This window comes from Bradyrhizobium sp. USDA 4474 (assembly GCF_054057515.1).
In genome coordinates, this window is record NZ_JBSRZJ010000002.1 from 1186345 (window position 1) to 1244015 (window position 57671).

Sequence of the window (57671 nt, forward strand, 5' to 3'; positions counted from 1 at the left end):
TGAGCCTTGTCCCCAACATCAGCGAGTTCGTCTACTGGGTGACCGGCGAAGCCTGCTATTTGACCGCCGCTGTCGGCGCATCGCTCTTTGCGGCCTGGGCAACCGGCGTCGCGCTGAACCGCAATCGCATCGGCATTTCTTCGTTATGCCTTGCCATTCTCGTCTGCGCGTTCACCGCCATGTTCAATGAATTCACGGCATTCTTCCTCCTCGGCGCTGCGCTATTGTCGCTGCTGTTCAGGGTGTTGGTCATGCGGCGGGAGGCTCAGGCCGGGTACCACGTGGCCATCATCGCGACCATCCTCCTGAGCTATTGCGTCGTGTTTTTTTCACCCAGCAATGCCATTCGGCTCGGAGCGTATCGGCGAAGCGGCGACATCGGCGCTTCGTTCGATACTGCGCTCATCTACCTCGCCGATTACGCGATCTTTCTGGGCAAGCTGGAGGCTGTTCAGTCGTTCGGAATTCTGGCCGTCTGCTTCGGCATCGCCACCACCACTCGCATATCGTTCAGGACGGCCGCTCAGAACATGCTGTTTGCCGTCGGCCTGCTCTGCCTCGGTGCGGTGTGGGCATTCTCGTCCTACTTCATCGGCGCCTATAGCACCGGCGAGGTGCTTGCGCTCAGAGCGAGAAACGAACTTGTTGCCGTTGAGGTCACGCTCCTGACGACCTGCATTGTCATCTGGGTCCAAGCTGTCTTGGGCTCATTGCTTCAGTTCCAGAAGAGGGAAATGCCGCGAACGGCAGGCGTCGCCGCCCTTCTCGTCGTCGCGTTCGGAACATGGCAGATCCTGCCGGTAACCGGCGCCCCTACGTATGTACAGCTGAGGGATGAATGGCCGCAGCTTGTCGTCTACTGGCGTGAGAGCCTCGCCAGAAACTCGCTTCTCTCCACAACCAGCGACGCAGACGTCACTGTCTCCCGCCGCACCGCGATGCCGCGGCTCTTGGCGGGTGATGAACTCAAGGAAACCCCACTGCAGCTGCCAAACGACTGCATTGCACGTTTTTATAAGAAGTCCACGGTGGTGCTCGCCCACCAAGACCTTGGCGTAAGGCCTTGATCATCGTTTTTCGGCTCGTCCCCTCGCAGGGACGGCAAGGACGATGCCCTGCTCAATAGAGGCCGGCTCAATAAGAGTGCTTGGCGGGGTTGCCCTGGAGGAGAACCACAGCTAGAAATCCGCGTGGCGGGGCGCTACGACTTTTGTCAGGGCAATCGTGGATCAGTACAATTCGGACACAGCACCGGATGCGAGGAGCGTTTTGAAGTTCATCGGAGCGCGGCTCTGGAAATTCAAACTCCCGATCGCAGGCGCGGCCCTGGCCGCGGTCGTGCTGACATTTGCCCTGTACGAGCCGAAACCCATACAAGCCTGGACCGGCAAGGCAACCGTGACGATCGGAATCGCCCCGCCGGCGGCTTTTGTCTTGCAGCTGTCTGGCCCTCCGCTGGCTCCGCTCGAACCTCCCCGGAGCCTCGTCGCACGGATTTCGGATCAGGCATTCAGGGAAAAGGTCGCCAACCGTGCGGCCCTTGATCCCAAGACCTCGAGCTTTTCCAAGATGATGGTCGCGTCCAGCTTGCGCGGCATAGTTCTGGACAGCGAACGTGACATCGCAGTCGAGCTTTCGGCAGGCTCTTCCGCCGATGTTCAGGCGGCGCTCGCCGCCCTGGCTGCGGAAATCAGCGAGGCGCACGGCGCCCTCCTCAAGCAGCGCCTGCAACCCCTGCGGGCCCAAATCGAGGATGCCAAAGCACGGGTGGCTCAAATCGAGAAATCGAACGACAGTGTCAACGCCCGTCTCCTGTCGCCAGAGCCCGCCGACAATATTCGCGCGCCGATCGTGCCCACGGTACCCGCGGCGATTCCAGCCTGGAACCAGTTGAAGGATCGTATTCAGACCGGCGAGAATCTGGCAGAGATGAGCGAGCCTACGGTTGTGCAGCTGAGCGCCGCTATTTCACCCATGGCCTCTCGCTCGATCGGAACGCTGAGGGCGTCCATTTTGGCCGGCCTTGTTATGATTGCGGCGATGAGCATTCTCGCTCTGGCCGTGGGCCCGCGGAGAGGATCCGGAGCGTGAAAAGCATAAAGATACGTCTATCCAAGTCGTGTTGATTTCAAGAAGATGTCGGCCCTCCCAGACCAGGTCGTAGTCGCGTTTTCGACGAGCGCATTCTGCTTGTTTGTTCTTTTCCTGGCAGCCTACCGGCCTGTGATCTTTCTGGGGTTCTTCTTCATCCTGTTCACCTTTGTCTGGCGCACCGCATCGATCACCTTCATCGACTTGGCTGGTCCGGTATGGTCATCCCAGACCCTTCGCTACATCGGCCCCGGCCTTGCAACGCCGCTGCACGTGCTGGCCTATTTCATGACACTCGTACCCTTTGTCATGGTGCTGCGGCCGAGCGTGATCAGCGCCTGGGGTGAGGCCATCGACCGCCGCCGAGCGCAGCAGGGGATGCTGACGCTCTCGGATCTGACGATCGTGCTGTCAGCCCTGTTCCTCGGATACCTGTTTCTTGACATGCTGCGTCACGGCTCCATTCCGCTGTTTGCGCATGTTGAGCGCTATGCTTACACGGCGGAGATGGCCGGCGCGGCGCACCGGTGGCTGGTTAGGTACGGCAATTTCCTCACATTCTGGTGGGGCATCATGTTTGCCGCGGAATGGTTGCGAAATCGCAGGACCGATGTCCGCTATCTGGGACTGCTCGCGATCCTGCTCGCCTACATGTTCCTTACCGGCAATCGCTTTTCGGCATTCTACAGCCTTCTGAGCTTCTTCGTCATTCCGTCATCTGCAATCGTTGCACAGGGTGCGGCCGAGCGATCGAAGGTGCCGTTTGGCTGGATTAGGCAAACCTTTGGCACGCGCGAGATTGCAATCATCGGCGCGGGCATTTCGCTCGCCGTCCTCTTGGCCGCCACGGCGATCTATAACAATCTGGTCAGTGTCCGCGGTTATGAAGGCTCTGAGGTCGCGTCTCAATTCTGGGAGCGCCTGCTCATCCAGCCGAGCGAAATGGGTTGGATTTCCTACGAGCGCGTGTTCGTCCATAACCACTGGCAGCCCGATTCTGTCTACGATTTTCTATTTCAGCGCCCGCTGGACCCGAACAAGAATACAACTCCGCAATATCTGATGCTGGAAACAATCGGCGAGCCCCGCACGTCCGAACACATATTCCGGGGGTTCCAGTTTGCCGGCGGATTTCCGGAGATATTCTTTGAATTGTTCGGTCCGATCTACGCCTGGCCATTTCTTTTCGGCTGCGGGTTCACTGCCGCTTTATTGACCGCCCTGATCGTGAAAGGCGCGATGCTCGGACGCTATTCATCCGCATTTCTGGCCCTCTATGTGCTGTACGGGTTCCACGTGATGTACATCGGCGGCATGCTCAATTTCGCTATCGTGGAAAGCTACTGGCTCAAGATCGCAGCACTGGCGATCGCTCTGATTCTGGAATCCGGACTTGCTCGTGCCGGATTACCACTCGTACCATGGGCCATTGCCATGATCCGCCCCCGCTGGCTTGCAACCAGGCTCGGGTTCATCGGACAACACTTCCAACCTAGGGCAACACGATAATTGAAGATGATCTCAACCCGCCCGAGATGCTTCGCGCTGGCAATCGCGTTGCGATGTAACGGCCATCCCGCATGCTGAGACAGGCCGCCATTCTCGTCGGCGGGCTCGGCACGCGGCTCGGCGAGCGAACCAGGGCCGTGCCCAAGCCGATGCTCGAGGTCGGCGGGCAACCGTTCCTGGACACGTTGATCGATGAACTCGCCCGTTATGATCTGTTCGACGAGATCCTGCTCCTCGCGGGCCACAAGGCCGAACTCGTCGAGACGCGGTATGCCGGGGCAAGCCGGGGCCGCACACGAATCATCGTGTCGCGGGAAACGGAGCCGCTCGGCACTGCGGGCGCGCTGGTTCATGCGAGCCCTCTCCTCCATGACCGCTTTTTGCTGCTCAATGGCGACTCGCTGTTCGATTTCAATCTGCTGGACCTGATCGCGCACGCGCGCCCTGTCGGCGTCCACATGGCGCTGCGCGCCGGCGTCGAGGGCGACCGCTACGGCCGCGTCGTACTGGACGGGGACGTCGTGCGGGCGTTTGTCGCGCCGGGTGCGGGCGCTACGGGACCTGTGAACGCTGGCGTCTACGTCGTCAACAAATCCGTCGTCGCAGGCATCACAACGCTTCCTGCCTCGCTCGAGCAGAACGTGTTCCCATCCCTCGTTGCACGGGACGCGCTGCACGGCACGGCCTATCGGGGCTATTTCATCGACATCGGCATTCCCGAGGATCTCGCGCGCGCCGACCGCGAACTGCGCGAGAAGCTGCGGCGTCCGGCCGTGTTCTTCGATCGCGACGGTGTGCTCAACCATGATTCCGGGTATGCCTACGAGGCAGACAAGCTCGAATGGATCGATGGCGCGCGCGAAGCCGTGAAAGCCGTCAACGATGCCGGATACTTCGCCTTTGTCATCACCAACCAGTCCGGCATCGCGCGCGGCTATTACGAGGAGCAGCACGTCGTGGCGCTGCATCGCTGGATGGCGGACCAGATGGCGATGATCGGCGCCCATGTCGACGCCTTCGAGTATTGCCCGGATCACCCGGACGGCACCATTGCGCGCTATTGTCGTGCCAGCGATCGCCGCAAGCCGGCACCCGGCATGATTACCGATCTCGTCGCGCGCTTCCCGGTCGACATGTCCCGCAGCATGGTGATCGGTGACAAGGCGAGCGACTTGGAGGCCGCTGAGGCCGCTGGCATAGCAGGCCATCTGTTCGAGGGCGGCAACCTCGAGGCGTTCGTCAGGGAACGGCTAGGTTCGACCGGCAATGCCTAGGCGGGCGCGCCCGATTCGACGCGCCATCAAAAAGTGCAGCATAAGCGCGCACTTGGCGCATGGCGAAAAGGCTGCTCTGTTGCGCACAACCGCCAGTGTGCTATAGCGCCATCTTATTGGGAAGACTGGTTTAATCGCGTTTGGGGTCCGACATGGCAGATCTGAAGGACGCCCGCGTCCTCGTTACCGGCAGCGACGGCTTCATCGGTTCGCATGTCGTCGAGGAACTGGTGAAAGCCGGGGCCCGGGTCAAAGCGGTCGTCTACTACAATTCCTTCAACTCCTGGGGCTGGCTGGACACGGTTCCGACCGACGTCATGAAATCGGTGGAGGTCGTGGCCGGGGACATCCGCGATCCGCATTTCATGATCGCGGCCGCCAGCGGCTGCACTGACGTGCTGCATCTGGCCGCGCTGATCGCAATTCCATTCTCCTATGTCGCGCCCGATTCCTATGTCGAAACCAACGTGCGCGGAACGGTGAACGTGCTCCAGGCCGCGCGCATGGCCGGTGTGCGGCGTTTCGTGCAGACTTCGACCAGTGAGGTTTACGGCACCGCGCAGGTCGTGCCGATCAAGGAGAATCACCCGCTCGTCGGACAATCGCCCTACTCGGCCTCGAAGATCGCCTCCGATCAGATGGCGCTGTCGTTCCAGGCCTCGTTCGACATGCCGGTGGTCGTCATCAGACCGTTCAACACCTACGGACCGCGACAATCCGCGCGCGCGGTCATCCCGACCATCATCAGTCAGATCGCCACGGGCAAGCGCAAGATCCGGCTCGGCGCCATCAGCCCGACACGCGATTTCTCCTACGCCACCGACACCGCACGCGGCCTGATCGCCGGGCTCACCGCGCCCGCCGAGCAGACCGTCGGCCAGACCATCAATCTCGGCAGCGGTTTCGAGATCTCGGTCGGAGCAACCGTCGAGATGATTGCCGACGTGATGGGCGTCAGGATCGAGATCGAGACCGACGAGGCGCGCCTGCGCCCCGCCAACAGCGAGGTCGAGCGGCTCTGGGCCGACAATTCCAAGGCGCGCCAGCATCTTGGCTGGGCGCCGGAATTCGGCGGGCTCGACGGCATGCGCCGCGGCATCGAGCAGACGGTGGGCTGGTTCACCAATCCCGCCAATCTGAGCCGCTACAAGGCGGACGTCTACAATGTCTGAGGCAAGTCTGGGAGTGGCCGTGACCAAATCCGCCTTCGAGCCAAAGGCCGTGGTCGATGCCGTCCGTCGTGCCGCGGGCACGCCCAACGGCATCCTCGGCCTGCACGAGCCCATCTTTGCCGGCAACGAAGTCCGCTATCTCGAAGAGTGCATCAAGAGCACCTTCGTCTCCTCGGTCGGCCCGTTCGTCGACCGCTTCGAGCGCATGCTCGAAGAAGTCACGGGCGCCAGACGCGCCGTCGCCGTCGTCAACGGTACTGCGGCTCTGCACGTCTGTTTCAAGCTCGCCGGCGTCGAGCCCGGCGACGAGGTCATGTCGCCGGCACTGACCTTCATCGCGACGACCAATGCGATTGCCTATTGTGGGGCGGTGCCGCATTTCGTCGACAGTTCGCTCATGACGCTCGGCATGGACGCGCGCGCCCTCGCCACGCGGCTCGAAGCGATTGCCGAGCGCACGCAGAAGGGCACGATCAATCGCGAGACCGGTCGCCGCATCGCCGCGATCTCGCCGATGCACACATTTGGGCATCCGGTCGCGCTCGACGAGATCGCCGCAATCGCGCGAGACTGGGGCATCGCCCTGGTCGAGGACGCCGCGGAATCGCTGGGATCGACCTACAAGGGTCATGCCGTCGGATCCCAGGCGCGCCTCGCCGCGCTGAGCTTCAACGGCAACAAGATCGTCACCACCGGCGGCGGCGGCGCCGTCCTCACCAATGACGAGGAACTGGGACGCCGCGCCAAGCATCTGACGACGACCGCGAAGCTGCCGCACAAATGGGCCTTCGTGCATGACGAGATCGGATTCAACTACCGCCTGCCCAACCTGAACGCCGCGCTCGGCTGCGCGCAGCTCGAACAACTCGACGGTTTCCTGGCGAGCAAGCGCCGCCTGGCCGCCGCCTATGAGCGTGTCTTCGCGGAAGTGCCCGGCGTGCGCTTCTCGCGCGAGCCCGAAGGCACCACCAGCAATTACTGGCTGAATGCGATCTTGCTCGACGAGGCCTGCGCGGCGCGCCGCGACGAAGTGCTCACGGAGCTGAACGAAGCCGGTTTCGGCGCGCGGCCGGCCTGGACCCTGATGCACCGCCTGCCAATGTTCGCGCAGAGCCCGCGCGGCGATCTCGCGAACGCCGAATCCATCGAGCGGCGCCTGATCAATCTTCCCTCCAGCGCCAGCATCCGGCCCCGCGATGAGTGAACCAAGCCGAAAAATCTGTTTCGTCACCGGCAGCCGCGCCGATTTCGGCCTGATCATCTGGCCGATGCGCACGATTCGCGAAACGCCCGGGCTCAAGCTCCAGCTCGTTGCCACCGGCATGCACCTGTCGCCGGAGTTCGGCTATACCATAGACAATATTCGCGCCGAAGGCTTCGACGTCGACGAGAGCGTCGAATCGCTGCTGTCGAGTGATTCCGGCATCGGCGTCTCCAAGTCGGTCGGCCTCGGCGTGATCGGATTTGCCGATGCCTTCGCCCGTCTCAAGCCGGACCTCGTCGTCGTGCTTGGCGACCGCTACGAGACCTTTGCCGCCGCCCAGGCCGCGATGTTCATGCGACTGCCGATGGCGCATCTGTTCGGCGGCGACGTCACTGAAGGCGCGATCGACGAAGCCATCCGTCACGCCATCTCCAAGATGTCGCATCTCCATTTCACCAGCAACGAGAGCTCGACCCGGCGGCTGATCCAGCTCGGCGAGCATCCGTCGCGAATTCACACGATCGGCTCGGTGGGGATCGACGCGATCAAGCGCCTGGCGTTGCTGGATCGCGACGGCACCGGTCGCGCGGCGGGGTTGGCGCTCGCGAGTCGCAATGCGCTGGTGACGTTCCATCCCGTCACGGTCGAAGCGGGACGATCGGTCGCTGAACTGGAGGAGCTGCTCGCAGCGCTCTCAACGCTCGATCCTGGCTTCGGCCTGGTCTTCACGCTCGCCAACGCCGATGCCGAGGGGCGCGCACTGAACGAGCGGATCGAGGCATTCGTAGCCGGACGGCCCAACAGTGTCGCGGTCGCATCGCTCGGCCAGCTTCGCTATCTCAGCCTCATGAACCAGGTGGATGTCGTGATCGGCAACTCCTCGAGCGGCGTCCTCGAAGCACCCTCGCTCGGCATTCCAACGGTCGACATCGGCGAGCGTCAGCAGGGCCGCGAGCGCGCTGCGTCGGTGTTTCATACACCACCCGGGCGCGCCGCGATCGCCGCCGCCATTGCGCAGGCTCTGGCGCGCGGGCGTCAGGATACGGTCAATCCCTACGGTGACGGCGAATCCAGTCGGCGATTTGTGGAGATCATCGCCGGCATCCCCGATTTCAGGCCGCTCCTGAAGAAGGGATTTTATGAGCCTGGAGTGCGCCCATGACGGCAAGCCGTACGCTCATCATCGCGGAAGCGGGAGTCAACCACGACGGCAGCCTGGAGAAGGCGCTGGCGCTGGTTGATGCTGCAGCAGACGCCGGTGCCGACGTCGTCAAGTTCCAGACGTTCAACGCCAAGTCGCTCGCGGCCAGCGCGGCGAAAAAGGCCGGCTATCAACAACGTACGACGGACGCTGCGGAGAGCCAGCTGGCCATGCTGACGCGGCTCGAACTGCCGCAGGCCGCACATCAGGCCCTGATCGCACGGGCTGCCGCCCGCAACATCGAGTTCCTGTCGACCCCGTTCGACCATGCCTCGCTCGCCTTTCTTTTGTCGTTGAAGCTGAAGCGTATCAAGCTCGGCTCCGGCGATCTCACCAATGCACCGCTGCTGCACGCAGTCTCGAGGGCCGGCGCGACGCTGATCCTTTCAACCGGCATGGCCACGTTGGGAGAGATCGAGGAGGCGCTGGGCGTGCTGGCACACGGCTACAGCCACAGCGATCCGCCGGGCATTGCCGCCTTCCGCGCGGCATGGCGCGACCCGACCGCGCGCGCCACGCTCGGGCGGCACGTCAGCCTGCTTCATTGTACCACCGAATATCCCTGCCCGACGGCCGATGTGAATCTCGCTGCAATTGCGACGATGCGGGCTGCATTCCAGCTGCCGGTCGGCTATTCCGATCATACCGACGGATTCGAGATTTCGCTCGCCGCGGTCGCGCTCGGCGCGAGCATCATCGAGAAGCACCTGACGCTCGATCGAAAGGCCGAAGGTCCCGATCATGCTGCATCGATAGAGCCGGAAGAATTCAAGCGAATGGTGATGGCGATCCGCAATGTTGAGAGCTCACTCGGCGATGGCGTAAAGGCGCCCAAAAACTCGGAGATCGGCAATGTGCCGGTCGCGCGCAAGAGCCTCGTCGCGGCGCGGTCGCTAAAGGCAGGCGAAATCATCGGCCCGGATGACATCACTGCCAAGCGTCCGGGATCCGGCCGTTCTCCAATCGAATATTGGTCGCTGATCGGGACGGCAGCGTCGCGCGCGCTCGAACCGGACGATCTTGTCTAGCTTCGAGGCTTTGCAGGAATCCCGCTGAGCGCCGATCCGTCGGGACAGGAGGCCGTGACCACCGAGCCCATCGCAACAAACGAGTCCTTGCCGATGGTGATGTGATCCCGCACACGGCTTCCGAGACCAACGAAGCAGTTCTCACCGATCTCTGCGCCACCACCGACAACAGTTCCGGGCGACAGATGGGTGCAGTCGCCGATACGCACGTGGTGCTCGACGATGACCCCGGAATTGATGATGCAATGGTCGCCGATCACGGCTCTCGCATTGACGATGGCACCCGGCATGACGACAGTGCCCACTCCGATCCTGGCCGATGGCGAGACGAACGCGCGTGGATGAACGACGGAAGCCCAGCGCTTGACCGGCACACGGCCGATCATCTGCGCGCGCGCCGGCCCGGCCTGCAGCGTCCCGATTCCAATCACGGAGGCGGCGTCCGGGTAGTTCGGCACGTCCTCATCTGTTCCGAGATAAGGAAGCTCGCCGAGCGTGACCGGTTGGCGATCGACGAACCCGACGATATTGAACTGACCGGACAGCAGCGCCGCCTCGTAAACCATGATGGCGTGCTCGCCGCCGCCGATGATGATGAGATCGTCCATTACACTCCCCTGCGCCGTCACCCTACCGCCCGGGTTCCGGGTCTTCAAACCCCCGATCCGGACCGGAGGTCGCGTCGTCCAACAGCGACAATCCGAGGTAGGGCCCCTTGGGGTTGACGCCGCCCCGCCCAGCCGCGATATAGCTCAATCACCCGCGGGTCGCCCTTAAAAAAGTCCGGCGTATACGAGGCAGATTGCCATGAAATCCTGGCGCAGAGCCATCGTTGGAACGCAGGCGACTGTGGGCGAGGCCATTGCTGCGATCGAAAGCGGCAGCATTCAGATTGCGCTCGTGCTCGACGACCAGAATCGCCTGCTTGGCGTGGTCACGGACGGCGATGTCCGGCGGGGCCTGCTTCGCGGCATTTCGCTCACGGGACTTGCGACCGACGTGATGAACCGCGCGCCCGTATCGGCGCCGTCGACGCTGTCGCGCGACGACCGTTTGCATCTGATGCGGCAAAAATCGATCAAGCAGCTCCCGCTCGTGGACGACGGCGGCCACCTGGTCCTGGTCGAGACGCTCGATGATCTGCTCGAGGCGCGCCACTATCCGAACCCGGTTTTGATCATGGCCGGCGGACTCGGCGAGCGTCTCGGTGCGCTGACGCGGGACGTACCGAAGCCGATGCTCAATGTGGGCGGCCGCCCGCTGCTCGAAACCATCGTGCGCAACATCGTGCAGCAGGGCTTCGGCAACATCCTCATCTCGGTCAATTACAAGGCCGACCTGATCAGGGACCATTTTGCCGACGGCGCTGCTTTCGGCGCGAACATCCAGTATGTCCATGAAACGGAGCGCCTGGGGACCGCCGGCGCTCTCGGGCTGTTGCCGGCGCCGCCGGACCTGCCGATGGTCGTCACAAATGGCGACATCCTCACCACCATCAATTACGGCGCGCTTCTCGACTTTCACAACGGAATGCCGGCCGAAGCGACAATGGCGGTACGCGAGCACAAGGTGCACGTGCCCTACGGTGTGGTATCGACGTCGGAAGGCTATCTACAAACCATCCGCGAGAAGCCGACGGAGAGCTGGTTCGTCAGCGCCGGCATCTATGTGATCGGCCGCTCGGTGTTTCGCCATGTCGAACCCGGCGTCCGGGTGGACATGCCCGCCGTGTTGGAGCGTGTGATGGCCAGCAAGGGACGTGTCGCAGTCTATCCGATCCGCGAATACTGGCTCGATATTGGCCGCATGGAGGATTTCGAACAGGCGCATGCGGAGTTTCACGAGGTCTTCCTGTGACCTCCGGGACCGCCGTCGTGATTGGCCTGGGCTCGATCGGACTCCGCCACGCCGGGGTGCTGCGTAAACTCGGTCTGCAAGTGGCAACCGTGAGCCGCCGCGACGGCGGCGACTACAAGTCCATCGAGACCGCAGTCACCCAGATGCGCCCCGACTACGCGGTCGTCGCCACCGAGACCGCGCGGCACGCGGGCGATTTGCTGGCGCTTGCACAGGCTGGCTTTCGCGGATCTGTGCTGGTCGAGAAGCCGTTGTTCGCAAAAGCCGCGCCCGTGCCCGATTACCCGTTTGCCCATGTCAGCGTCGGCTACAATCTTCGCTTCCACCCGGTAATGACTGCGCTCGTCGAAAATCTCGCAGGGCGCGAGGCGATCACCGTCGCGGCCTATGTCGGACAGGACATCAGAGATTGGCGGCCCGGCCGCGATCATCGCACAACGGCCTCCGCAACCGCCGATGCCGGCGGTGGCGTGCTCAGGGATTTAAGTCACGAGCTCGATTATCTGTTGTGGCTGTTCGGCCCGTGGCACCGCGTCGCGGCGCTTGGCGGCGCGTCGGGGGCACGCGGCATCGACGTCGACGATCACCTCGATCTCCTGCTCGACATGCAGCGAGCAGAATCGGTTCACGTCCACATGGACTATTTGGACCGCCAGGGCATCCGCCGCATCCGAGTCAATCTCGACAACGACACCATCGAGGCCGACTTCGTGAGCAGCCGCCTGACGGTCAACGGCAAGGCAACGGACATCGCCAGCGAGCGGGACCAGAGCTATCGCGACATGCACGCAGCCGCCATGCGTGGCGCGAGCCCGGCTTGCTCTCTGCCGGAAGCGCGCGGCGTCATGCACCTGATCGATGCCAGCGAACGCGCGCTGCACTCGGAGAGCTGGATCTCGCCATGAGTCTAATCTGCACGATCTGCGCGCGCGGCGGCTCGAAGGGGGTCGTGGGCAAAAATTCCCGCGATCTGATGGGCAGGCCAGTGCTCGCCTGGAGCATCGCACAGGCACGCGAGACTGCGCTGTTCGATACGATCGCCTTCAGCAGCGATTCCGACGCGCTGCTCGAGGCTGCGCTGACGGCCGGCGCCGACATCGCAATCAGGCGTCCCGACGAGATGGCGACCGACACCGCCCCGAAGCTACCCGCGATCCGCCACTGCCTCGAACAGGCGATCGCTCGCACCGGCAAGATGCCGGAAATCTTCGTCGACCTCGACGTCACCTCGCCGCTGCGCCTTGCCTCCGACATCACCGGCGCCGTGAATCTGCTGCAACGGTCCGGAGCGCGCAACGTCATCACCGGCGCGCCGGCGCGCCGTTCGCCCTATTTCAATTTGGTCGAGCAGCGCGCCGACGGCAGCGTCGGCTTGTCGAAATCCGCCGATCATCCGATTGTCCGACGCCAGGACGCGCCGCGCTGCTTCGACATGAATGCGTCAATCTACGTCTGGCGTGTCGAGCCGTTCCTGAAACATCCGGCGGTGTTCTATTCGGACACCCAGCTATTCGAAATGCCGGAAGAACGTTCGGTCGACATCGATTCCGATCTCGATTTCGCGTTGGTGGAGCTCTTGCTCCGTCAACGGCTCAAGGCTTGAGGACAAAGCGATGGCAACGAGCTTCAAGGCCTTGTTCGACCTCACCGGCCGCACGGCGGTCATCACCGGCGGCTGCGGCATTCTCGGACGCCGTTTCGCCGATGGACTCGCGGAATTTGGCGCCGATGTCGCGCTCGTCGATCTCGACCAGACGGCGACGGAAAGTGCCGCCGCCGAGATCGCATCACGCCATTCCAGCCGCGCCAGGGGCTATGCCTGCGACATTACCCGACCGGACGCGGTGCGCAACGTTGCGAGCGCCATTGTAACCGATCTTGGACCGGTTTCGATCCTGCTCAACAATGCCGCCAGCAAGTCCCGCGACGTCGACGCTTTCTTCGCGCCCGTCGAGAAATTCTCGCAGGAAACCTGGCGAGAAATCATGTCGGTCAATCTCGAGGGCATGTTCAACGTCGCGCAGGTATTCGGCGGGCTGATGGCCGAACGCGGATACGGCGCGATTGTGCAGACCGCGTCGATCTACGGGCTGATGGCGCCCGACCAGCGCATCTACGAAGGCTCCGAATATCTCGGACGTGCCATCAATACCCCCGCGGCGTACACGGCCTCGAAGGCTGGCGTGATCGGCCTGACCAAGCACCTGGCGACCTACTGGGCGGCCAAGGGCGTTCGTGTCAACACCCTCACCCCTGGCGGGGTCGAGAGCGGACAGAACGAAGCCTTCAGGCAGCGCTATGGCGCCCGTATCCCGCTCGGCCGCATGGCGCGCGCCGACGAGATGGTGGGCGCAATGCTGTTCCTGGTGTCCGATGCGGCGTCATACGTGACCGGCCAGAACATCGCCGTCGATGGCGGGCTGAGCGCGTGGTGACCTGGCCAATGCCATGCTGAAGCGCCTGGTTCAGAATACCGTCGTGTCCGCGATCGTCTTCGGTCTTGTCGCGGTCCTGGGCGTCGTCGTCATTCCCATCATCATCCGCACCTGGGGCGTTGCGGAGTTTGGATTGATCGTCCTCACCCGCCTTTTCCTGCCCTCGGGCCTGATCGGCATCATCGATTTCGGGCTGCCTGAAGTGACCACGCAAGTCGTGGCGCGTGCCAGGGAACATCGCGACTGGCGACTGGGCGGCAGCCAGATCCTGTTTTTGACGCTGGTTTCCTTGCTCCTGGGGTTTGTGCTGAGCCTTGCGATTTGGCTGGCCGTGCCGCTGATCGTCGCCCAATTCAAGGTCGAAACGGCTCACGCCGGGAGCTTCGCCAATATGCTGTTGGCGACGGCTGCCAGCAATCTCCTGCTTTTCCCCGCCTTGGTGTGGGAAGGCATCGTCAAGGGTTTCGAACGCTATGGGCTGCTGCGGATCTGCGAGTTCCTGACCACCCTTCTCTACGTCGGCGCCACTATCTATGCCGCACGATCGGGACAACCCTACGAGGCAGTGACCTATTGTTTCCTCCTCGCCGCGCTGTTGCGCGCGGTGATCCTGCTTTGCGCCTCGATTGCCGCGCTCAGCCGCACGCGGATCAGGCTCTCCATGCCCGCATCCACGGTCAGCCGAGAGGTGATGACGCGCTGCATCCTCGTCATGCAGGGCAAGTTGATCGGCGGCATTATCGCGCCGATTCAGCCTTTTCTGATCGGTATCTACCTCGGCCCGCAAAGCGTGGGCATTTACGATACGCTCGTGAGAATCCCGCGCCTCGCCAAGGTGGTCGCGAGTCTACTCACGTCCGCGCTGCTTCCGGTCGTGAGCCGGCTCGATCAGCGCAACGACCACCGGCAATTCAATCGATTTGGCGAAGCCGGCATCATGATGCTGCCGATCGTGACCGTACCGCCCTTTGTCGCGGCCGCGGTGATGTCACCCGCCATCATGCAGATCTGGATCGGGCCACAGATCGTTCCTTTCGCCCACTGGATGGGCCTGATGTTCGTCGTCACGATGTGTTTTCAATACGTGATCTTTGGCAACACGCTCTTTATGACCCGTACCAAGGTTCAGGCACGGCTGAACATGCTGATGTTGATCCATCTGATGATCTTTGCGGCGGTCACCCTTGCGGCCGTGCATTTTTTGGCCGAGCGTGCTTTCATTCTCGGACAGACGATCGGAACCGCCGCGATCGTCCCTTGGCAGCTGATGATTTTCGTCAGGGAACTCGAAATCGACCCGCGGCGGTTCTGGTTCGCGATCCTGACCCATTGGGCGATCCTCCTGATCGGTGCACTTCTTCTCGCCGTCGTCCTGCATTTTGCGCCCAGCGCGGGAATCGGGACCCTGGCGACGCTGATGGTCGCGTTTTGCGCCGCCATATGGGGAGCACAGTATTTCCTGGTCTTGAGCCAGGAACAGCGCAGCGTGGTTGCCGGTCTCGGGCGGTCCTATTTCGGCCGAAAAGGTGTCTCGCCGGCAACACTTTAGGGTAGCAAAAGGCTGCGCCATGAGGTTAAAGAGTCCTTCTTTCCTGCGATCAGGCGACCCCTTATGACGACCATCGATGCCGGCGTGAAAACTTCGAAGAAGCAGAAGATCAGCCAGTTTCGCCGCCTGTTGTGGCACATCAACCGGACCGATCTCGGCTGGGTCACCAAGGCGGCCCTCACCTCGCTACAGCCGGGCGCGCGCGCGCGGCGCCTCGAACTCCTGAAGCAACTTCCCACGAAGGCTGAATGGAGCGAGGCGAGCCGCAAGCTCGACAGGGACGGCTATGTCGACGTCTCCTCGCTGGTGGACCGCAGCCGTGCAGAAGCCGTCGCCGCAGTCGCCGACGACAAGGTGAGCCGCCTCAACGAACTTTCTGGCAAGCAGCAGCTCGGACACAAATCGTTCTGGGTGAGTCTTTTGGACGAAGATCTCGTCAACGGATCGTTCCCGGTCGACCATGCCTTCGTTCGCTACGCGTTGCAACCAGCAGCGTTGCGCATCATCGGCGACTTCATGCATGATCTGCCCCAGCTCTCCGATGTCCTGCTGACCCTGTCGCAGCCGACGCCGGACAAGCCTCTGAGCTATTCGCAGCTCTGGCATCTCGATCACGACGACAAGCGCGTCTGCAAACTCTTCATCTACCTGACTGACGTGCGCGACACCGCCGACGGACCTCTGACCTTTATCCCGGCGCCGTCATCAAAGCCGTTCCGCAACACCATCAAGAGCCACATGAGCGACGACAAGGTGTTCGCCAAGGTCGACCGCTCGGCGGTGAAGGAGCTGGTTGCGCCGCGACTGACGTCGTTCATTGTCAACACCGCGCGCTGCCCTCCACATGGGCAGCCGAATCCACTCGGACCGCACGCGCTTGCTCTACACCGCGACCTTCATCCAGCCGCCGCGGATGTATCCCGAACCGGCGCCGCGCTTCCGCGCCGCCGGCCCGCTCTCGGACCTCGAGCGCGCGGTGATGCGGCTCTGATCGATCCAGACAGGAACCCGATCATGCGTGTCGGACTGGTGGTCGACCACCCCAAGCGCGATTTGCCGGGGGCCGTGCTGCTCGCCTATCAGCTCGCTTTGCGCGGCGCGTCCGTCGTCATCGTCCCGATGTACGAGCAGGCGGTCGACGTGCCCCGGCTCGGGCTCGATGCGCTCGTCGTCAACTATGCGCGCGACGCCAATCTCGACCTTATGCGCAACTTCGCCAAGGCCGGGCTTCCGCTTTACGTGCTCGACACCGAAGGCGGCGTGCTCGCCGACACCGGCGGCAATTCGCCGCCGGCGATGGCCGCCTATGTCCGCAGCAGCGGTTATGCCGACATCCTGTCGGGCTACTTCTTCTGGGGCAGCCGGTTGTACGCGGCGTTCAACGATGCCGCCACCATGAAGCCGCAGCAACTGCATCTCACCGGCTGCCCGCGCTTCGACTTTGCCGCGCCGCGCTGGCGCGCGCTGCTCGACGGCGAGCCACGCGGCTATCTGCTGGTGAACGCCAATTTCCCGCTGGTCAATTCGCGCTTCAGCAACAAGCCGGGCGCCGAGCGCGACACTATGGTCCGCGCCGGCTGGGACGCGGATTATATCGACCGCTTCCTGGCCGACTTGAAGATGGTGTTCGCGAATTATCTCGAAGCCGTCCGCAAGCTCGCCTCAGCGCGGCCGGATCAAACGATCCTGATCCGGCCCCATCCCTTCGAGAGCGAGCAGGTTTACCGCGACGCGGTCGCCGGTCACGCCAACGTCGTCGTCGACGGCAGCGGCAGCGTGCTCGACCGCATCCGCAATGCCGCAGCCATCATCCATCTCAACTGCGGTACGGCGGTCGAGTCCGTGCTGCTGGGCAAGCTGCCGATCCAGCTGGAATACCTCAACACGCCGGTGACGGCAGGACACGCCTCGCTGCCGGCCCGCGTCAGCCGTGCGGTGGATTCCTTCGATGCGTTGCTGGCGGTGGTCGACGATATCGAGAGGGAAACCAGGGCCTTCGACTTCGCCCGCGTCCACGCCGAGAATGTCGAGGCGTTCTTCCACCGCAATGACGGCCTCGCGGCCGACCGCGTGGCCGAGGTTCTCACCAGCGAGCGCCCGAACCGACGCTACGTGTCACTCGCGAGCGCCCTCAACGGCGCCCGCTCCAATCCGAGCCTCGGACAGATCGCCAAGGGTGCTGCCAGCCTGGTGCTGGGCTCCGCCGTGACGGAGAACCTGCGGGCCCGGGTCAATCCGGCCCGCCGCGACAAGCGCATCGCGCCCGCCGCCGTCGCGAGCCTGCTGGAGCGCATCGCGCGGCACGATCATGCCGCGTCGGTGCGCATCGTTGCGGCGCGAGCGCGCTGCGCGACTACGGGCTTGCCGCTCGCCAGCATCGCGGTCGAAAAACGACCGGGTGCAGCATGACCGCGCTTCCGACCGGCCTGGCGGCGCGCGCGGAACCCGCGCTGTCTTGCCGCCCTTCGTTGCGCGCAGAATCGCTCCATCGTGAAGGTTGTGAGCTGGGCCAAGTTGCGATATTGGCCCGCTTGTTCCGATGCGTGCGCCCCCGCACCGATTGAAACGCTCGCCCTCCCCACACAAAGCGCTCTCGCCACCGATGCAAGCCGGCAAGACAATCCTGATCACGACCCTCGCCGAATACCAGACCCGGTTCTGGATTCCGGTGGCGCAGCGCCTGCGCGCGGCCGGCAACGAGGTCGAACTGCTCGCCTTCGACGATCGCAGCGCCGAGATGTCGGAGGCCGCGGGCGTTCCGGTCACGAACATGTACCGCGAGGGTCAACGGACCGGCGCATCGACCGGCGACGCCAAGGCCTTCGATGCACGCATTGCAAGTTACGGCCTCGACGGCAGCAATCTCCTGTTCAGCCACGAGCGCTTCACCTTCGGCATCCGCGACACCGCCGCGTTGCGCCGCCGCTTCATGATCTACGCCAATGCCATGGAAGCGCTGCTCGACCGGCTTGAAGCAGAAGGCAAACGTGCGGTGCTGGTCCAGGAGCTGGGCGGCTTCCTGTCGGTGATCTCGAGCTTCTATGCCGCCAAGCGCCGTGGCATACGAAACTGGTTCATCGAACCGTCGTTCTTCCGCGGACGGATGTATTTCACGCCGGACAGCCTCGCCGCGCCGCAGGTGATGGCTCGGCCTGCCGAAGCGGTTTCGCCTGAGGTGCGCGCCTATCTCGACGATACCCTCAAGCAGCAGGCCATCGTCATCCCGAAGAAGGACCAGCATCACTATTCGGCGGCGTTCAAGAAGGTCCTCAATCTGCGCAACTCGCGCCGTCTTGCCGAAAAGCTCTGGGACCAGTTCGCGCTCGGCAAGCATCAGGAGTTCGGCCACAATCTGCGCCATGCCCGCGTGCACGCCGTGATGGCCGTCAACGCGACGCGGCTGAAGAAGGTGTACCGCCCGATTCCGGAAAATCGCTTCGTGTACTATCCCTTCCACGTGCCGGCCGACATGGCGCTGACGCTGCGCTCGCCTGACTATTTGGACCAGATCGCGACCGTCGACTTCCTGCTGCGGACGATTCCGGATTCGCATGTGCTGGTCGCGAAAGAGCATCCCGCCCAGATCGGCGCGATTGCGGCCGATCGCCTGCTCGAACTGGCGCGCCGCTTCGACAATTTCGTGCTGCTGCCGCCGCACACCAACAACTACACTGTGCTGAACCGCGCCGATGCAGTGATCTCCGTCAACAGCAAGTCCGGCGCCGAAGCGCTGCTGCTCGGCAAGCCGGTCGTGGTGATGGGCGATGCCTTCTACGGTTCGTGCCCGCTGATCACCACCGCCGACCGCCTGCGTGACGTGCCGGCACGCCTGCGCGAGGCGCTTGCCGCCGGGGCGTTCGATCCGGCTGCGACAGCGCCCTATTTCGAGGCGGCCTGGCGACGGTCGTATCCGGGCGAGCTCTATATCAGCGATCCCAAGCTGCTCGACACTTTCGCGGCCTCGCTGCGCAGCGCCGTCGTCGACACCGCGGCTGCGGACTGAACGGATCACGCGATGCCCCTCGTCTCCATCATCATGCCGTCCTGGAACGTCGAGCGCTTCATCGAGGAAACCATTCATTCGGTGCAGGCACAGACCTTCGACGACTGGGAATTGTTGATCACGGACGATTGCTCGACCGACCGGACGCCCGAGATCATCGCCGCCATCGGCACGCGCGACCCTCGGGTCAAGCTGATCCGGCAGGCGAAGAACGGCGGCCCCGCACTGGCGCGCCAGGCCTCGATCGACCAGGCTCAGGGCCGCTATCTCGCCTTCCTCGACAGCGACGATCTCTGGCTCCCCGCCAAGCTCGAACGCCAGCTCGCCTTCGCGCGCGAAAAGCGCGCCGCGCTCAGCTACACCGCGTTCCGCCGCATCGACGAGGCCAACACCATGTCCGGCCGGCTGATCGAGGTGCCGCCGCAGTTGAGCTATGACCAGCTGCTGAAAAACACCTCGATTGCGACGTTGACGGCTCTGGTCGACCGCGAGATTTCGGGGCCCGTCGCGATGACGGACGAGGGCTATGACGATTTCTGCCTGTGGCTCTCGATCCTCAGGCGCGGCCACCTCGCCCACGGCCTCAACGAGGATCTGGCGCGCTACCGCGTCAGGGGCTCCTCGGTCTCCAGCCGGCCGATGCGGTCAGCCAAATGGGTCTGGAACATCTACCGGAACGTCGAGAAGCTGCCGCTCGTCAAATCGGCCTGGTGCTTCGGCCATTGGGGCGCGCGCGCGTGGCTAAAGAGGCGGGAATTCTAGCCCCGGGCTGCCCATCCCGGGCGATCCGCGAGATTCAGGTATTAAAATACCTCATCCCCGCTGGCGACTTGGCTATTGGCTACTCCGGCCGTTGCCGATACCACTCTGGCGGCCCCATCGCACAAGGCCGTCCCGAGACTTAGTTGGAACCCGATACATGCCGTTTGAAAGCTACAAGACGAGCCGCATCCTCGTGACCGGTGGCGCCGGCTTCATCGGTTCGCATCTGTGCGAGCGGCTGCTCGCGACCGGGGCCGAAGTTGTTTCGGCCGACAATTACTTCACGGGCAGCCGCCGCAACATCGCCCATCTGATCGCAAACCCGCTGTTCGAGGCTGTCAGGCACGACGTCACCTTCCCGCTCTACATCGAGGTCGACGCGATCTTCAACCTGGCCTGCCCGGCTTCCCCGATCCACTACCAGCGCGACCCCGTACAGACCACCAAGACGTCGGTGCACGGCGCGATCAACATGCTGGGTCTCGCCAAGCGGCTCAAGGCGCGAATCTTCCAGGCATCAACCAGCGAGGTCTACGGCGATCCCCTGATCCATCCCCAGACCGAGGATTATTGGGGCAACGTCAACCCGATCGGGATCCGCTCCTGCTACGACGAAGGCAAGCGCTGCGCCGAGACGCTGTTCTTCGACTATTGGCGCCAGCACGGCCTGCCAATCAAGGTGGCGCGCATCTTCAATACCTATGGTCCGCGCATGCAGCCCAATGATGGACGCGTGGTATCGTCCTTCATCGTCCAGGCCCTCAAGGGCGAGCCCATCACCGTGTTCGGCGACGGCGGCCAGACCCGTTCCTTCTGCTACGTCGACGATCTCGTCGAGGCCATCATGCGGTTGATGGCGACGGACGAGGACGTGACCGGCCCGATCAATCTCGGCAACAATTCCGAGTTCACCATCCGCGAGCTCGCCGAGAAAGTCATCAAGCTCACGGGCTCGCGCTCCAAGCTGGTGTTCAAGCCGCTGCCGCAGGACGACCCGCGTCAGCGCCAGCCCGACCTCGCCAAGGCGAAGGCGGCGCTGAACTGGCAGCCGAAGGTTGCACTCGAGGACGGCCTGAAGGAGACGATCGCTTATTTCAAGCATGCGCTTGAAATCGCCTGAGCCGGCTCGCTACGCCCATGACCGCAGCGCGCCGTCGGCCATGAAGGCAATGTCCGGCTTCACAGGAGATATCCGATCCCGGCTGGATTCGAAGAGTGCATTGACGATCCTGTTGCTGTTGCACAGCGCCGTCACCTGCCTGTCGCTGATCAAGGTCGCGACCGTCCAGTCCTACATCCATTTCAGCGACGAGCGTCTCTGGATCGCGGTCGCCGTCGCACTCGCCTTCTCCGTGGTATCGCTGCTGTTCGCCGTTGCGCGCTTCAGCTTCGGCTATTTCGCCGGGTTCTATTTCTACACGATGATCCTGGGCTTCCTCTGGATCGTCGTGTTCTCCGACTACAGCTACCCGCGTTTGCTCGCAGGGCTTTCGGCAGCATTGTCGCTCGTGCTGTTTCTGCTGCCCGCGCTGTTCACCCAGGCGCCATTTCGGCAAATCGTCACGCCGACGCGCGGCCCAATTCGAGCATCTGCTCACCTTGATCCTGGTGGTCTCCATCGGCACCATCGTGGTCGCCTCGACCTACAATTTCCGCACGGTTTCGATCGCGCAGATCTACGACTACCGCGATTCACTCGAATTTCCGGGCGCGCTGCGATACCTGTTGGGCTGGGTCTCCAGCACATTGCTGCCCTTTGCGTTCGCCTGCTACTGGCTGCTTGGATATCGCTGGCGAGCGGCGCTGATCCTGGTCCTGCTTCTGCTGCTCTACCCCATCACCCTGACCAAATTCGCTTTCTTCACGCCGGTCTGGATCATCGGGTTAGCCGTCCTTTCTCGTATCTTCGCAGCGCGGACCTCGATACTTCTGACGCTTTTCCTTCCGATGCTCGCCGGCGTCATCCTGACATCGATCAGCTTGGCATCCGTCTATCATACCGCCTTCTATCCGATAGCGGACGCAGCCCGCATACGGATGTTCGACCTCATCAACATCAGGATGATCGCGACCCCATCCAGCGCGCTCGACATCTACAACCATTTCTTCGCCGGCCACCCGCTGACCTGGTTCTGTCAGATATCCGTCCTCAAGCCGCTGATGCACTGCCCCTACCAGGAGCCAATTGCCGTCGTGATGCAGAACACCTACGGCTTGGGTAACCTGAACGCCTCGTTGTTTGCGACCGAAGGCGTCGCTTCCGTCGGTCTCTGGCTCGCTCCCGTGAGCGCGCTGGCATCAGGCCTGGTGCTGGCGCTCGGCAACAGGGCCGCGGCGGGCCTGCCGCCCCGTTTCATCCTGATGTCGTCAGGCGTGCTGCCGCACATCCTGCTCAATGTGCCGCTCTCGGTCGCCCTGCTCACCCACGGCCTTATCCTGTTGTTCCTGCTCTGGTACGTGATGCCCCGCAGCCTGTTCGAACCGAAGCCGTGACGACATGCGCATCCTGATTCTCAACGCCGACTATCCGCGCTTTCTCTCCTGGCTCTACCGGCGTCATGCCGGGCTAGGGAACGCCGGCTACGGCGCGCAGATGACGGCCCGGAACGCCAGCATGTTCGGCGTTGCCGACTTTTATTCCCGCAACTTCGCCAGGCTCGGACACGTCGCGGCCGACATCCACGTCAACAATGTCTGGATGCAGGCGGCCTGGGCGCGCGAGCACGGCCTCGCGGTCACGCCGCCGCCGCCACCGGGCACGGTCGCGCGCGATGCCATTCCATCCTGGCTGCACCGCGCCGTCGCCCCGTTCAAACCGATGCTGAGACCGCTCGCACGCAAGGTTGGCCTGAGCCCGCGCCTCGATGCGGAGGCGGAAAATGTCCTGTTGGCGCAGATCGAGGATTTCAAGCCCGATCTCGTGCTCAACCAGGATCTATTTCATATCGACACCCGTCTGGCGCGACGGATCAAGGGAATCGGCCGCCCGGTCATGATCGGCCAGGTGGGCATCTCGCCCTCGCACGGTGAGGATTGGTCGGTCTACGATCTCATGATCTCCCAGATGGTCCATGTGGTGGAGTTCTTCCGCAGGCACGGCGCGCGCGCTGAAGTGGTCCACCTCGCCTTCGAGCCCGAGATCCTCGACGTCCTGCCGCCGCCGCCCTCGCAAAGCTTCGACGTCACCTTCGTCGGCGCCGTGTCGGCGGACCACCAGATCCGCGTCGCGCAACTCGAGGCCGTGGCGCGTCGCTACGATCTGAAACTGTTCGGCAGCGGCCTGCACACCCTCCCCGCCTCCTCGCCCCTGCACCGCTGCTATCAGGGCGAAGTGTGGGGCGTGGAGATGTACCAGGCGCTGCGCGCCTCGCGCGTCACGCTCAATTCGCACATCGACATGGCGGGCCGCGAGGCCGGCAATGCCCGGCTGTTCGAGGCGACCGGCGTCGGCGCGTTCCTGCTCACCGACTTCAAGGACAACCTCCACACCCTGTTCTCCGAAAACGAGGTGGTGGCCTGGCGCAGTGTCGAGGACTGCCTTGCGATGATCGAGCGCTATCTCGCCGACGACGCGGCACGCCTGTCCACCGCCCGGGCGGGACAGGCCAGAACATTTGCCGCCCACACGTTTCGCAGCCGCGTCGAAGATATCCTGGCATTCGTCGCGTAAATCCAGGCGGCAACGTCCGCCTCGGTCGTATTTCCGCTCAACCCTTGACGGTCCCGGCCAAAATGGCCAAAGTGCCCGGCGCTGACGCTATGTCACTCTAATTACAGCACTTTTTGTCGAGGCTCAGGATGGAACACGTCGAACATGTTCGATTCGGCGACCAGCTCTACGCGATCATCGTGCGCGCCTCGTTTCGCGAGCCGGGTATCCACTTCTTTTCGACGCCGGAATTGTCGCAACAGCTGGCCTTCATGAGCCATCCCAAGGGCAAGAGCATCGAGCCGCATCGCCACAACAAGGTGACGCGCGAGGTGCACTACACCCAGGAAGTCCTGCTGATCCAGAAGGGCAAGCTCCAGGTCGACTTCTACACGACGGACGAAAAATACCTGGAGAGCCGCGTGCTCGGCGCGGGCGACATCATCCTGCTGTGCAGCGGCGCCCACGGCTTCCACGTGCTCGAGCCGCTCGAAATGTTCGAGATCAAGCAGGGCCCCTATTCCGGCGAGAACGACAAGACCCGGTTTCCCGAGGCCGCGCCCTCCGAAATCCGGATCAAGGGCCCCAATCCGTGACCGCGCCGTTCATTCCCGTCAACACGCCACTGCTCGACGGCAACGAAGCCGACTATCTCGCCGAATGCATTCGGACCGGCTGGATCTCGTCGGAGGGTCCCTTCATCAAGCGCTTCGAGCAGGCGATGGCGGAGGCGGCCGGGCGGCGCCACGGCATCGCGGTGACCAACGGCTCTGTCGCGCTCGACATCGCCGTCCATGCCCTCGGGATCGAGGAAGGCTCCGAGGTCATCATGCCGACCTTCACGATCATCAGCTGCGCGGCGGCGATCGTGCGCGCCGGCCTCGTTCCCGTCGGGGTCGACTGCGATGCCGCGACCTGGAACATGACGGCCGAGGGCGTGGAAGCTGCGATCACGCCGCGCACGCGCGCGATCATGCTGGTCCACATCTACGGCCTGCCGGTCGATCTCGAACCGATCCTGACGCTTGCCCGCAAGCACGATCTGAAGGTGATCGAGGACGCCGCCGAGATGCACGGCCAGACCTATCGCGGTGCACCCTGCGGCAGCTTCGGCGATGTCTCGACCTTCAGCTTTTATCCCAACAAGCACGTCACCACCGGTGAAGGCGGCATGATCCTCACCGACGACGACGCGCTCGCCGATCGGCTGCAAGGCTATCGCAACCTCTGCTTCCAGCCGCAGCAGCGCTTCGTGCACGAGGAGCTCGGCTGGAACGCGCGGATGACCAATTTGCAGGCCGCGCTCGGCGTCGCCCAGGTCGAGCGGTTGCCGCGCACGGTCGAGCTCAAGCGCCGGATCGGCCGGCTCTATGACGAGCACCTCGCCGGCATCGATCGCATCCGCCGCCCGGTCGCCCGCACCAACTACGCCGACAACATCTACTGGGTCTACGGCGTCGTGCTGAGCGACGAGGTCCCGTTCGACGCCAGGGAGGCGATGCGCCGCCTCGGCGACAAGGGCATCGGCACGCGGCCGTTCTTCTGGTGCATGCACGAGCAGCCGGTGCTGCGCCGGATGGGGCTGATGCTCGATGAATCCCATCCGAATGCGGAAACCATCGCCCGGCGCGGTTTTTACCTGCCGAGCGGGCTTGCCCTGACCGACGACGAGATCGCGCGCTCCGCAGAGGCGCTGAAGGAGATTCTGTCGTGACCGACGACGCGATGGATCATCTCCGGAAGACCATGGCCCGCCCTCGGATCGCGAAGAGAAGCGTCCCATCATGAGACCGTTGCGACTTGCCGTCATGTTGGAGCAGGCGCTCGAGGTCGGCGGCGGATTCCAGCAGCCTCTGAACGACCTGCTATGGCTGCGCGACTGGGCTGCCGGCTCCGGCAACGAGATCGTGGTCTATTCGCCCTACCCGCGAACTCTGGAGATCGTGAGGGAGTTCGGGGTCGAGGCGCGCCTGCTGAAATTCGGCTTACTGGACTACGTCTTCCTGTTCCTGAAATATTGCCGGCCGTTCGACCTGGTCCAGATCGGGCTGGAGCTCCGGTCGGCTTTCGAGCGAGCCCTGATCCGCGACGGGATCGATGTCGTGCATTTCACCTCGACATCGAAACGTCATCTGCTGCTTTATCAACTGCCATTCATCATCACGATCTTCGACGGCTCGCATCGCGACACGCCCGAATTTCCGGAGGTCAGGACGTTTGGCGAATTTGAACGGCGTGAACTTCTGTTCGGCCTCGCGAGCATCAAGGCGGCGATGGTCATCATCAATACGCCGGAATTGACCGAGGCTCTCTATCGCCGCTACGGCATGGAGCGGGAGCGCGCGATCTGCATTCCGTTCTCGCCGTCGACCTATGTGAGCAAGTCCGTGCCCGATGCCGCCGCGGATGCGGCCGTGCTGGCAAAATACCGGCTTGAGCCGGGCTATCTGTTCTATCCGGCGCAATTCTGGCCGCACAAGAACCACATCACGCTGCTCGCCGCGATCGCTTTGTTGCGCGAACGGGGCATCACCGAACGAGTGGTGCTGTGCGGCTCGGATCGCGGCGGTCGCGACAAGATCGTTGCGGCGATCAAGGCTTATGGACTATCGGAGCAAGTCTCGATCATCGGTTTCGTCGAATCCTCCGAACTGGGCGCGTTGTACCGTGGCGCCGCGGCACTGGCGATGCCCAGCTTTTTTGGCCCGACCAACCTTCCGCCGCTCGAAGCATGGGCGGTGGGTACACCCGTGATCTATCCCGAGGCCTTCAAGGTGCAGGCCGGAGACGCCGCGATCCTGTTCGACTATGACGACCCGAACTCGCTCGCGGACGCCATCGTCAATCTCCGCACCGAAGGCACGCGCGCGCGTCTGAGCGAGGCCGGTCACCGGCGGCTCGCACAATTTGCCGAGGAGACCAAGGCTGGCCAGGCGGAATTCGCCCGCCGTCTGGAACGGCTGAAGCACCGGTTGGCGCTGACGCCGCGTTAGTCTAGTCCACTCTACGCCGGAACCAGCGCCATCAGCCGCTCACGCACCGTCGTGCTCACAAGCGGGCTTGCAAGCACGCCAAACACGATCAGCCAGGCCGCGCATTCGGCGAGGAAGTGTGCAAGCCCGCTCCCCGGCACGAGCGCGGTGATCGTCGTCCCGATCAGCCAGCCCGACGCCACGATGGCGACCGCCATGAGCAGCAGGAATGCAATGTGCCTGAATGGCCCATGCAGCGTCTGACGCATGATCACCAGGCCGAGCAGGCCGAACTGGATGAGGATGTCGCTCGCGACCACGGCAAACGCGGCACCGAGCGGTCCGAGCCGGGGGATCAGCGCGAACGACAGCGCCAGGAAGACGACGAGCTGGAGGCCCTTGGTCCGGATCAAAAGCTCACCGCGATTGCTGTGACTGGCAAAAACCAGCGCCAGCAGCGAGGGCGCGACCGCAGCCGAGCCGAGCAGCAGCGTCACCGCCAGCGGACCATCATAGGGAATGCTGCCATGGGTCCACAGCGCGAAGAAGTCGGGCCAGAACGGCAGCATGCCGGCAACGACCAGGCAGGCGAGCCCCGTCACGAAAACCGAACCATAGGCATAGTGGCGGCGCAGCCGCTCGTTGTCGCCGATCGCGTAATCATGGCCGAGCTCGGCGCCGAACGGCAAAGTCAGCTGAAGACACAGCCCGCGCACCAGGCTCGCGATCACGCGGGTCAGCCCCCATTGCGCCACCGCGACGCGGTCGGCGACGAGCGCGGAGACGAGCAGGACCGGAACGTTGACGAGCGCGAGCTCGGTGAAGCTGGCGACTGCAAAGGGCAGCGCACGGCCGAGCTGACCAATGCCCCAGCGCCACGACGGCGCGACGTGACCCGGCTTCGCGGTCCGCCGGAGGAACGGAAACAGACGCGGCGCATCGAAGGCGACGACGAAGACCGTGAACAGCAGCTGCATCGACACGAAGGCGATCGCCACCGCGAGCAGGCTTCCGAACATGAATAGCGCGACAAGCTGCGCGAGCTGGCCGAGCAGCAGGGCGGCGTTTTGCAGCCAGACGATGCGACCATACTGCCCGCGCACACGATACAGGCCGGAGGCGAGGTTGGCGGGCAAGCCCAGGATCATGCCCAGCGTCATCACCAGCATCGCGGCATCGAAGGTCGGCGTCGCCTGAAAACCGAGCACCACGGAAGGTGGCGCGAGACGGACGGCCGCGCACAGGAGCACGCCGAGACCTGCGACGAGGGTGAGGTAGATCCGCAGCGTGGCCCGATAGAAATACGCGGTGCGCCCGTCGGCGGCGGCACAGGACCTGAAGCCGAGAAACCGGTTGATCGCACGAAGCTGCAACCCCGCATCCGCCACGACCACGAGCCCGCCTGCGGCATAGATGGCGAGCCACGCCGCGAGCACGTCCCCGCTCCAGACATGCAGGAAAGCCGGGATCAACAGCAATTGCTGCGTCAGCCCCAGCCCCATCTGGATAAGATTTGCAGACCAGCCCCAGACAAGGCGACGCAGGCGGCCACCGCCTGGCCCGGCAGTCTCTCCTGTGTTGCCTGCCACATCACTTTGCGCGTCGGTCAAACCCAGAACCTTCCTGGCCCAAGAGCCGTTGATCCTGGTACGACAAGCTCAAAGACCATCCGCCACCGGCGCCGCGGAAGCACCAAGCCGGCAAACTAGTTCCGATGCCCTGTGCCTTCAACCCCGATCAAATCAAAACGGGAAATTTGAAACCTCTTTCCCGGGAGATAGGCGGCAGGATTCCAGCCTCTCGCCGGCACCGCTCGGTAGTGATTGCGTCGACTTCCAACAAAAGGACGCAGCCGGCTCGGCCTGGAGGGCCGGATGGCGCAGACGACGCAGCCGGCCGTGTTGGAACTATTGGATCAGGTCATGGCTAGCCAATAGATGGGCCAAGACAACATTGACCTGCGTCGCCGGAGTTGTTTGAGGTGCCGGTGCCGTAGCAACGCCCGTCGCTCCATCGCCGTTGAGATCCTGATGGAAGCTTGGCTCGAGGGACTCCAGCGCGTAGCTTGCGCCCGACACGATCCCGCCAGTTGCATTACCGACCACATTGCCGCTGCTGTCGGTCGTCCAGACGGTGTACTGATCGGCGGTCAGCGAATGCAGTGCCGCCTCATAGCCGCCGGAGGTCTGCTCGGCGCCGATAACCGTCCAGCCATTCAACGATGCCGCTGACAACGGGCTGCCGCCGTACTTCAATTCCGGCCCGGTGCCGCCCGAAACAGGATTGAAGAAGAAGTTGTCGCCAAGCTTCACCAGGCTGGTCGAACCATACGACTCGATCACCGTGCTGGGCGCGCCGGTCTGGCCATCGCCATTGAGGTCCTGATGGAAGCTGGGCTCGAGCGACTCCAGCGCGTAGCTTGCGCCCGACACGATCCCGCCAGTTGCATTGCCGACCACATTGCCGCTGCTGTCGGTCGTCCAGACCGTGTACTGATCGGCGCTCAGCGAATGCAGCGCCACCTCATAGCCGCCGGAGGTCTGCTCGGCGCCGATAACCGTCCAGCCATTCAACGATGCGGCCGACAACGGGCTGGCGCCATACTTCAATTCCGGCCCGGTGCCGCCCGAAACAGGATTGAGGAAGAAGTTGTCGCCGAGTTTCACGAGGCTGGTCGAACCATACGACTCGATCACCGTGCTGGGCACGCCGGTCTGCCCATCGCCATTGAGGTCCTGGTGAAAGCTCGGCTCGAGCGACTCCAGCGCGTAGCTTGCGCCCGACACGATCCCGCCGGTTGCATTGCCGACCACATTGCCGCTGCTGTCGGTCGTCCAGACCGTGTACTGATCGGCGCTCAGCGAATGCAGCGCCACCTCATAGCCGCCGGAAGTCTGCTCGGCGCCGATAACCGCCCAGCCATTCAGCGATGCCGCTGACAACGGGCTGGGGCCAAACTTCAATTCCGGCCCGGTGCCGCCCGAGACAGGATTGAGGAAGAAATTGTCGCCGAGTTTCACGAGGCTGGTCGAACCATACGACTCGATCACCGTGCTGGGCGCGCCGGTCTGCCCATCGCCATTGAGGTCCTGATGGAAGCTGGGCTCGAGCGACTCCAGCGCGTAGCTCGTGCCCGACACGACCCCGCCAGTCGCATTGCCGACCACATTGCCGCTGCCGTCGGTCGTCCAGACCGTGTACTGATCAGCGGTCAGCGAATGCAGTGCCACCTCATAGCCGCCGGAGGTCTGCTCGGCGCCGATAACCGCCCAGCCATTCAACGATGCGGCTGACAACGGGCTGGGGCCAAACTTCAATTCCGGCCCGGTGCCGCCCGACACAGGATTGAGGAAGAAATTGTCGCCGAGTTTCACGAGGCTGGTCGAACCATACGACTCGATCACCGTGCTGGACGCACCGATCTGCCCATCGCCATTGAGGTCCTGGTGAAAGCTCGGCTCGAGCGACTCCAGCGCGTAGCTTGCGCCCGACACGATCCCGCCGGTTGCATTGCCGACCACATTGCCGCTGCTGTCGGTCGTCCAGACCGTGTACTGATCGGCGCTCAGCGAATGCAGCGCCACCTCATAGCCGCCGGAAGTCTGCTCGGCGCCTATGACCGTCCAGCCATTCAACGATGCGGCTGACAACGGGCTGCCACCGTACTTCAACTCCGGCCCGGTCCCCCCGGCAACGGGATCGAGGTAATAGTAGTTTCCGATCTGCACCACACTCGTCGAGCCGAACGACTCGATCACGATCGGATTGTTGATGGCGAGGTGAAATCCGAGAGCATCCAGCTGCTTCAGGTCGACCGATGTCAGCCCTTGAGTGGTGCTGCCGCTGTAGTACTCGTTGAAGGGATCGTTCGGCCCCTGCACGCCGCTGTTCAGGAAGTCGCTCGGGTCGGAGCTTTGGCCGTAATCCGCGATCTTGGTCGCGCCGTTGTCGAGTGAGAAATACGCCGCCGGCGCGGTGGCGCCGCCCTGGAAAAGGCGGACGTTCTGGCTTGTGAAACGGAAGAAATCAAACACGTCGGGCGCCGAGCCATAGGGCACGCGGCCCATGGCGTGGGTCAGTTCATGCAGCGCGACACCGACTAATTGATTTGGATTGATGTCGGTTGAGAAATACGCGCTGGCGTCGTCGGTCGTTGTGTCGTTGGCACCAATGACACCCCAAAGCTTCAGCTGCGCATTCCAGGCCGCGACGTTGGTTTGTCCCTGGATCGCAGTCCCGCTCGGGAGGCTGTTAAAGGTGGTGTCGCCTGAGCTGGCGTGGTTCACCAGCTGCGAGTGGACCCACGAATAATTCTCGTAGAGGCCGCTGTCGGGTCCGGCCGCTGCACCACCGCCTGTGCCACTGTAGTCGATATTGATGTTAACGGTGATCTTGTCGGTAATGTTGGCCGCCAGGATCGCGACCGCCTGCTGCAGGCCGTCCTTGAAGCTCGCCGGCGCAGCCTGCGCAGCGGCATCGAGAATGAGATTGATTGTGATGCCGCCAGTGGTGACCGACACGACCGAGCCGGGCGTCGTCCCTCCAGATCCCGAGCCTGCCGAACCCGCCGGGATGTAACTTCCCTGAATGCTATTACCAACGACCGTGTAGAATGGATCGTCGGAGACCAGATCTTCATTCAGGGTAGGGTCCGATCTCAACGGCTATCTCTCGACTAGAGTTCAGCTCCGAGGGGAGGGCAAAGTGAAGCTGAACGCTTGCCCCAAAGTTACCACACCATTAGACCCGAACGTTCAACGCTACCAAGTTAATTTTCCGTTTCTCGGGGCAAAGCAGTTGACAAAACAGCATACCGGCGACGCGACGGGCTGCGCCGACCTGTTCCAGGCCAGCGTCTACGGCCGGCGCAATTTCGGCCCGGCCCATATCGCGGCCGCGCTCGCCTATGGCTGGCACGACGTCACCACCAACCGCACGCAGCTGGACGTGAGCGCGATCACGAGCACAAGGTGGGTTCCACGAGATATTCTCCGGTCGGTGCGTTGGCGCGGCAGTCGACGCTTGCCGCATCATCTTTCGGCACTATGGTAGCCCCGCAAGTTGTTCCCGGAGCCATTCAAGATGCCCTTTCCGCATGCCTCGGAAGCCCTGTCGCGCTTCACCGTGCTCGATCTGACCCGAGTCCGCTCCGGGCCGACCTGCGTGCGGCAACTCGCCGACTGGGGCGCCACGGTGATCAAGATCGACGCGTTGACCGAGGATTCCGCCGGCGAGCAACCGGGCGGCCCGCGGCGCGGGGCGGACTTCCAGAATTTGCACCGCAACAAGCGGGCGATGACGCTGAACCTGAAGGACGAGCGCGGGCTTGCCGTGTTCAAGCGCCTCGCCGCCAAGGCCGACGTCGTGGTCGAGAACTTCCGCCCCGACGTGAAGAAGAAGCTCGGCATCGATTATGAGAGCGTCGCAGCGATCAACCCGCGCATCGTCTATGGCAGCATCTCCGGCTTCGGCCAGGACGGCCCCTATCACAAGCGCCCGGGCTTCGATCAGATCGCGCAAGGCATGGGCGGACTGATGTCGATCACCGGCGCGCCGGGTCAAGGCCCGATGCGGGTCGGCATCCCCGTCGCCGACCTCACCGCGGGGCTGTTCTGCGCCATCGGCATCCTCACCGCGTTGCTCGAGCGCGAGGTCTCCGGCAAGGGCCAGTGGGTGCAGACCTCACTGCTCCAGGCCCAGATCTTCATGCTCGACTTCCAGGCAGCGCGCTGGCTGATGGATAAGGAAGTCGCCAAACAGGCCGGCAACAACCATCCGACCAGCATTCCGACGGGCGTGTTCAAGACCTCGGACGGCTACATCAACATCGCAACCACGGGCGGACGGATCTGGGAGCGCTGCGCGCAGGCGATCGGCGCGCCGGAACTCTACGATCATCCCGACTACGCGACGGCCCCTGCCCGCTCCAAGAACCGCGATGCGCTCAACGCCGAGATCGAGAAGCGCACGGTGACGAAGCCGACCGAGACCTGGGTGCGCGAGCTCAACGAAGCCGGCGTGCCCTGCGGCCCGATCTATGCCATCGACCAGATGTTCGACGACGCGCAGGTCAAGCATCTCGGCATCGCGCAGGACGTGCCCAATGACGAGGACCGCCACATCCGCCTGGTGGGCCAGCCCGTGACACTGTCGCGCACGCCGAGCCGGATGGTGGCACGCCCGCCGGAATTCGGCGAGCAGACCGACGAGGTGCTGAAGGAATTCGGCTTCGGCGGCGACGAGATCGCACAGCTCAGAGCCGCCAAGGTGGTTTGAGCATCTCGCTTGAGATAGCCCACGAAAAAGCCCGGCGCTCACGCCGCAAAGCGTCAGCGCGATGTCGCTCTGGTCCGTTGCGTCAACCCGATCCGGGCGACCAGCCCACCGATCGCCGGCCAGAATAACAGGACGATCGCCAGCGTCGTAATCGAGCCGACGAGAGCGTTTGACCAGAACACCTTGAGATCACCGCCGGAGCCGATCATCGACAGGCGGAACGCATCCTCGGCGCGGTTGCCGAGCACGAGTGCAAGCGTGAACGGCGCCAAGGGAATGCCGATCTTCTTGAAGACGTAGCCGACGATACCGAAGCCGAGCATCAGCCAGATGTCGAACATCGCGTTCTGGATCGCATAGGCCCCGATCGCGCAGGACACCACGATCATCGGCGCCACTGCGGCGAACGGCACACGCAGGATCGAGGCGAAGATCGGCACCGTCGTCAACACCAGCACGAGACCGACGACATTGCCGAGATACATCGAGGCGATCAGGCCCCAGACGAAATCCTTGTGCTCGACGAACAGCAATGGCCCCGGATTGAGGCCCCACACCATCAACCCGCCGAGCAGGATCGCAGCGGTGCCGGAGCCCGGAATGCCGAGCGCCAGCATCGGCAACAGCGCCGAAGTGCCGGAAGCGTGCGCCGCGGTTTCGGGTGCGAACACGCCCTCGATACGGCCCTTGCCAAAACTCTCGGGATCCTTGGCGAAGCGTTTCGCCAGATTGTAGCCCATGAAGGACGCCGCGATCGCGCCGCCGGGGGTGATGCCGAGCCAGCAGCCGATGAAGGAGGAACGCAGCAACGTCACCCAGTATTTCGGCAAGTCCTTCCACACACCAAGCACGACCCGGAGTGAAATGCTGGCGGCGTGGCCGCGCAGCGCCAGCCGCTCCTCCATGGTCAGCAGGATCTCGCTGATGCCGAACAGGCCGATCACGGCGACGAGGAAGTTGATGCCGCGCAAGAGCTCCGACGAGCCGAAGGTCATACGCAGCTGGCCCGAGACCGTATCCATGCCGATGCCGGCGAGCAGAAGCCCGAGCGACATCGAGATGACGGTCTTGTGCTTGGCCTCGCGCCCGAGGCCGACAAAGGAGCAGAAGGTCAAAAGATACACCGCGAAGAACTCGGGCGGGCCGAACTTCAGCGCAAACGACGAGATCATCGGCGCGAGGAAGGTGATGAGAAGCACCGCAACCAGCGAGCCGATGAAGGAGGAGGTGAACGCCGCGGTCAGCGCCTCCGCCGCCCTGCCCTGCTGCGCCATCGGATAGCCGTCGAAGGTGGTGGCGACCGACCAGGCCTCGCCCGGGATGTTGAACAGGATCGAGGTGATGGCGCCGCCGAACAGCGCGCCCCAATAGATGCAGGACAACATCACGATCGCCGAGGTCGGATCCATCGTGAAGGTGAGCGGCAGCAGAATGGCGACGCCGTTGGGGCCGCCGAGCCCGGGCAGCACGCCGACGAAGATGCCGAGCACCAGCCCGACCATCATCAGCACGAGCGTTTTCCACGCCAGCAGGACGGCAAAGCCATGAAGCAGGAGACCGAAAGCTTCCATCGCGGGTCCGCCTAGTAGCCGAACGCCGCTTCGAGCGGCCCTTTCGGCATGATGACGTCGAAGGCGATGTCGAAGGTGACGAACATGATCGCCGTGAACAGGAAAGCCGTGAGCAGCGATTTCCACATCGCGATCTTGCCGACGAGGCGCATGAAGCCCGCAATCAGCAGGAAGCTCGCGACATAAAGGCCCAGGAATTGCGTCACGACGCAGAACAGCAGCGTCGGCACGAATACCGCCATCACGCGGCGCGCCTGCGCGCGCGTGACGAAGGTCTCGCTTGCCCCGCGGCGCGCGAGGAACGCGGCGATCAGGCCGTAGAGGCTGCCACCGCCGAGAATGAGGGAGAGATAGAACGGGAAATAGCCGGGCTCGGGCCCGGTCGAATCCCAGGACGCACCGGTGCGCCAATTGTCATAGCCGAGGATGGCGGCGAGCGCGAGCAGCAGGATACAGGTGATGATTTCGACCGTGCCCGAGCTCGCGACGGACGGCGAATTTTCTTCGGGCGCGGCCGGATCGTCGACGACGATTTCGAGATCGGTTTGGGACATGCTTTGTCAGGGACGGAGTGCGGCCAATTCTCCCTCTCCCCGTAAGAACGGGGAGAGGGAGAAGAAAGAAGAGCAGTTACTTCGCGACGAAACCGGCTTCCGTCATCAGCGACTTGTTGGTAGCGTCGTCCTCCTCGAGGAATTGCACCATGTCCTTGCCGGTGAGGAAGATCGGCTTCAGCGCCTGCTTTTCCATGTAGTCCTTGTACTCGGCCGTCTGCGTCACCTTGTGGAACAGCTCGACATAGAAGGCCTGCTGCTCCGGCGTGACCTTGCCGGGCAGGAACATCGCGCGCAGCATCAGATACTGGACGTCGACGCCCTCTTCCTTGCAGGTGGGGATGTCCGCCCAGGACTGCGTGTCCGTGACCTTAGCTGTGTAGGAGATGCGCTCCTTGTCGAACACGCACAGCGGACGCACCTGGCCGGCGCGCCAGACTTCCAGATTTTCGCTCGGGTTGTTGACGTTGGACTCGATGTGGTTGCCGACCAGCTGGGTCGCGGCCTCGCCGCCGGACTTGTAGGGCAGATAGGAGAACTTTGCGCCGGTCTTCTGCTCGAGGAAAACGGTCAACACGTGGTCCTCGCGCTTGGAGCCGGTGCCGCCCATCTTGAACGGCGAGCTCGCCGCCTTCGCGGCCTCGACGAATTCCTTCACCGTCTTCGGGCCGGCACTGTTGTCCCACAGCACGAACTGGTCGAGCGCGATCACCGAGACCGGGGTCAGCTCGCGCCAGTTGAACGGAATCTTGGCCGAGAGCGGCAGCATGTAGATCAACGAATAGGCGATCAGCACCTTGTTCGGATCGCCCTCGCTCGACTTCATGTACATCAGCGCTTCAGCGCCGGACGCACCGCCCTTGAGCGAGACCACCATGGGCTGCTTCATCAGATTGTTCTTCTGAATCGCGGCCTGCATCATCCGCGCCATCTGGTCGGAAGCGCCGCCCGCACCCGCCGCCACCACGATCTCGACGGGTTTGGTCGGTTCCCAGCCGGCAAGTGCCGGCGCAACCCAAAGCGCGGCCGCCACGGTCATTGCGGCCTTCATTCCATGTCCCACGCGTGTCTTCTCCAGATTATTCTCTATGTTCTTGTTCGGATTGGCAATTCGCGGAAGCGAAAGTCGAACTGCATTGTGCTGGCGAACGCCGGCCGGTTCAAGCCGCCCGGCGACGCACCGCTTATGACTTTGGAATGAGATTGGTTGCAACCGCGGCGGCCCCGCAGAAAAACGGGAGCCCTTGCGTAGAAGCCGCGATGCCGGAGCTACCGACCCTTCCAGTTCGGCGTGCGCTTGTTGAGGAAGGCGTCCATGCCCTCGCGGAAGTCTTCGCTCATATAGGCCTTGAGGATCAGGTCCTCGCCCTGTTCGCGCGACAGCGTCGGACGGATACGGCGCACCGCTTCCTTGGTCGTCTCCAGTGTCAGCGGCGCGTGGCTCGCAACGAGCTTCGCAGTCTCGTCGGCGCGGCGCTGCAGCGTCTCGACATCAGGCACGATTTCGGTAAGCAGGCCAAGCGACAGCGCTTCCTGCGCTTCAACGAGACGCGCCCTGAAGATCAGATCCTTGGTGCGGGCAGGTCCGACCAGCGCGACGACGCGGCTGATGTTCGACATCGACAGACAGTTGCCGAGCGTCCGCGCGATCGGGAAACCCATGCGCGTGGTCGCGGTGCCGATGCGCAGGTCGCAGCAGGCAGCGATGCCGGCGCCGCCGCCGGTGCAGGCACCGGCGATGGCCGCGATCACGGGTACGCGGCACTGCTCGAGCGTGCCAAGCACGCGATCGATGCGTGCCTCGTAGTCAAGCGCATCCTGCGCCGTCTTGAAGGCGCGAAACTGCGAAATGTCGGTCCCGGAGGCAAACGCCTTGTCGCCGGCGCCGGTGAGGATCAGCGCCTTGATCGCGCGGTCGGCGTTGATCTCCTGGCATATCTCCGCCATGCGGTCATACATGGCGAAGGTCATGGCGTTGCGGGCCTGCGGGCGGTTGAAGGTGATCCGCGCGATGCCGTCCGTGACGGAGTAGAGCAGGTCTTCGTTGGCAGTCGGTGCGTTCATCGCGCGCTCATTCCTCTTCAGTCAGATAGATCAGGCCACCTGCGTCATCGGCGTTGCGTCGCGCCCCTTCAGGACGTCCATAGCTGCCAGCACGCCGCCGCTCCGGTGCGGAATCTTTGCGAGATCCAGGCCCATCTCGACACCGGCGAGTGTGCCCATCAGCATCAGATCGTTGAAATGGCCGATATGGCCGATGCGGAACACCTTGCCCTTGACCTTGTTCAGGCCGGTGCCGAGCGACATGTCGAAGTTCTCGAGCACCACCTTGCGGAAGGCGTCGGCGTCGTGTCCGTCAGGCACGCGCACGCCGGTCAACGCCGGCGAGTGCGCGGCAGGATCGGCGCACTGCGTCTCCAGGCCCCAGACCTTCACCGCCGCACGGGTCGCGGCGCTGTGGCGCTTGTGGCGTGACCAGACGTTCTCGAGCCCTTCCTCCTCGAGCATCCTGACCGCTTCACGCAGGCCCATCAGCAGATTGGTGGCGGGCGTATAGGGAAAAGTCCCGAGCTTGTTGAAGTTGATGACCTCCTGCCAGTCCCAATAGGAGCGCATGCCCTCGTTGGCTTTGGCAACGCTGAGCGCCTTCTCCGAGACGGCGTTGAAGCCGAGGCCCGGCGGCAACATCAGGCCCTTCTGGGAGCCCGCGACCGAGACGTCGATACCCCAGGCGTCGTGCTCGTACTCCATCGAGCCGAGGCCGGAGATGGTATCGACCATCAAGAGCGCCGGATGCTTGACGCGGTCGAGCAGCTTGCGCACCTCAAGCGGCGGTGTCACGCAGCCGGTCGAGGTCTCGTTATGGACGACGCAGACCGCCTTGATCGCGTGCTGCTTGTCGGCGGCGAGGCGCTTCTCGATCTCGGCGAGGTCGGCGCCATGGCGCCAGTCGCTCGGGATGAAGTCGACGGCGAGCTTGAACTTATCGGCGATGCCGCGCCACAGCACGGCGAACTGGCCGGTCTCGCACATCAACACCTTGTCGCCGGGCTTGAGCACGTTGACCATCGCCGCTTCCCAGGCGCCGGTCCCGGACGACGGGAAGATGATTACGGGCTGCTTGGTGCGGAACACCCGCTGCATCGCGGCCATCGCGGCAAAACCGAGCTCGGCGAATTCCGCGCCGCGATGGTCCAGCGTCGGCATGTCCATCGCCCGCAGCACGCGGTCGGGCACGTTGGTCGGCCCTGGAATCTGGAGAAAATGCCTTCCAGTGTGCACGGTCATAGGCGTCCTTCCCGGTCTTGAAGTCTGTCTTGGCTTTGCGTCTGGCGGCCCGATCCACGGGTCCGGCGCGCCGCTCGCATATCACTATTCGCCGGGCTTGTCCCTCGCCCGCGCGAGGCCGTCAATGCACAAGAAGCAGGGCTCGCCTTGCCAAGGGCGGCCACCGTAGGCAAGACGGGCTGGCAAACAGACGAGAGCGGATCATGGCGGCGGAAGTGGCCGGAAAATCACTGAAATTGGCCCCAAAGGACGGCCTGGCGGCGCGTCTGGCCCGCGAAACCAGCGGCGACGTCCTGTTCGACGGCTTCAGCCGCGGCCGCTATGCCACGGACGCCTCGTTCTACCAGATCATGCCCACGGGCGTGGTCGTCCCCAAAACCATGGACGAGGCGCTGCGGGCGCTGGCAATTGCCCGCGATCAGGGCGTGAGGGTCACCCCGCGCGGCGGTGGCACCTCGCAATGCGGCCAGACCGTCAATGACGGCCTCGTGGTCGACCTCTCGAAGCACCTCAACAAGATCCTGTCGCTCGACGTCGCCGGCCGCACCTGCGTAGTCGAGCCCGGCATCGTGCTCGACGACCTCAACCGCCAGCTCAAAAAGCACGGCCTGTGGTTTCCGGTCGATGTCTCGACCGCCTCCCGTGCCACCATCGGCGGCATGGCCGGCAACAATTCCTGCGGCGGCCGCTCGCTTCGCTACGGCACCATGCGCGACAACACGCTGTCTCTGGAGGCCGCACTCGCTGACGGCACGTTGAGCCGTTTCGGCGAGGTCTCGCGCGATCTCTCGGATGTCGACGCCGGCGAGAGCACGCGCGCGCTGTTCCGCGACATGCTCGATCTCGGCGCGCGCGAGGCCGACGAGATCGCGGCGCGCTTTCCAAAAGTCCAGCGCCGCGTCGGCGGCTACAATCTCGACGCGCTCACCCCGCGCAACGCGCGCAACAACATGGCGCATCTGCTGGTCGGCTCCGAAGGCACCCTCGCCTTCACCACCAAGGTCGAGTTGAAGCTGTGGCCCGTGATCCGCAACAAGGCGCTGGGCGTCTGCCATTTCGGCAGCTTTTACGAGGCGATGGATGCGGCCCAGCATCTGGTCAAGCTGAAGCCGATCGCGGTCGAGCTGGTCGACCGCACCATGATCGCGCTCGGCCGCGACATCGCGATGTTCAAGCCGATCATCTCCGCCGCGATCAAGGGCGATCCCGACGCCGTGCTGGTGGTCGAGTTCGCCGAGGAGGATCAGGCCGACAATCTGCTACGCCTGAAGCAGCTCGGCGAGCTCATGGGCGACCTCGGGTTCGGCTGGACCAACGATACCCGCAAATGGGGCGGCGTGGTCGAGATATCGGAACCCGCCCTGCAGAGCGGCATCGCCGATTTTCGCGCCGCCGGCCTCAACGTGATGATGTCGATGAAGCAGGAGGGCAAGCCGGTCTCCTTCGTCGAGGACTGCGCGGTGCCGCTGCCGCATCTCGCCGACTACACGGCGCGCCTGAACGAGGTGTTTGCGAAACACGGCACCAGCGGCACGATGTATGCGCACGCCTCCGAAGGCTGCCTGCATGTGCGCCCGGTACTTAATCTCAAGCTGGAAAAAGACGTCAAGGCGATGCGCGCGATCGCCGAGGAGGCGTTTGCATTGGTGCGCGAATACAAGGGATCGCATTCCGGCGAGCATGGCGACGGCCTGGTGCGCTCGGAATTCCACGAGAGCATGTTCGGTGAGCGGCTTGTCGCTGACTTCCGGGAGGTAAAGAGGCGCTTCGATCCCGCTGGCGTGCTCAACCCGGGCAAGATCGTCGATGCGCCCAGGATGGACGACCGCTCGCTGTTCCGCTTCAAGCCAGACTATCGCGTTGGCGAGCTGAAGACGAAGCTCGACTGGTCTGCCTGGCCCGGCGCCGGCGGCGGCTTCCAGGGCGCGGTCGAGATGTGCAACAACAACGGCGCCTGCCGCAAGCTCGAGGGGGGCGTGATGTGCCCGTCCTACCGCGCCACGCGCAACGAGAAGGATGTCACCCGAGGGCGCGCCAACACCTTGCGGCTCGCGATCTCCGGCCAGCTCGGCCCTGACGCGCTGTCCTCCGATGGAATGATGGAGACGCTGAAACTCTGCGTCTCCTGCAAGGCCTGCCGCCACGAATGCCCTGTTGGCGTCGACATGGCCAAGATGAAGATCGAGGTGCTGGCGGCGCGGGTCGCGTCTCACGGCTTGACGCTGCGCGACCGGCTGGTCGGCTATCTGCCGCGCTATGCGGGTATCGCCTCGCGCTTCGCGCCGCTGGCGAATTTGCGCAACCGCAGCGTCCTGCTGCGAAAGCTGTTCGAGCGTTGTGCGGGCATCAGCGCGCGCCGCGCCTTGCCTGCCTTCCGCAGCGATCCGTTCGCCCCGCCTGCGGAAGCGGTCGGACCCGTGGATGGGCGCGAGCTCGTGCTGTTCGCCGATACGTTCAATCGAATCTATGAGCGGGAAAACCTCGATGCCGCTCTGCGGGTGCTCGTCGCAGGCGGCTATCGCGTGCACATGCCAAAACCTGCGCGTGGAAACCGCGCGCTCTGCTGCGGCCGCACGTTCCTGTCCGCTGGTCTCGTCGATGAAGCCAGCTCCGAGCTCGACCGTCTCGTCGCCACCTTCGCGCCCTTCGCCGCACGCGGCGTGCCGATCGTCGGCCTGGAGCCGAGCTGCCTCCTGACGCTGCGCGACGAGCTGGCGGCGCTGCGCCAGGACAACGACGCCAGGGCGGTCGTTGCGCACGCACTCACTTTCGAGGAGTTTCTGGTGCGCGAGGCCGAAGCCGGCCAGCTGCAGTTGCCGCTCGGCGCGATCGCCGACAACGCCGTCGTGCACGGCCATTGCCATCAAAAATCCTTCGGGGCCCTCAGGCCGGTCGAGCAGGTGCTGCGGCTCGTCCCCGGCCTTGCGGTCGAGACCATCGATTCGAGCTGCTGCGGCATGGCCGGCGCGTTCGGTTATGGCGCCGACACATATGACGCCTCGATCGCGATGGCCGAGCTGTCGCTGCTGCCTGCCGTGCGCCGCGCCGACCAGACCACGTTGGTCGTTGCCGACGGCACGTCCTGCCGGCACCAGATCAAGGATGGTGCTCAACGCGAGGCGCTGCACGTCGCGCGCGTGCTAGCGATGAGCCTCGATCGCGCAGACACCAATTCAACTTCTCCAGCTGCAAAGGACCCCAGCCATGGCTGACCTCACCCTCGACACCGCCCGAAAAATCCTCGACGCCGCTTTCGCAAAGTCCACCGAGCTGAAGCTGAAGCCGCTGGTCGTCTCGATCCTGGACGCGCGCGGCGTGCTCAAGATCGCCGCCGCGCAGGACGGCACCAGCCTGATGCGCGCCGAGATCGCCCACGGCAAGGCCTATGGCGCCCTCGCGATGGGCATGGGCTCGCGCGCGCTGTACCAGCGGGCGCAGGAGCAGGCCTATTTCATCGACGCCGTGAACACCATCGTCAAGGGTGCGCTGGTGCCGGTCCCCGGCGGCGTGCTGATCATGGACGGCGCGACGCTGCTTGGCGCGGTGGGCGTATCCGGTGACACCTCGGACAATGACGAGGCTTGCGCGGTCGCCGGCATCCAGGCCGCGGGCCTGAAAGCCAACGCGGGGTAACCCACCCTACGCACCATCCCTTGCGCTACCCGACGGGCAAAACGCCCGATCCCTCGGTCAACCACCTCGCCGCAAAATATTCCACTTTACCGAATTTCGGTTTTGTCGTACACATTTCCCATCCTGATCCGGCGAAAAGGGCGGTCGTACGTCGTCACGAACCGCGGATCGGGCTGCGGTGGACGCGAGCAGCGCCGTCGCGGATGCGAGTTGCAGGGCGGGGCGATGGATTGAGCCGAACCCCGTGAGCACCTCGCAAGCCGCGTTGTACGAACGGCGCTCGATGCTGGTGAGGCCCTCGGGCGAAGACGCCCTGGGCTGAGCGGGAAGCTCGCGTACGGCAAAACCGTGTGGTCCTGGCCGTCGTCGCTACGGCCAAGTCTTGCGGATGCGGCATAGCGCCAACCGGCGCGGTGCCGGTAACTTCCGTCGGGCGAGGGAGGCCAGAAGGAATTCGGCTCCCGGGAGAGCACGGCATAAGCCGTCCAACCACTGCGCAGGGAAGGCCGTGTGTTCGGCTACACCTGTATGCTGCTGTGCGGCTCCTTCTGCGCTACACCTCGCGCAGCGGACCGCGGGTGCGAGGTCAGCACCCGGCCTTCCCTGCGCCCTTCGTTTTCAGAGGGCGTGAATGCGAAGCGCAAACCTCGGGCGGATCGGGCCGCGAGGCGGCGAAAGTGTGTCTGCAAGTCAAGGTGCGAACTGGAAGGGCGAGGCTGCTGCCTCATACTCCGTCGTTGCAAGCGCAGCGAAGCAATCCAGACTGTCACCTCGGAGGGATTCTGGATTGCTTCGCTGCGCTCGCAATGACGAGGAGACAGCAGCGAGCGCCGCCCCCTCACCTCCCCGTCCAGACCGGCTTGCGCTTCTCGCTGAACGCTTTCAGGCCCTCCTTGGCATCCTCGGTCATCGCGAGCAATGCGATCTGGCTTTCGGTATAGGCAATGCTCTCGTCGAACGACATCGAGGCGATGGCGCGCATGGCGTATTTGCCGCGGCGGATCGCGGTCGGGGATTTGTCGACGATGCGCCCGATCAGCCAGTCGACCTTGGCGTCGAGCTCGGCCGTGGGCACGACGTAATTCAACAGGCCCGCATCCTTTGCGGCCCCCGCGTCGAACGGCTCGCCGGTCAGCGCCCATTCATTGATCAGGCGCCGCGGTGCGATCTCCTGCAACAGGCTCAACACCTGCATCGGAAACACGCCGACTTTCACTTCCGGCAGGCCGAAGATCACATGATCGGCTGCAACCGCCATGTCGGTCATGCAAAGAAGCCCCATGCCGCCGGCCATGCAGACGCCGCCCACACGCGCGATCGCGGGCTTGGTCGCGTTCTGCGCCAGGCGCAACAGATCGGCATAGTCGACATTTGGCCTGGAATGATCCATCGCGAAAGCCGCACCGGAATTCTGCAAGTCGGCGCCGGCGCAAAACGCCTTGTCGCCCGCGCCCGTCAGCACGATGACACGGACGTCCTTGTTCTCATGCGCGTCGCGATAGCCGCGTGCGATGCCGGCGATGACGTCGCCGTTGAGCGCGTTGCGCTTCTCCGGCCGGTTGATGGTGATCCAGAACGCCTGCCCGCGCTTCTCGGTGATGACGGCTGTGATGTCGGTCATGACGCTTGATCCTCGCTCCAGGTCTGCAGCCATTTGCGGCAGCTCCGGAGCGAGGTGCAAGGGCAATCTGAAGGGCAGCGGCGTTTTAGCGCCTCGACGCAAATCTGCGGCTCAGGTCGCAGCCGCTTTCCTGATCCAGACCTTGTTGTCGTGGAACGCAGCGCCACCGATCGGGGCAATGGTGTCCGCACCGGTCAGCATGTTGATGCCGAGGCCGCCGATATGATTCTTGTTGGGATGCACGGACTCCGCGATCAGCACGCCGCGGCGCACGCCGTCGAACAGCACGGCAATCAGCGTGGTCTCCCCTCTGTTATTGCCGAGCGTCACGGCATCGCCACCGGCGATGTCGAGTGCGGCGGCATCGAGCGGATGGATCATCACGCTCGCTCTGCCTTCGCGCGCCTGCGAGGACGGGGTCTCGTTGAAGGTGGTGTTGAGGAAGCTGCGCGACGGGCTGGTCGCAAGGCGGAATGGATGAGCCAGATCGGTGTGCTCGATCACGGCCCAATGATCCGGCAGGCCAGGCATCTTGTCGAAATCACCCATGGCCTGGCCGAACGGCGGATGCGCCCAATCTGCCCTAAAGTGGAATTTCTTGTCGGGATGAGCGAAGCCATCGAGATAATGCGAAGTGCGGAAGTCCGGCTGCAGATCGCGCCAGATGTCGGCTTCGAGACCGGCGATGTCGCCGTGATCGCTGAGCTTCAGCGTCGTGTCGATCAACTCGCGCGCCGTGAGCTCGAAGCCGGGATGCTTGGCGCCAAGCCGCGGCGCCAGCGCCTGCAACAGCTGATGATTGGAGCGGCATTCGCCGGGCGGATCGATCAGCTTGGGACCGACCGAGATATGCTGGTGGCCGCCGCCGTAATAGAGATCGTCATGCTCCATGAACATGGTCGCCGGCAGCACGATGTCGGCCATCTCAGCCGTCTCGGTCATGAACTGCTCGTGCACGGCGACGAACAGATCCTCGCGCGCAAAGCCCTGGCGCACCAGCGCCTGCTCCGGCGCCACCGTCATCGGGTTGGTGTTCTGGATCAGCATCGCCTTGACCGGGCCCTTGCCGAGCAGGGCCTCGGCATCGCCGGTGAGGATCCGGCCGACCTGCGATTGGTCGAGGGCGCGGACCGACCTGTCGAGCGCGTCGTGGCCTTCGATGACGGATTCGTTGAAGTGCCACAACGCGTAATTGTTGAAGAACGCGCCGCCGCCTTCGTACTGCCAGGCGCCGGTCACGGCGGGAATGCAGTTCGCGGCGTGCATCTGCATCGCGCCATTGCGCGAACGCGTGAAGCCATAGCCGAGGCGGAAAAAGGTCCGCTTGGTCTCGCCGACCGCCTTGGCAAAGGCCTCGATCTCCGCCACCGGCACGCCGCAGATTCCCGACGCCCATACGGGATTGCGTGTCTTCAGATGCGCCTCGAGTTCGGCGGGACAGTCGGTGTACTTGTCCATGTAGGCACGATCGGCATAGCCGTCGCGGAACAGAACATGCATGACGCCGCAGGCGAACGCGCCGTCGGTGCCGGGCCGCAGCAGGATCTTGATGTCGGCCTGCTTCATGGTTTCGTTGTCGTAGATGTCGACCGCTGCGATTTTCGCGCCGCGCTCCTTGCGGGCCCGCGCGGCATGCGTCATCACGTTGACCTGGGTGTTGACGGGATTGGTGCCCCAGATCACGACGAGATCGGACAGCGCCATCTCGCGCGGATCGACGCCGGCGATCTTGCCGGTGCCGACGGCAAAGCCGATGCGGCCGACATTGGCGCAGATGGTCTGGTAGAAGCGCGAGTATTTTTTCACATGCGTGAGACGGTTGAGACCGTCACGCATCACCAGCCCCATCGTGCCGGCGTAATAGTACGGCCAGATCGATTCCGCGCCGAAATCGCGCTCGGCCTGGTTGAAGCGATCGGCGATCTCGTCGAGCGCCTCGTCCCAGCTGATGCGCGCAAACTGGCCGGAGCCCTTCGGCCCGGTGCGGCGCATCGGATACATCACCCGTTCGGGATGATGGATGCGCTCGGCGTAGCGTGCGACCTTGGCGCAGACCACGCCGGCCGTATAGGTCTGCTTTTTCGAACCGCGGACACGGCCGATGCTACGGCCTTCGACCACCTCGACATCGAGCGCGCAGGCCGATGGGCAATCGTGCGGACAGGTGGAGTGGCGAATCTCGATCTTGGCGTGCTGGTTCATGTCCGATTTCGTAACATCAAAATACCTGCGAGCCGAGGGCATTTATCCGGCAACGCCCATGCAAAATGCTCAAACCGCACGCGCCTCATGTGCTTGCCGCGTCCGCAAAATGCCCTGCGGCCACACCGAAATTGGTCCGATGTCGCCGATACAATCGACTTTGTGAGACGTCGACAGTTCGCGCCCGCAGCCGTTACAGTGGCAGCCAACAAGAGCGAGGTCAGGGAGGTGGGCGTGACTGCTCGACATCTAATTTCGGTGCTCGTCGCCGGCCTGCTCGCTGCCTTCTCCGCAAGCCGGTGCTTGGCACAGGATTATCCTGCGCACCCTGTCCGCATTGTCGTGCCCTTCGGCGCCGGCGGACCGGCCGACGTTTCTGCGCGGCTGATCGGCCAGGGGCTCCAGCAGCGCTTTGGCCAGCCGTTCGTGATCGAGAACCGCACCGGCGCGGGCGGCGTCATCGGCACCGTCGAGGCGGCGAAATCGCCGGCCGACGGCTACACGTTGCTCATGATGTCCAACACGCAGACGGCGAATGAATCGCTGCTGACGCCGGAGCAGCGCAAATACGACCTGATGCGCGACCTCGCGCCGATCGCGCCGGTGAGCTATTCCGATCTCGTCATCGTGGTGAATCCGCAAGTCCCGGCGAAGACGCTCCAGGAATTCATCGCGCTCGCCAAGTCGCAGCCGGGTAAATTGAACTACGCGTCCTCCGGTCAGGGCACCCCGTACCACATGGCCGGCGAGCTGTTCAAAGCTATGGCCGGCATCGATGTCGTTCATGTGCCCTACCGCAACAGCGGCGAGGCGCGCAGCGGCGTGATAGGAGGCCAGGTGCAGATGATGATCGACGCGCTGCCGGCGATGGCGCCCAATATCGGCGAGAACCAGGTCCGTGCGCTCGCGACCACCGGCCAGCAGCGCTCGGCGGTGCTCCCGAACGTGCCGATCGCTGGCGAAGCAGGCGTTCCCGGTTACGAGGCGACAATCTGGCTCGGCCTGATGGCGCCGGCGGGTACGCCAAAGCCTGTCATCGACAAGCTCAATTCAGCCGTCAACGCGCTGGTGAAGCGACCAGACATCATCAAGCTCTGGACCGAGCAGGGTGCCGTGCCCATGTCGATGACACCAGAGGAATTCGAGAAGTTCCTGCGAGGCGACATCGCGAAATGGGCCGATGTCGTCAAGAAGTTCGAGAAGTCATGAGCCATGCCGATCATGCCCGATATTCAGTTCAAGCTTAACGGAGCTGCAGTCTCCGTTGATGTCGATCCGGATCAGACGCTGCTCGACGTGCTGCGCAGCCGGCTCGGAATCACCAGTCCGCATTTCGGCTGCGGCGCCGGTGAATGCGGGGCATGTCACGTCCTGGTCGGCGGCCATGCGATGGCCTCCTGCGATATGCCGATGTGGTCGGCGGCGGACAAGGACATCGTCACGGTGGAAGGCCTCGGGACGATGGAGCGACCGCACCCGTTGCAACGCGCCTTCATCGCCGAACAGGCGATGCAATGCGGCTATTGCGTCTCGGGCATCCTGATCAGCGCTGCGGCGCTGCTCGAACGTAATCCGTCGCCGGCGGAGGCCGAGGTCAGGGCTGCACTCGATCGCAATCTGTGCCGCTGCGGGTCGCATAACCGCATGGTCCGCGCGGTGCTGCGGGCGGCATCGGAGATGGCGGCATCATGACCGCGCCGCCCCCTGCTCCGAAACTGCCGGTCAGCCTGGCGGCCAATCCAAGGCTGTCGTCATGGGTGCGGTTCGCCAGCGAAGGCCGCGTGGCGATTTCGCCTGGCAAGGTCGAGATCGGCCAGGGCATCGTCACGGCACTGGCGCAGATTGCCGCTGACGAGCTCGACGTCGGCGTCAGCCGCATCGAGATGATCCGCACCTCGACGGCTGCGAGCCCAAATGAGGGAGTCACCTCCGGCAGCCTGTCGATCCAGCAATCCGGCCGCGCGCTACGCCACGTTTGCGCCGAGGTGCGCCGGCGCTTCCTCGCAGCAGCAGCGGAGCGTCTCGGCGTCGACGCGGCGCTGCTTGGTATCGACGACGGCACGATCTCGGGCCCCGGCAACATCAGGACCAGCTATTGGGAGCTGTCGGGAGAGGTGTCGCTCGACCACGATGCCGTTGCGGGCACTGTGGCAAAGACCATTGCCAAACGCGCCGTCGCCGGACATTCGGTCCAGCGCGTCGACATTCCCGACAAGGTGTTCGCGCGGCCGCGCTTCATCCACGATCATGCGCGGCCGGGGATGTTGCACGGACGCGTGCTGCGGCCGGACGTCGCCGGCGCGAGGCTGGTCGCGCTCGACGAAGCGGCCGCACGCGCCGTGTCCGCACCGGCCACGATCGTCCGCGACGGCGGCTTTGCGGGCGTCGCCGCCGACAGCGAGGCCGCCGCGGAAGCTGCGCTGAAAGCCTTACGCAAGGGCGCGACGTGGTCGGCCGGCGAGGCACTGCCCGATGAGAATGATCCGGCTGGTTTCCTACGAAGTCAGCCGGTCGAGACCACGGTCATCGACACCAGGGCAGCGGCTGCGGGAATGGCGACCCGCACGCTCCGCCGGCAGTACACCCGCCCCTATATCGCGCACGCCTCGCTCGCGCCGTCATGTGCCATGGCGCAATGGGACGGTGACCGGGTGCATGTCTGGACGCACAGCCAGGGCGTCTATCCGCTCCGCGCCGACCTCGCCATCGTGCTCAAGCTGCCGACCGAAAACATCGTCGTCGAGCACATGGAGGGCGCGGGCTGCTACGGGCATAATGCGGCCGACGATGTCGCGCTCGACGCCGTGCTGCTGGCGAAAGCCGCTGGCGGCCACCCGGTCCGGGTGCAATGGTCGCGCCGCGACGAGATGTCCCACGCACCGTTTGGTGCGGCGATGGCGATCGAGATCGAGGCCGATCTGGATGCCGACGACGAAATCGTCGGCTGGCGCCATGCGATCTGGAGCAATGGACATACCGCACGGCCTGGGCGTGCCGCGCAGCCCGCACTGCTGGCTGCAAGCGAGATCACAAATCCCTATCCGCGCATGACCTCGACAAATCCACCCGTTGCCAACGGTGGCGGCAGTGACCGCAACGCCGTTCCGCTCTACGATCTCCCGGCCTGGACCATCACGAGCCATCGCCTGCTGACCATGCCGGTGCGCACCTCGTCGCTGCGGACCCTCGGCGCGCAGGGCAACGTGTTCGCGATCGAATCCTTACTCGACGAGATCGCCGCCTTGCGCGGCGAAGATCCGATCTCGTTCCGCCTGCGGCACTTCAGGGATGAGCGCGCACGCGACGTCGTCCGCGCGGCGGCGCGACGCGCCGGCTGGAAGCCTGAGAGACGATCCGGCATCGGACATGGCGTGGGCTTTGCCCGGTACAAGAACAGCGGCGCCTATTGCGCTGCAATCGCTGAGATCGAAAGCGCCGAGGATATCCGCGTCAGACGGCTGACCCTTGCGGTCGATGTCGGCGAAGCCATCAACCCGGACGGCGTCATCAACCAGATCGAGGGCGGCGCCATCCAGGCAACGAGCTGGGTGCTGAAAGAGCGCGTTCGATTCGACCGCACGCACATCACCTCGACATCCTGGACGGACTATCCGATCCTGACCTTCAGCGAGGTCCCGGCAGTGGATGTGGAAATCATCCAGCGATCGGAGATCGAGCCGGTCGGTGCCGGCGAAGCCGCGCATGGCCCGGTGACGGCGGCCATCGCCAATGCGGTCCAGGATTGCCTCGGAATACGCATCCGCAACCTGCCGATCACGCGGGACAAAATCATCGCAGCCATGGAGCGTGCACCGTGACCACAGTGAACATTTTGAGCGGCGGCGCGGCGCAGGGCCTGGTGCGTGGCCTCGGCAACGCCTTCAAGGCGCAGACCGGCTTTGACATCGACGGCGCGTTCGGCGCGGTCGGCGTGATGGCGGACAAGCTGCGTGCGAGCACCCCGGCAGATGTCGTGATCCTGACGCAGGCCCTGCTTGCAAAACTCGCTGCGGAGAAGCTTGTTGTCCCCTCCTCGATCGCCGATCTCGGGCGCGTGGAGACTGCCCTCGCCGTCCGCAGTCGCGATGCCAAGGCGATCGTCAGGACCGAAGCCGACCTGCGCGAGGTCCTGCGCTCCGCGGACGCCATCTACGTCCCTGATACCCAGGCCTCGACCGCGGGCCAGCACGTCGCAAAGCTGCTGGATCAGCTCGGCATCTCCTATGAGGTCACATCGCGCGTGAAGATCTTTCCGAACGGCGCAACGGCCATGCGCGAACTGGCGGCATGCACCGCGACGCGGCCGATCGGATGCACCCAGGCGACCGAGATCATCGCGACCGCAGGCGTTGTGCTGTCGGGCTCACTACCACCGCGGTGCGAGCTGGTGACGATGTATACGGCCGGCATCGCCATGCAGGCCGCGCATCCGAAGCAAGCGGCGGCGCTGATCGCACTGCTGACCGGGGCCGACCAGAGGGAGCTGCGCCAGCGCGTCGGCTTTGCAGGCTAGATGCGAACCTCATTTGTGCAGCTGCGTGAGACCGGTCGGCGGGCCGTCGACGCCGGTCCAGCCGCCGTCGACGAACAGCGTGCTGCCGCTGACATAGCTCGCAGCATCCGAAGCGAGATAGGCGACGGCTGTCGCGACCTCGTCGGCACTGCTCCAACGATTGAACACAGTGTGGCCCGCATACAGATTGTAGATGTCGGGCCGCTGCTTGAACGGGCTGGTCAGCGCAGTCTCCACGATGCTCGGCGCGATCGCGTTGACGCGCACGCCGGCATGCCCGACCTCGGAGGCAAAGCCCTTCACCAGAAGGCCGATCGCAGCCTTGGTCGAGCCGTAGACACCGAGGCCCGGCTCGATGGTCACCGCGCGCACCGAGGAGCACGCGATGATGCTGCCGCCCTTCTGCTCGACCATGATGCGGCCGAAGGCCTGGAAGAACCAGACGGTGCCCTTGACGTTGAGGTTCAGGACGCGATCGAGGTCCTCCTCGGTGTAGTCGAGAATGGTCTTGCGGATGTTGAGCCCGGGCGTCGTCACGGCGATGTCAAGCCGCGGAAATTTATGCATCACGGTTTTCGCGAGCGCGTTGACATCGGCGGCGCCAGCAGCGTCGCACCCTGCGGCCTCGGCCCAGCCGCCCTTCTCCCGAATGCCCGCAGCTGTCGCCTCCGCGGCGTCAAGCGCGTGATCGGCGCAAACGACCTGCGCACCAAGTCCGGCCAGCGCCTCGGCGGACGATTTGCCGATGCCCGATGCGGCCCCGAGCACCACGGCCGTCTTGCCGGTGAGATCGAAGAGCTTGCGATAATCAGTCACGGTTACATCCTTTTCTTGTTGCGGTCAGGTCGCTTGTTGCGAACCAAGCGGCCGGGATACGAGAGGTTCAAATACAACGTTCGCGTCCCCGGCGATCGCCTCATCAATCTAAAAACGGCATCGATCGATACTCGCTTCAACTTGGACTCCTTGCTCGGCGCGCCCTTAGGAAGGCGAACGGGGAAATGGATCCAGGGAGGGGCGCTTGAGCGCGGAATTATCCGTCATCGTCGCCAGAGAAATCTCGCGCCGGGCTTTCGGTGCGAGAACCGCTGCCGCTTGCTGCAGCGCAACAGGGACACCCCCTCCTAATCTCCTAGTTGATCTTCTCGCAAACCGCTTCATATACTAATATATCAATTTGCAGAGCACGCATGCCCGTCCGCTCGACGAAGACAACGGAAGCCGCGGCTTCAGCCATGACCAGTCCTCGCCGCGGTAAGCCACCCCAGCGAGCGACGGCTTCGGCGCGTATCTACAGCGAGCTGCGCGGCGAGCTGGTCTCGATGCGTCGCAGGCCGGGCGAGGTGATCTCGGAATCCGAGATCGCGCTCAGCTTCGGCGTCAGCCGCACGCCGGTGCGCGAAGCGATTCTCAAGCTTTCCGACGAAGGCCTGCTGGACGTTTTTCCGCAGTCCGGCATCTTCGTGTCCCGCATCCCGCTCGCCGCCCTGCCCGAGGCCATCATCATCCGCAAGGCGCTGGAAGAGACCACCGCGCGCTTCGCGGCCGAACGCGCCACGACGAGTCAGATCCTGCAATTGCGGTCGATCGTGGAACGCCAGCGGGAGGCCGATGAAGCTGGAGACCGCACCGCGTTTCATCAGGCCGATGAGCTGTTCCACGCCACCATCGCCGATGTCGCCAGACATCCCGGGATCTGGACGCTGATCCTGCATGTAAAGATGCATGTCGATCGTTATCGCCAACTGACGCTGCCGGTCGCCGGACGCATGACGCAGGTCATCGCAGAGCACGAACCGATCCTCGCGGCGATCGAGGCGCACGATCCGCAACGTGCAGGGATTGCGATGGAGCGCCATCTCGACCGGCTGCTTCGCGACATCTCGGAGACGCAACATACCAATCCGGAGTTTTTCGCCAGCACAGAGTGACCGGCTTTCCGGTCAACAAGACGACACAAAGAACTAATGAGGGAGACGACCATGCTACGCCGTGACTTCATCAAATTGAGCGCCGGACTGGGAGCTGCCACGCTGGCTCCGATCTCGTCGGGCCACGCCCAGACCAAGGCCGTCTTCAAGGCCGCTGACGTGCAGCCGGTCGGCTATCCGACAGTCGCCGCCGTCGAGAACATGGGCAAGAAGCTCGCCGAGGCAACCCAGGGCCGCCTCTCGATCCAGACCTATCCCTCCGCGCAACTTGGCGCCGAGAAGGAAACGATCGAGCAAACCCAGATCGGCGCGATCCAGATGCTGCGCGTCAGCGCCGGCGCCGTCGGTCCGATCGTCGACGACATCAACGTCGTCAACATGCCGTTCCTGTTCAAGAACGTGGCGCAATCCTGGAAGATGATGGACGGCGAGGTCGGCCAGGAGCTGCTCGACAAGATCACCGCGAGCCCCAACGCCAATCTGGTCGGCCTGTGCTGGATGGATTCCGGTGCACGCAGCTTCTACAACACCAAGCACCCCATCAAATCGGTCGCCGACGTTCACGGCCTGAAGCTTCGCGTGATCGGCAACCCGATCTTCATCGACATGGTCAATGCGCTTGGCGGCAACGGCATCGCGATGGGCTATGACCAGGTATTCTCCTCGCTGCAGACCGGCGTGATCGACGGCGCCGAGAACAACCCGCCGAGCTACGTTTTCAGCAACCACTACACCGTGGCGAAATACTACTCGCTGACGGAGCATCTGATCATCCCCGAGATTCTCTGCTTCTCCAAGCGGTCCTGGACCGCGCTGTCCGCCGACGACCAGGCGCTGATCAAGAAGTTCGCCCGCGAGGCGCAGCTCGAGGAGCGCGAGCTCTGGAAGAAGTACGAAACGACGGCGATGGAGAAGGCCAAGGCCGCTGGCTGCGAGATCGTGGAGATTGCCGACAAGAAGCCATTCCAGGATGCGGTCAAGCCGGTGTGGGACAAGTATGGTCCGAAATACCAGGCCATGATCCAGCGCATCCAGACGCTCTGAACGTTCTCGAACCAAAGCCGAAGCGCGACAATCACTCATCGCGCTTCGGCCTCGACAATCTGAACCACTGACAGAGCAGGAAACGCGGATGGCCGCACTGTTTCGCCGAGCGATGGACTATCTCTACCTGTTATGCGTGATCGTCGGCTGCACAGCGCTGGTCGCGATCTCCGCGGTGATTCCGTGGGCGGTGTTCACGCGCTACGTGCTCAACAGTGCGGCTTCATGGCCAGAGCCGACGGCGGTTCTGCTGACGATCGTGCTGACTTTCATCGGCGCAGCCGCCGGCTACCGGCTCAACCTCCATATGAGCGTTGGCTATTTTGCCAAGAAACTGCCGCCGCCGCTGCAAAAGGCAACCGACATCCTGGTGCAGCTGCTGATGGCGCTGATCGCCTTGTTCATGGTGATCTGGGGCGAACGTCTGGTCCAGGTCACCTGGTACAACACGATCCCTGATTTCCCCTCGCTGTCGGTCGGCGTCACCTATCTGCCGATTCCGATCGGCGGACTCTGCCTTCTGCTCTTCGTGATCGAGCGAATTTTCCTCGGCGTGCCGCCCGACCCGATCGGCAGGCACTCCGAAACCGCCCCCTTCGAGTGAGCCGGGAGTTCTCGCAATGGACATCTTTATCCTCCTCGGCACGATGATCGTCTGCTTCCTGATCGGCATGCCGATCGCCTATTCGCTGGCAATGGCGGCGATCGCCGGCGCATTGTCGGTCGGCATTCCGCTCGAAGCCTTGATGCTGAAGATCTCGGACGGCGTCAGCAAAGTTGCGATGCTGACGATTCCGTTCTTCGTGCTCGCCGGCGCCATCATGGCCGAAGGCGGCATGGCGCGGCGGCTTGTCGCCTTTGCCGACGTTCTGGTCGGCTTGACGCGACTGCGCGGCGGCCTCTCGATCGTCAACGTGCTCGCGACGACCTTCCTCAGCGGCATCTCCGGCTCTGCCGTTGCCGACACGTCGGCGATCGGCTCGGTGATGATCCCCCAGATGGAGAAGAACGGCTATCCGCGGGTGTTTGCGACCAACCTCACCATCTCCTCGTCGGTTCAGGCGCTGCTGGTGCCGCCGAGCCACAACGCCGTGCTCTATTCGCTCGCCACCGGCGGTACCATCTCGATCAGCGCGCTTTTCATGGCTGGCGTTTTCCCGGGGCTGCTGATCGGATTCTCACTGATCATGCTGTGCCTGGTGATTGCCTATCGCGAAGGTCACCCGCAGGGCCGTACCGTGCCGGCCAAGGAAGCCGTCAAGATCACGATCGACGCGGCCTGGGGCCTGATCACGCTCGTCATCATCCTCGGCGGCATTCTGGGCGGCATTTTCACCGCGATCGAAGCCGGCGCGGTCGCCTGCATCTGGGCATTCTTCGTCACCATGTTCGTCTACCGCGACTACAGATGGCGCGACCTGCCGGTGCTGCTGCACCGGACCTTGCGCACCGTTGCGATGGTGATGACGCTGATCGCCTGCGCCTCCGCCGTCGGCTACATCATGGCGCTGACGCAGATGCCGGCGAAAATGACGGCGTTCTTCCTGTCGATCTCCAGCAACAAATACGTCATCCTGTTGCTGCTCAACGTCCTGCTGCTGCTGCTCGGCACGCTGCTCGACATGGCGCCGTCGATCCTGATCGCAACGCCAATCCTCCTTCCCGTGATGCAGAATTTCGGCGTCGATCCGGTGCACTTCGGCATGATCATGCTGCTCAACCTCGGCATCGGCTTGTGCCATCCGCCGGTCGGTGCGATCCTGTTCGTCGGCTGCGCCGTCGGCAAGGTCTCGCTCGAAGACGTCATGCGCAAGATCTGGCCGTTCTACGGCGTCATGCTGTTCGTGCTGATGCTCGTCACCTTCCTGCCGGAGATTTCGCTCTGGCTGCCGCGTCACATCCTGCACTGAATCAGGTCGCGCCGGTTTGTCGCCAGCGGCTCGAGGGTCACAAGGCGGGGCGGCACGTCGGCTCCTGCCATATCGAGAAGCTGCACAAACCTCGACGGCTAGGCTCTCACTCGCCGTCGAGGCCGCTTTCGGCAAGCTCACGCAGCGCATCGATGTCGAGCACGACGATAGCGCCATGCTCGAGGCGCACCCAGCTTCGTGCGGCCCAGGCGCGCAATTGCTTGTTGATGCTCTCGCGCGTCATCCCAACCATCTCGCTGATCTCCTGCTGGGTGATCGCGAGCGTGCCGCTGCCGGAATCGAGCTTGCGTTCCTCGGTGAGACCCAGCAGCGCGCTTGCAAGCCGGCCCGGCAGATTCTGCAAGATCACCTGTTCGACCTGCTGGCTGGTCCAGCGCAGCCGCGCGCAGAGCAGCTCGATGAATTTCATCGCGAGCGCCGGCTGGCTCTTCACGAACGGCAGGAAGTCGCGGCGGTCGATGATGTAGAGTTCGCAGTTGGTGTTTGCGGTCGCATCCGCCGACCGCGGCGCACCATCGAGTACGGCGATCTCGCCGAAGATTTCGCCCGGGCCGATCAGATTGAGAATAGCGTTCCGCCCGTCGGGCGACGAACTAGAGATCTTCACCGTTCCCGTGATCACCGCGAACAGATTATTGCCGGGATCGCCCTTGGCGGCGATGGTCGAACCACGCTTGACGGTGGTGTGCTTGGCGTAGCGGCACAGCTGATCCAGCGCTTCCGGATCCAGATCTGCGAAGATCGGATGCTTGCGCAGGACGGACAGTTTGTTACCCGACAACTGCCGGGGGTCGCCGGTCTTGTCCTGAGGCACGCCGGGACTCCTAAGACTGCGAGGCACTGGAGTTCCTCCGTAGTCAACGTTAGCGGGCTTTTCAACCGGAAAGCACGGACAGACCTCGAGAGAAAGGCTGCCAAAATGCCGCGATTGCGCCCCGGAGCCGCACCTGCAGGGTGCGCTGATGCGCTTCAGCCCATGCACAGTTGCAGGGATGCAAGCCAAAAGAGGCCCCTGCGCACGCCGGAAGGGCAAGAATGCGCTGGGGAATGCCTGTCGAGCCGGATCAATCTTGGCCACACACCCGCCCTACTCCGCGGCAAACACGCCCGAATCGTCCCCACAACTGGGCGGATCAGAGCTTCAGGCAGACGTCGCAGATATCAGGCTCGGCCGGATCCGGCTTGATCTCGAAACCGAACTGCCGGCACATCTCCAGCATCACGACGTTCTCCTTGAGCACGTCGCCCGAGATCGTCTTGAGCCCTTCCGACTTCGCGTAGTCGATCATCAGCTGCATCAGGGCCCAGCCGAGCCCCCTGCCCTTGAGGTCGGACCGCAGCAGGATCGCGTACTCGCCGCTCTCGTAGACCGAATCCGAGTGGAGTCGCACCACGCCGACCATCTCGTTCTTCTCATCGAAGGCGATGAAAGCCATGGCGCGCGCATAATCGAGCTGCGTCAAGCGCGCGATAAACTCATGCGTGAACTCCTTCATCGGCGCGAAGAAGCGCAGGCGGAGATCCTCAGGCGTGACGTGACGCAGGAATTCGTGGATGGTCGGTTCGTCTTCGGGGCGAAGCGGCCGCGCGAAAATGCGCCAGCCGTCCTTGAGTGCGAGCCGGCGCTCCCATTGCGAGGGATAGGCGCGGACAGCGAAATTGGCCGGGCCTGAGCCCGCAAATTTGCGCTGCGGCGGCCGCACCGCGACGCGGGCATCGACGGCGGTCACGCCGGTTTCGTCGGCCAGCAGCGGATTGATGTCGAGCTCGCGTATCTCAGGGATGTCGGTTGCCATCTGCGCCAGCTTGACGAGCACCAGTGCGACCGCGTCATGCTTGACTGCCGGCACATCCCGGTACGCAGGCAACAACCGGGACACACGTGTACGCTCGATCAGGTCACGGGCGAGCTGCAAATCGAGCGGCGGCAGCGCCAGAGCCTTGTCGTTGATGATGTCCACCGCCGTGCCGCCGCGGCCGAACACCACGACGGTGCCGAAGGTCGGATCGTCGGCGAGGCCCAGGATCAACTCGCGCGCCTTCGCTTTGACGACCATCGCTTGAACGATGATACCGTCAATACGGGCTTCGGGCCTTAACTTTCTCATTCGCGCAAGTATATCGACCGCGGCTGCGCGCACCGCGGCCGGCGTGGTCAGATTGAGCACGACACCGCCGACATCGGATTTGTGCGCGATATCGCGCGACAGGATCTTGAGCACGACGGTGGCACCTTGGGCGAATATCCCGTCCGCGTAGGCGACCGCCTGATCGACATCATCAGCCGCAAAGGTCGGCACCATCGTGATGTCATAGCACCCGAGCAGATGCTTGATCTCGACGGGCTCAAGCCATTTACGTCCGTCGGCCATGGCCGTCGCAACGACCTGTCTTGCAGCCG

Annotated in this window: 48 protein-coding genes (2 of these 48 only partly in view); 34 read left to right on the forward strand and 14 right to left on the reverse strand. The window is 63.8% G+C overall.

Features of this window, described 5'->3' with window-relative positions:
- The 8 genes from ACVW16_RS07380 to neuB form a co-directional block, all read left to right on the forward strand.
- Positions 1 to 1067: the 3' portion of a hypothetical protein gene (locus ACVW16_RS07380; RefSeq protein ID WP_456802326.1), read on the forward strand. The gene continues 202 nt to the left of window position 1, outside the view; 1067 of the gene's 1269 nt are visible here — the last part of the coding sequence; its start codon lies beyond the left edge, outside the window; its stop codon occupies positions 1065 to 1067.
- Between the two features lie 202 nt (positions 1068 to 1269).
- Complete coding sequence (locus ACVW16_RS07385) at positions 1270 to 2091, forward strand: hypothetical protein (RefSeq protein ID WP_456738741.1); 822 nt, start codon at positions 1270 to 1272, stop codon at positions 2089 to 2091.
- A gap of 99 nt (positions 2092 to 2190) precedes the next feature.
- On the forward strand, positions 2191 to 3600 hold the full coding sequence (locus tag ACVW16_RS07390) for a DUF6418 domain-containing protein (RefSeq protein ID WP_456738742.1): 1410 nt from the start codon (positions 2191 to 2193) through the stop codon (positions 3598 to 3600).
- 71 nt (positions 3601 to 3671) lie between these two features.
- Complete coding sequence (locus tag ACVW16_RS07395; RefSeq protein WP_456738743.1) at positions 3672 to 4874, forward strand: HAD-IIIA family hydrolase; 1203 nt, start codon at positions 3672 to 3674, stop codon at positions 4872 to 4874.
- Between the two features lie 152 nt (positions 4875 to 5026).
- Positions 5027 to 6046, forward strand: coding sequence for an NAD-dependent 4,6-dehydratase LegB (locus tag ACVW16_RS07400; protein ID WP_456738744.1), 1020 nt, complete (start codon positions 5027 to 5029; stop codon positions 6044 to 6046).
- Positions 6047 to 6065: 19 nt separating this feature from the next.
- The gene (locus ACVW16_RS07405) at positions 6066 to 7250 is read left to right on the forward strand and encodes a LegC family aminotransferase (RefSeq protein ID WP_456738745.1); all 1185 of its coding nucleotides are present in this window, start codon (positions 6066 to 6068) and stop codon (positions 7248 to 7250) included.
- Complete coding sequence (gene neuC, locus ACVW16_RS07410) at positions 7243 to 8412, forward strand: UDP-N-acetylglucosamine 2-epimerase (RefSeq protein ID WP_456738746.1); 1170 nt, start codon at positions 7243 to 7245, stop codon at positions 8410 to 8412. The genes ACVW16_RS07405 and neuC overlap by 8 nt, the downstream gene beginning before the upstream one ends.
- Positions 8409 to 9479 (forward strand): N-acetylneuraminate synthase, encoded by a 1071-nt coding sequence (gene neuB / locus ACVW16_RS07415; RefSeq protein ID WP_456738747.1) that lies wholly within the window; start codon positions 8409 to 8411, stop codon positions 9477 to 9479. Before neuC ends, neuB begins: the two co-directional genes overlap by 4 nt.
- On the opposite strand, the gene ACVW16_RS07420 is transcribed toward neuB, so the two are convergent.
- On the reverse strand, positions 9476 to 10087 hold the full coding sequence (locus tag ACVW16_RS07420; RefSeq protein ID WP_456738748.1) for an acetyltransferase: 612 nt from the start codon (positions 10085 to 10087) through the stop codon (positions 9476 to 9478). The genes neuB and ACVW16_RS07420 overlap by 4 nt on opposite strands.
- 199 nt (positions 10088 to 10286) lie before the next feature.
- On the opposite strand from ACVW16_RS07420, the gene ACVW16_RS07425 reads away from it, so the two are divergent.
- The 9 genes from ACVW16_RS07425 (at position 10287) to ACVW16_RS07465 (ending at position 21205) form a co-directional block, all read left to right on the forward strand.
- Complete coding sequence (locus ACVW16_RS07425; RefSeq protein WP_456738749.1) at positions 10287 to 11336, forward strand: nucleotidyltransferase family protein; 1050 nt, start codon at positions 10287 to 10289, stop codon at positions 11334 to 11336.
- Complete coding sequence (locus ACVW16_RS07430) at positions 11333 to 12241, forward strand: Gfo/Idh/MocA family protein (RefSeq protein WP_456738750.1); 909 nt, start codon at positions 11333 to 11335, stop codon at positions 12239 to 12241. Before ACVW16_RS07425 ends, ACVW16_RS07430 begins: the two co-directional genes overlap by 4 nt.
- Entirely contained in the window at positions 12238 to 12939 is a 702-nt protein-coding gene (locus ACVW16_RS07435) for an acylneuraminate cytidylyltransferase family protein (protein WP_456738751.1), read from the forward strand. The genes ACVW16_RS07430 and ACVW16_RS07435 overlap by 4 nt, the downstream gene beginning before the upstream one ends.
- Positions 12940 to 12949: 10 nt before the next feature.
- Entirely contained in the window at positions 12950 to 13771 is an 822-nt protein-coding gene (locus ACVW16_RS07440; RefSeq protein WP_456738752.1) for an SDR family oxidoreductase, read from the forward strand.
- 13 nt (positions 13772 to 13784) lie between these two features.
- Positions 13785 to 15320 (forward strand): oligosaccharide flippase family protein, encoded by a 1536-nt coding sequence (locus tag ACVW16_RS07445; protein WP_456738753.1) that lies wholly within the window; start codon positions 13785 to 13787, stop codon positions 15318 to 15320.
- Between the two features lie 63 nt (positions 15321 to 15383).
- Entirely contained in the window at positions 15384 to 17729 is a 2346-nt protein-coding gene (locus ACVW16_RS07450) for a surface carbohydrate biosynthesis protein (protein ID WP_456802327.1), read from the forward strand.
- Positions 17730 to 17922: 193 nt separating this feature from the next.
- Positions 17923 to 19323 carry a capsular polysaccharide export protein, LipB/KpsS family gene (locus tag ACVW16_RS07455; protein WP_456738756.1) on the forward strand — a complete coding sequence of 467 codons (1401 nt, stop codon included), beginning with the start codon at positions 17923 to 17925 and terminating at the stop codon, positions 19321 to 19323.
- Between the two features lie 12 nt (positions 19324 to 19335).
- Complete coding sequence (locus tag ACVW16_RS07460) at positions 19336 to 20085, forward strand: glycosyltransferase family 2 protein (protein WP_456738757.1); 750 nt, start codon at positions 19336 to 19338, stop codon at positions 20083 to 20085.
- 157 nt (positions 20086 to 20242) lie between these two features.
- The gene (locus ACVW16_RS07465) at positions 20243 to 21205 is read left to right on the forward strand and encodes a UDP-glucuronic acid decarboxylase family protein (protein WP_456738758.1); all 963 of its coding nucleotides are present in this window, start codon (positions 20243 to 20245) and stop codon (positions 21203 to 21205) included.
- Here the strand turns inward: ACVW16_RS07465 and ACVW16_RS07470 are convergent.
- On the reverse strand, positions 21180 to 21704 hold the full coding sequence (locus tag ACVW16_RS07470) for a hypothetical protein (RefSeq protein WP_456802328.1): 525 nt from the start codon (positions 21702 to 21704) through the stop codon (positions 21180 to 21182). The two genes, ACVW16_RS07465 and ACVW16_RS07470, sit on opposite strands and share 26 nt — an antisense overlap.
- Here ACVW16_RS07470 and ACVW16_RS07475 point away from each other — a divergent pair.
- The 5 genes from ACVW16_RS07475 to ACVW16_RS07495 all read left to right on the forward strand — a co-directional run bounded on the left by ACVW16_RS07475 (position 21685) and on the right by ACVW16_RS07495 (position 26727).
- Positions 21685 to 22578: a hypothetical protein gene (locus ACVW16_RS07475; protein ID WP_456802329.1), complete on the forward strand. Its 894-nt coding sequence runs from the start codon at positions 21685 to 21687 to the stop codon at positions 22576 to 22578. The genes ACVW16_RS07470 and ACVW16_RS07475 overlap by 20 nt on opposite strands.
- Positions 22579 to 22582: 4 nt before the next feature.
- Positions 22583 to 23755: a CgeB family protein gene (locus ACVW16_RS07480; RefSeq protein ID WP_456738759.1), complete on the forward strand. Its 1173-nt coding sequence runs from the start codon at positions 22583 to 22585 to the stop codon at positions 23753 to 23755.
- A gap of 128 nt (positions 23756 to 23883) precedes the next feature.
- A complete protein-coding gene (locus tag ACVW16_RS07485) occupies positions 23884 to 24330 on the forward strand; it encodes a hypothetical protein (protein WP_456738760.1) in 447 nt (148 codons plus the stop codon).
- Positions 24327 to 25448 (forward strand): DegT/DnrJ/EryC1/StrS family aminotransferase, encoded by a 1122-nt coding sequence (locus tag ACVW16_RS07490; protein ID WP_456738761.1) that lies wholly within the window; start codon positions 24327 to 24329, stop codon positions 25446 to 25448. Before ACVW16_RS07485 ends, ACVW16_RS07490 begins: the two co-directional genes overlap by 4 nt.
- Positions 25449 to 25518: 70 nt before the next feature.
- The gene (locus ACVW16_RS07495; protein WP_456738762.1) at positions 25519 to 26727 is read left to right on the forward strand and encodes a glycosyltransferase; all 1209 of its coding nucleotides are present in this window, start codon (positions 25519 to 25521) and stop codon (positions 26725 to 26727) included.
- A gap of 11 nt (positions 26728 to 26738) precedes the next feature.
- Here ACVW16_RS07495 and ACVW16_RS07500 read toward each other — a convergent pair whose 3' ends face one another.
- Entirely contained in the window at positions 26739 to 28316 is a 1578-nt protein-coding gene (locus ACVW16_RS07500; protein WP_456770132.1) for a lipopolysaccharide biosynthesis protein, read from the reverse strand.
- A 297-nt stretch (positions 28317 to 28613) separates the two neighbouring features.
- Positions 28614 to 31367 carry an NF038122 family metalloprotease gene (locus ACVW16_RS07505; RefSeq protein WP_456738764.1) on the reverse strand — a complete coding sequence of 918 codons (2754 nt, stop codon included), beginning with the start codon at positions 31365 to 31367 and terminating at the stop codon, positions 28614 to 28616.
- A 43-nt stretch (positions 31368 to 31410) separates the two neighbouring features.
- On the opposite strand from ACVW16_RS07505, the gene ACVW16_RS07510 reads away from it, so the two are divergent.
- The gene (locus tag ACVW16_RS07510) at positions 31411 to 31758 is read left to right on the forward strand and encodes a hypothetical protein (protein ID WP_456739100.1); all 348 of its coding nucleotides are present in this window, start codon (positions 31411 to 31413) and stop codon (positions 31756 to 31758) included.
- Positions 31759 to 31788: 30 nt separating this feature from the next.
- Positions 31789 to 32982, forward strand: coding sequence for a CaiB/BaiF CoA transferase family protein (locus ACVW16_RS07515; RefSeq protein WP_456738765.1), 1194 nt, complete (start codon positions 31789 to 31791; stop codon positions 32980 to 32982).
- 53 nt (positions 32983 to 33035) lie between these two features.
- On the opposite strand, the gene ACVW16_RS07520 is transcribed toward ACVW16_RS07515, so the two are convergent.
- The 5 genes from ACVW16_RS07520 to ACVW16_RS07540 form a co-directional block, all read right to left on the reverse strand.
- Positions 33036 to 34553, reverse strand: a complete 1518-nt coding sequence (locus tag ACVW16_RS07520; protein WP_456738766.1) for a tripartite tricarboxylate transporter permease — start codon at positions 34551 to 34553, stop codon at positions 33036 to 33038.
- Positions 34554 to 34564: 11 nt separating this feature from the next.
- Entirely contained in the window at positions 34565 to 35107 is a 543-nt protein-coding gene (locus ACVW16_RS07525; protein WP_456704703.1) for a tripartite tricarboxylate transporter TctB family protein, read from the reverse strand.
- 76 nt (positions 35108 to 35183) lie between these two features.
- The gene (locus ACVW16_RS07530) at positions 35184 to 36158 is read right to left on the reverse strand and encodes a Bug family tripartite tricarboxylate transporter substrate binding protein (RefSeq protein ID WP_456735793.1); all 975 of its coding nucleotides are present in this window, start codon (positions 36156 to 36158) and stop codon (positions 35184 to 35186) included.
- Between the two features lie 218 nt (positions 36159 to 36376).
- Positions 36377 to 37171 (reverse strand): enoyl-CoA hydratase/isomerase family protein, encoded by a 795-nt coding sequence (locus ACVW16_RS07535; RefSeq protein ID WP_456704705.1) that lies wholly within the window; start codon positions 37169 to 37171, stop codon positions 36377 to 36379.
- Positions 37172 to 37201: 30 nt separating this feature from the next.
- On the reverse strand, positions 37202 to 38395 hold the full coding sequence (locus tag ACVW16_RS07540) for a pyridoxal-phosphate-dependent aminotransferase family protein (RefSeq protein WP_456704706.1): 1194 nt from the start codon (positions 38393 to 38395) through the stop codon (positions 37202 to 37204).
- A gap of 203 nt (positions 38396 to 38598) precedes the next feature.
- On the opposite strand from ACVW16_RS07540, the gene ACVW16_RS07545 reads away from it, so the two are divergent.
- Together ACVW16_RS07545 and ACVW16_RS07550 are read left to right on the forward strand one after the other, a co-directional pair.
- Positions 38599 to 41607: an FAD-binding and (Fe-S)-binding domain-containing protein gene (locus ACVW16_RS07545; protein ID WP_456802330.1), complete on the forward strand. Its 3009-nt coding sequence runs from the start codon at positions 38599 to 38601 to the stop codon at positions 41605 to 41607.
- Positions 41600 to 42028: a GlcG/HbpS family heme-binding protein gene (locus ACVW16_RS07550; RefSeq protein WP_456735795.1), complete on the forward strand. Its 429-nt coding sequence runs from the start codon at positions 41600 to 41602 to the stop codon at positions 42026 to 42028. The genes ACVW16_RS07545 and ACVW16_RS07550 overlap by 8 nt, the downstream gene beginning before the upstream one ends.
- An 838-nt stretch (positions 42029 to 42866) precedes the next feature.
- Here ACVW16_RS07550 and ACVW16_RS07555 read toward each other — a convergent pair.
- Together ACVW16_RS07555 and ACVW16_RS07560 are read right to left on the reverse strand one after the other, a co-directional pair.
- Complete coding sequence (locus ACVW16_RS07555; RefSeq protein ID WP_456704709.1) at positions 42867 to 43649, reverse strand: enoyl-CoA hydratase/isomerase family protein; 783 nt, start codon at positions 43647 to 43649, stop codon at positions 42867 to 42869.
- A 111-nt stretch (positions 43650 to 43760) separates the two neighbouring features.
- Positions 43761 to 45851 (reverse strand): molybdopterin-dependent oxidoreductase, encoded by a 2091-nt coding sequence (locus tag ACVW16_RS07560; protein WP_456735796.1) that lies wholly within the window; start codon positions 45849 to 45851, stop codon positions 43761 to 43763.
- Between the two features lie 228 nt (positions 45852 to 46079).
- Between ACVW16_RS07560 and ACVW16_RS07565 the strand changes: the two genes are divergently transcribed.
- The 4 genes from ACVW16_RS07565 to ACVW16_RS07580 are packed head-to-tail and all read left to right on the forward strand — an operon-like array spanning position 46080 to position 50364.
- Positions 46080 to 47060 (forward strand): Bug family tripartite tricarboxylate transporter substrate binding protein, encoded by a 981-nt coding sequence (locus ACVW16_RS07565; protein WP_456738199.1) that lies wholly within the window; start codon positions 46080 to 46082, stop codon positions 47058 to 47060.
- A 12-nt stretch (positions 47061 to 47072) separates the two neighbouring features.
- The gene (locus ACVW16_RS07570) at positions 47073 to 47543 is read left to right on the forward strand and encodes a (2Fe-2S)-binding protein (protein ID WP_456705333.1); all 471 of its coding nucleotides are present in this window, start codon (positions 47073 to 47075) and stop codon (positions 47541 to 47543) included.
- On the forward strand, positions 47540 to 49669 hold the full coding sequence (locus ACVW16_RS07575; RefSeq protein WP_456802331.1) for a molybdopterin cofactor-binding domain-containing protein: 2130 nt from the start codon (positions 47540 to 47542) through the stop codon (positions 49667 to 49669). Before ACVW16_RS07570 ends, ACVW16_RS07575 begins: the two co-directional genes overlap by 4 nt.
- A complete protein-coding gene (locus tag ACVW16_RS07580) occupies positions 49666 to 50364 on the forward strand; it encodes a molybdate ABC transporter substrate-binding protein (RefSeq protein WP_456735798.1) in 699 nt (232 codons plus the stop codon). The genes ACVW16_RS07575 and ACVW16_RS07580 overlap by 4 nt, the downstream gene beginning before the upstream one ends.
- Before the next feature lie 9 nt (positions 50365 to 50373).
- Here ACVW16_RS07580 and ACVW16_RS07585 read toward each other — a convergent pair whose 3' ends face one another.
- On the reverse strand, positions 50374 to 51180 hold the full coding sequence (locus ACVW16_RS07585; RefSeq protein ID WP_456735799.1) for an SDR family NAD(P)-dependent oxidoreductase: 807 nt from the start codon (positions 51178 to 51180) through the stop codon (positions 50374 to 50376).
- Between the two features lie 419 nt (positions 51181 to 51599).
- On the opposite strand from ACVW16_RS07585, the gene ACVW16_RS07590 reads away from it, so the two are divergent.
- The 4 genes from ACVW16_RS07590 to ACVW16_RS07605 all read left to right on the forward strand — a co-directional run bounded on the left by ACVW16_RS07590 (position 51600) and on the right by ACVW16_RS07605 (position 55249).
- Complete coding sequence (locus tag ACVW16_RS07590) at positions 51600 to 52295, forward strand: GntR family transcriptional regulator (RefSeq protein WP_456704715.1); 696 nt, start codon at positions 51600 to 51602, stop codon at positions 52293 to 52295.
- 51 nt (positions 52296 to 52346) lie between these two features.
- A complete protein-coding gene (dctP, locus tag ACVW16_RS07595) occupies positions 52347 to 53339 on the forward strand; it encodes a TRAP transporter substrate-binding protein (RefSeq protein ID WP_092228979.1) in 993 nt (330 codons plus the stop codon).
- A gap of 88 nt (positions 53340 to 53427) precedes the next feature.
- Positions 53428 to 53943 (forward strand): TRAP transporter small permease, encoded by a 516-nt coding sequence (locus ACVW16_RS07600; RefSeq protein ID WP_456735800.1) that lies wholly within the window; start codon positions 53428 to 53430, stop codon positions 53941 to 53943.
- Positions 53944 to 53959: 16 nt separating this feature from the next.
- The gene (locus ACVW16_RS07605; RefSeq protein WP_456735801.1) at positions 53960 to 55249 is read left to right on the forward strand and encodes a TRAP transporter large permease; all 1290 of its coding nucleotides are present in this window, start codon (positions 53960 to 53962) and stop codon (positions 55247 to 55249) included.
- A gap of 106 nt (positions 55250 to 55355) precedes the next feature.
- Here ACVW16_RS07605 and ACVW16_RS07610 read toward each other — a convergent pair whose 3' ends face one another.
- Both ACVW16_RS07610 and ACVW16_RS07615 read right to left on the reverse strand, forming a co-directional pair.
- The gene (locus tag ACVW16_RS07610; RefSeq protein WP_456704719.1) at positions 55356 to 56084 is read right to left on the reverse strand and encodes a Crp/Fnr family transcriptional regulator; all 729 of its coding nucleotides are present in this window, start codon (positions 56082 to 56084) and stop codon (positions 55356 to 55358) included.
- 319 nt (positions 56085 to 56403) lie between these two features.
- On the reverse strand, positions 56404 to 57671 hold the end of the coding sequence (locus ACVW16_RS07615; protein WP_456735802.1) for a bifunctional acetate--CoA ligase family protein/GNAT family N-acetyltransferase. The gene runs 1423 nt beyond the window's last position; the window shows 1268 of its 2691 coding nt (coding positions 1424-2691); its start codon lies off the right edge, out of view; its stop codon occupies positions 56404 to 56406.

Excerpts from the sequence above, each read along its gene's own strand:
- ACVW16_RS07575 (WP_456802331.1), top strand. The coding sequence starts at position 47,540 with ATGACCGCGCCGCCCCCTGCTCCGAAACTGCCGGTCAGCCTGGCGGCC.
- ACVW16_RS07495 (WP_456738762.1), top strand. The coding sequence starts at position 25,519 with ATGAGACCGTTGCGACTTGCCGTCATGTTGGAGCAGGCGCTCGAGGTC.
- ACVW16_RS07555 (WP_456704709.1), bottom strand. The coding sequence starts at position 43,649 with ATGACCGACATCACAGCCGTCATCACCGAGAAGCGCGGGCAGGCGTTC.
- ACVW16_RS07485 (WP_456738760.1), top strand. The coding sequence starts at position 23,884 with ATGGAACACGTCGAACATGTTCGATTCGGCGACCAGCTCTACGCGATC.
- ACVW16_RS07440 (WP_456738752.1), top strand. The coding sequence starts at position 12,950 with ATGGCAACGAGCTTCAAGGCCTTGTTCGACCTCACCGGCCGCACGGCG.
- ACVW16_RS07540 (WP_456704706.1), bottom strand. The coding sequence starts at position 38,395 with ATGACCGTGCACACTGGAAGGCATTTTCTCCAGATTCCAGGGCCGACC.
- ACVW16_RS07545 (WP_456802330.1), top strand. The coding sequence starts at position 38,599 with ATGGCGGCGGAAGTGGCCGGAAAATCACTGAAATTGGCCCCAAAGGAC.
- ACVW16_RS07550 (WP_456735795.1), top strand. The coding sequence starts at position 41,600 with ATGGCTGACCTCACCCTCGACACCGCCCGAAAAATCCTCGACGCCGCT.
- ACVW16_RS07470 (WP_456802328.1), bottom strand. The coding sequence starts at position 21,704 with ATGGAGACCACCAGGATCAAGGTGAGCAGATGCTCGAATTGGGCCGCG.
- ACVW16_RS07515 (WP_456738765.1), top strand. The coding sequence starts at position 31,789 with ATGCCCTTTCCGCATGCCTCGGAAGCCCTGTCGCGCTTCACCGTGCTC.
- ACVW16_RS07600 (WP_456735800.1), top strand. The coding sequence starts at position 53,428 with ATGGCCGCACTGTTTCGCCGAGCGATGGACTATCTCTACCTGTTATGC.
- ACVW16_RS07435 (WP_456738751.1), top strand. The coding sequence starts at position 12,238 with ATGAGTCTAATCTGCACGATCTGCGCGCGCGGCGGCTCGAAGGGGGTC.
- ACVW16_RS07460 (WP_456738757.1), top strand. The coding sequence starts at position 19,336 with ATGCCCCTCGTCTCCATCATCATGCCGTCCTGGAACGTCGAGCGCTTC.
- dctP (WP_092228979.1), top strand. The coding sequence starts at position 52,347 with ATGCTACGCCGTGACTTCATCAAATTGAGCGCCGGACTGGGAGCTGCC.
- ACVW16_RS07570 (WP_456705333.1), top strand. The coding sequence starts at position 47,073 with ATGCCCGATATTCAGTTCAAGCTTAACGGAGCTGCAGTCTCCGTTGAT.
- ACVW16_RS07445 (WP_456738753.1), top strand. The coding sequence starts at position 13,785 with ATGCTGAAGCGCCTGGTTCAGAATACCGTCGTGTCCGCGATCGTCTTC.
- ACVW16_RS07395 (WP_456738743.1), top strand. The coding sequence starts at position 3,672 with ATGCTGAGACAGGCCGCCATTCTCGTCGGCGGGCTCGGCACGCGGCTC.
- ACVW16_RS07590 (WP_456704715.1), top strand. The coding sequence starts at position 51,600 with ATGACCAGTCCTCGCCGCGGTAAGCCACCCCAGCGAGCGACGGCTTCG.
- ACVW16_RS07425 (WP_456738749.1), top strand. The coding sequence starts at position 10,287 with ATGAAATCCTGGCGCAGAGCCATCGTTGGAACGCAGGCGACTGTGGGC.
- neuC (WP_456738746.1), top strand. The coding sequence starts at position 7,243 with ATGAGTGAACCAAGCCGAAAAATCTGTTTCGTCACCGGCAGCCGCGCC.
- neuB (WP_456738747.1), top strand. The coding sequence starts at position 8,409 with ATGACGGCAAGCCGTACGCTCATCATCGCGGAAGCGGGAGTCAACCAC.
- ACVW16_RS07560 (WP_456735796.1), bottom strand. The coding sequence starts at position 45,851 with ATGAACCAGCACGCCAAGATCGAGATTCGCCACTCCACCTGTCCGCAC.
- ACVW16_RS07455 (WP_456738756.1), top strand. The coding sequence starts at position 17,923 with ATGCAAGCCGGCAAGACAATCCTGATCACGACCCTCGCCGAATACCAG.
- ACVW16_RS07465 (WP_456738758.1), top strand. The coding sequence starts at position 20,243 with ATGCCGTTTGAAAGCTACAAGACGAGCCGCATCCTCGTGACCGGTGGC.
- ACVW16_RS07530 (WP_456735793.1), bottom strand. The coding sequence starts at position 36,158 with ATGAAGGCCGCAATGACCGTGGCGGCCGCGCTTTGGGTTGCGCCGGCA.
- ACVW16_RS07450 (WP_456802327.1), top strand. The coding sequence starts at position 15,384 with ATGACGACCATCGATGCCGGCGTGAAAACTTCGAAGAAGCAGAAGATC.
- ACVW16_RS07420 (WP_456738748.1), bottom strand. The coding sequence starts at position 10,087 with ATGGACGATCTCATCATCATCGGCGGCGGCGAGCACGCCATCATGGTT.
- ACVW16_RS07535 (WP_456704705.1), bottom strand. The coding sequence starts at position 37,171 with ATGAACGCACCGACTGCCAACGAAGACCTGCTCTACTCCGTCACGGAC.
- ACVW16_RS07605 (WP_456735801.1), top strand. The coding sequence starts at position 53,960 with ATGGACATCTTTATCCTCCTCGGCACGATGATCGTCTGCTTCCTGATC.
- ACVW16_RS07480 (WP_456738759.1), top strand. The coding sequence starts at position 22,583 with ATGCGCATCCTGATTCTCAACGCCGACTATCCGCGCTTTCTCTCCTGG.
- ACVW16_RS07520 (WP_456738766.1), bottom strand. The coding sequence starts at position 34,553 with ATGGAAGCTTTCGGTCTCCTGCTTCATGGCTTTGCCGTCCTGCTGGCG.
- ACVW16_RS07400 (WP_456738744.1), top strand. The coding sequence starts at position 5,027 with ATGGCAGATCTGAAGGACGCCCGCGTCCTCGTTACCGGCAGCGACGGC.
- ACVW16_RS07525 (WP_456704703.1), bottom strand. The coding sequence starts at position 35,107 with ATGTCCCAAACCGATCTCGAAATCGTCGTCGACGATCCGGCCGCGCCC.